Annotated in this window: 49 protein-coding genes and 1 tRNA gene (1 of these 50 only partly in view); 28 read left to right on the top strand and 22 right to left on the bottom strand. The window is 50.9% G+C overall.

The genetic code is table 11. The features are described 5' to 3' along the window. Positions 1 to 190: 190 nt before the first annotated feature. Entirely contained in the window at positions 191 to 1,213 is a 1,023-nt protein-coding gene (locus RAC90_RS10130) for a LacI family DNA-binding transcriptional regulator (protein ID WP_033739239.1), read from the bottom strand. 324 nt (positions 1,214 to 1,537) lie between these two features. On the opposite strand from RAC90_RS10130, the gene RAC90_RS10135 reads away from it, so the two are divergent. Continuing rightward, positions 1,538 to 2,488 carry a substrate-binding domain-containing protein gene (locus RAC90_RS10135; protein WP_039339103.1) on the top strand — a complete coding sequence of 317 codons (951 nt, stop codon included), beginning with the start codon at positions 1,538 to 1,540 and terminating at the stop codon, positions 2,486 to 2,488. Here the strand turns inward: RAC90_RS10135 and RAC90_RS10140 are convergent. Then, positions 2,481 to 3,362 carry a PfkB family carbohydrate kinase gene (locus RAC90_RS10140; protein ID WP_375124301.1) on the bottom strand — a complete coding sequence of 294 codons (882 nt, stop codon included), beginning with the start codon at positions 3,360 to 3,362 and terminating at the stop codon, positions 2,481 to 2,483. The genes RAC90_RS10135 and RAC90_RS10140 overlap by 8 nt on opposite strands. Before the next feature lie 29 nt (positions 3,363 to 3,391). Between RAC90_RS10140 and RAC90_RS10145 the strand changes: the two genes are divergently transcribed. Beyond that, a complete protein-coding gene (locus RAC90_RS10145; protein ID WP_263757020.1) occupies positions 3,392 to 4,237 on the top strand; it encodes a BtpA/SgcQ family protein in 846 nt (281 codons plus the stop codon). Between the two features lie 623 nt (positions 4,238 to 4,860). Here RAC90_RS10145 and RAC90_RS10150 read toward each other — a convergent pair. Next, positions 4,861 to 6,150, bottom strand: a complete 1,290-nt coding sequence (locus RAC90_RS10150; protein WP_375124302.1) for a DUF445 domain-containing protein — start codon at positions 6,148 to 6,150, stop codon at positions 4,861 to 4,863. A 248-nt stretch (positions 6,151 to 6,398) separates the two neighbouring features. Between RAC90_RS10150 and RAC90_RS10155 the strand changes: the two genes are divergently transcribed. Then, positions 6,399 to 6,893 carry a hypothetical protein gene (locus RAC90_RS10155; RefSeq protein ID WP_006121814.1) on the top strand — a complete coding sequence of 165 codons (495 nt, stop codon included), beginning with the start codon at positions 6,399 to 6,401 and terminating at the stop codon, positions 6,891 to 6,893. A gap of 32 nt (positions 6,894 to 6,925) precedes the next feature. On the opposite strand, the gene RAC90_RS10160 is transcribed toward RAC90_RS10155, so the two are convergent. From RAC90_RS10160 to RAC90_RS10180, 5 genes are all read right to left on the bottom strand, one after another. Then, a complete protein-coding gene (locus RAC90_RS10160; RefSeq protein WP_375124303.1) occupies positions 6,926 to 8,428 on the bottom strand; it encodes a helicase HerA-like C-terminal domain-containing protein in 1,503 nt (500 codons plus the stop codon). 91 nt (positions 8,429 to 8,519) lie between these two features. Further along, positions 8,520 to 10,088, bottom strand: coding sequence for an ABC transporter substrate-binding protein (locus RAC90_RS10165; protein WP_375124304.1), 1,569 nt, complete (start codon positions 10,086 to 10,088; stop codon positions 8,520 to 8,522). Between the two features lie 129 nt (positions 10,089 to 10,217). Beyond that, positions 10,218 to 10,886 (bottom strand): MarC family NAAT transporter, encoded by a 669-nt coding sequence (locus tag RAC90_RS10170; RefSeq protein WP_039338855.1) that lies wholly within the window; start codon positions 10,884 to 10,886, stop codon positions 10,218 to 10,220. Between the two features lie 12 nt (positions 10,887 to 10,898). Beyond that, positions 10,899 to 11,534, bottom strand: coding sequence for a hypothetical protein (locus RAC90_RS10175; protein WP_006121820.1), 636 nt, complete (start codon positions 11,532 to 11,534; stop codon positions 10,899 to 10,901). A gap of 181 nt (positions 11,535 to 11,715) precedes the next feature. Further along, the gene (locus tag RAC90_RS10180) at positions 11,716 to 12,207 is read right to left on the bottom strand and encodes a DUF2501 domain-containing protein (RefSeq protein ID WP_375124305.1); all 492 of its coding nucleotides are present in this window, start codon (positions 12,205 to 12,207) and stop codon (positions 11,716 to 11,718) included. 231 nt (positions 12,208 to 12,438) lie between these two features. On the opposite strand from RAC90_RS10180, the gene RAC90_RS10185 reads away from it, so the two are divergent. The 4 genes from RAC90_RS10185 (at position 12,439) to RAC90_RS10200 (ending at position 15,738) form a co-directional block, all read left to right on the top strand. After that, positions 12,439 to 12,523 (top strand) — tRNA-Leu (locus RAC90_RS10185). 162 nt (positions 12,524 to 12,685) lie between these two features. Further along, positions 12,686 to 13,969 carry an integrase arm-type DNA-binding domain-containing protein gene (locus RAC90_RS10190; RefSeq protein ID WP_058702595.1) on the top strand — a complete coding sequence of 428 codons (1,284 nt, stop codon included), beginning with the start codon at positions 12,686 to 12,688 and terminating at the stop codon, positions 13,967 to 13,969. Between the two features lie 44 nt (positions 13,970 to 14,013). Then, entirely contained in the window at positions 14,014 to 15,147 is a 1,134-nt protein-coding gene (locus RAC90_RS10195) for an AAA family ATPase (protein WP_058702594.1), read from the top strand. Between the two features lie 3 nt (positions 15,148 to 15,150). After that, entirely contained in the window at positions 15,151 to 15,738 is a 588-nt protein-coding gene (locus tag RAC90_RS10200; protein WP_058702593.1) for a DUF4276 family protein, read from the top strand. Positions 15,739 to 16,018: 280 nt separating this feature from the next. Here RAC90_RS10200 and RAC90_RS10205 read toward each other — a convergent pair whose 3' ends face one another. Next, positions 16,019 to 16,291: an ogr/Delta-like zinc finger family protein gene (locus tag RAC90_RS10205; protein ID WP_024471316.1), complete on the bottom strand. Its 273-nt coding sequence runs from the start codon at positions 16,289 to 16,291 to the stop codon at positions 16,019 to 16,021. Between the two features lie 537 nt (positions 16,292 to 16,828). Between RAC90_RS10205 and RAC90_RS10210 the strand changes: the two genes are divergently transcribed. The 5 genes from RAC90_RS10210 to RAC90_RS10230 are packed head-to-tail and all read left to right on the top strand — an operon-like array spanning position 16,829 to position 20,540. Further along, a complete protein-coding gene (locus RAC90_RS10210) occupies positions 16,829 to 17,095 on the top strand; it encodes an AlpA family transcriptional regulator (RefSeq protein WP_028723022.1) in 267 nt (88 codons plus the stop codon). Between the two features lie 28 nt (positions 17,096 to 17,123). Continuing rightward, positions 17,124 to 17,663, top strand: coding sequence for a host cell division inhibitor Icd-like protein (locus RAC90_RS10215; RefSeq protein WP_375124306.1), 540 nt, complete (start codon positions 17,124 to 17,126; stop codon positions 17,661 to 17,663). Next, a complete protein-coding gene (locus RAC90_RS10220; RefSeq protein ID WP_028723020.1) occupies positions 17,660 to 17,884 on the top strand; it encodes a hypothetical protein in 225 nt (74 codons plus the stop codon). Before RAC90_RS10215 ends, RAC90_RS10220 begins: the two co-directional genes overlap by 4 nt. Further along, positions 17,881 to 18,204 (top strand): DUF5375 domain-containing protein, encoded by a 324-nt coding sequence (locus RAC90_RS10225; protein WP_058702591.1) that lies wholly within the window; start codon positions 17,881 to 17,883, stop codon positions 18,202 to 18,204. Before RAC90_RS10220 ends, RAC90_RS10225 begins: the two co-directional genes overlap by 4 nt. An 11-nt stretch (positions 18,205 to 18,215) precedes the next feature. Beyond that, on the top strand, positions 18,216 to 20,540 hold the full coding sequence (locus RAC90_RS10230) for a phage/plasmid primase, P4 family (protein WP_375124307.1): 2,325 nt from the start codon (positions 18,216 to 18,218) through the stop codon (positions 20,538 to 20,540). Positions 20,541 to 20,738: 198 nt separating this feature from the next. On the opposite strand, the gene RAC90_RS10235 is transcribed toward RAC90_RS10230, so the two are convergent. Further along, entirely contained in the window at positions 20,739 to 21,629 is an 891-nt protein-coding gene (locus RAC90_RS10235) for a LysR family transcriptional regulator (protein WP_028723017.1), read from the bottom strand. 119 nt (positions 21,630 to 21,748) lie between these two features. Between RAC90_RS10235 and RAC90_RS10240 the strand changes: the two genes are divergently transcribed. After that, positions 21,749 to 23,302, top strand: a complete 1,554-nt coding sequence (locus tag RAC90_RS10240; RefSeq protein WP_058702808.1) for an MFS transporter — start codon at positions 21,749 to 21,751, stop codon at positions 23,300 to 23,302. 342 nt (positions 23,303 to 23,644) lie between these two features. Here RAC90_RS10240 and RAC90_RS10245 read toward each other — a convergent pair whose 3' ends face one another. Continuing rightward, on the bottom strand, positions 23,645 to 24,289 hold the full coding sequence (locus RAC90_RS10245; protein ID WP_206116761.1) for a hypothetical protein: 645 nt from the start codon (positions 24,287 to 24,289) through the stop codon (positions 23,645 to 23,647). A 48-nt stretch (positions 24,290 to 24,337) separates the two neighbouring features. Between RAC90_RS10245 and RAC90_RS10250 the strand changes: the two genes are divergently transcribed. From RAC90_RS10250 to RAC90_RS10265, 4 genes are all read left to right on the top strand, one after another. Next, entirely contained in the window at positions 24,338 to 25,051 is a 714-nt protein-coding gene (locus RAC90_RS10250; protein ID WP_272844066.1) for a YafY family protein, read from the top strand. Positions 25,052 to 25,600: 549 nt separating this feature from the next. Beyond that, entirely contained in the window at positions 25,601 to 25,933 is a 333-nt protein-coding gene (locus tag RAC90_RS10255; protein WP_375124308.1) for a DUF6678 family protein, read from the top strand. A 778-nt stretch (positions 25,934 to 26,711) separates the two neighbouring features. After that, entirely contained in the window at positions 26,712 to 27,122 is a 411-nt protein-coding gene (locus RAC90_RS10260) for a hypothetical protein (protein ID WP_262960292.1), read from the top strand. A gap of 147 nt (positions 27,123 to 27,269) precedes the next feature. Then, entirely contained in the window at positions 27,270 to 27,659 is a 390-nt protein-coding gene (locus RAC90_RS10265) for a hypothetical protein (protein WP_262960291.1), read from the top strand. 228 nt (positions 27,660 to 27,887) lie between these two features. Here the strand turns inward: RAC90_RS10265 and RAC90_RS10270 are convergent, their stop codons facing one another. Continuing rightward, positions 27,888 to 28,337, bottom strand: coding sequence for a GNAT family N-acetyltransferase (locus RAC90_RS10270; protein ID WP_375124309.1), 450 nt, complete (start codon positions 28,335 to 28,337; stop codon positions 27,888 to 27,890). Positions 28,338 to 28,613: 276 nt separating this feature from the next. Between RAC90_RS10270 and RAC90_RS10275 the strand changes: the two genes are divergently transcribed. Beyond that, positions 28,614 to 29,438, top strand: a complete 825-nt coding sequence (locus tag RAC90_RS10275; protein WP_375124310.1) for a hypothetical protein — start codon at positions 28,614 to 28,616, stop codon at positions 29,436 to 29,438. Between the two features lie 175 nt (positions 29,439 to 29,613). On the opposite strand, the gene RAC90_RS10280 is transcribed toward RAC90_RS10275, so the two are convergent. Further along, positions 29,614 to 30,498: a LysR family transcriptional regulator gene (locus RAC90_RS10280; RefSeq protein WP_375124311.1), complete on the bottom strand. Its 885-nt coding sequence runs from the start codon at positions 30,496 to 30,498 to the stop codon at positions 29,614 to 29,616. Positions 30,499 to 30,629: 131 nt separating this feature from the next. On the opposite strand from RAC90_RS10280, the gene RAC90_RS10285 reads away from it, so the two are divergent. After that, entirely contained in the window at positions 30,630 to 31,589 is a 960-nt protein-coding gene (locus tag RAC90_RS10285) for a zinc-binding dehydrogenase (protein ID WP_375124312.1), read from the top strand. A gap of 235 nt (positions 31,590 to 31,824) precedes the next feature. Here the strand turns inward: RAC90_RS10285 and RAC90_RS10290 are convergent, their stop codons facing one another. The 4 genes from RAC90_RS10290 to RAC90_RS10305 all read right to left on the bottom strand — a co-directional run bounded on the left by RAC90_RS10290 (position 31,825) and on the right by RAC90_RS10305 (position 36,801). Next, on the bottom strand, positions 31,825 to 32,331 hold the full coding sequence (locus RAC90_RS10290) for an ATP-binding protein (protein WP_058702796.1): 507 nt from the start codon (positions 32,329 to 32,331) through the stop codon (positions 31,825 to 31,827). 366 nt (positions 32,332 to 32,697) lie between these two features. Beyond that, entirely contained in the window at positions 32,698 to 33,498 is an 801-nt protein-coding gene (locus RAC90_RS10295; RefSeq protein ID WP_375124319.1) for a class I SAM-dependent methyltransferase, read from the bottom strand. A 459-nt stretch (positions 33,499 to 33,957) separates the two neighbouring features. After that, positions 33,958 to 35,610, bottom strand: coding sequence for a methyl-accepting chemotaxis protein (locus RAC90_RS10300; protein ID WP_375124313.1), 1,653 nt, complete (start codon positions 35,608 to 35,610; stop codon positions 33,958 to 33,960). A 387-nt stretch (positions 35,611 to 35,997) separates the two neighbouring features. Next, complete coding sequence (locus RAC90_RS10305) at positions 35,998 to 36,801, bottom strand: IclR family transcriptional regulator (RefSeq protein ID WP_028722796.1); 804 nt, start codon at positions 36,799 to 36,801, stop codon at positions 35,998 to 36,000. A gap of 69 nt (positions 36,802 to 36,870) precedes the next feature. On the opposite strand from RAC90_RS10305, the gene RAC90_RS10310 reads away from it, so the two are divergent. From RAC90_RS10310 to dptH, 9 genes are all read left to right on the top strand, one after another. Further along, complete coding sequence (locus RAC90_RS10310; RefSeq protein ID WP_064366685.1) at positions 36,871 to 38,325, top strand: NAD-dependent succinate-semialdehyde dehydrogenase; 1,455 nt, start codon at positions 36,871 to 36,873, stop codon at positions 38,323 to 38,325. Positions 38,326 to 38,353: 28 nt separating this feature from the next. Beyond that, the gene (locus tag RAC90_RS10315) at positions 38,354 to 39,514 is read left to right on the top strand and encodes an iron-containing alcohol dehydrogenase (RefSeq protein ID WP_210456324.1); all 1,161 of its coding nucleotides are present in this window, start codon (positions 38,354 to 38,356) and stop codon (positions 39,512 to 39,514) included. Between the two features lie 61 nt (positions 39,515 to 39,575). After that, positions 39,576 to 40,367, top strand: a complete 792-nt coding sequence (attM, locus tag RAC90_RS10320; protein ID WP_028722793.1) for an N-acyl homoserine lactonase AttM — start codon at positions 39,576 to 39,578, stop codon at positions 40,365 to 40,367. 885 nt (positions 40,368 to 41,252) lie between these two features. Next, positions 41,253 to 41,696 carry an STM2901 family protein gene (locus RAC90_RS10325; RefSeq protein WP_058702795.1) on the top strand — a complete coding sequence of 148 codons (444 nt, stop codon included), beginning with the start codon at positions 41,253 to 41,255 and terminating at the stop codon, positions 41,694 to 41,696. Next, complete coding sequence (locus tag RAC90_RS10330; protein ID WP_028722304.1) at positions 41,690 to 42,040, top strand: DUF1493 family protein; 351 nt, start codon at positions 41,690 to 41,692, stop codon at positions 42,038 to 42,040. Before RAC90_RS10325 ends, RAC90_RS10330 begins: the two co-directional genes overlap by 7 nt. Before the next feature lie 432 nt (positions 42,041 to 42,472). Next, on the top strand, positions 42,473 to 43,774 hold the full coding sequence (locus tag RAC90_RS10335) for an integrase arm-type DNA-binding domain-containing protein (protein ID WP_058706442.1): 1,302 nt from the start codon (positions 42,473 to 42,475) through the stop codon (positions 43,772 to 43,774). Between the two features lie 126 nt (positions 43,775 to 43,900). After that, a complete protein-coding gene (dptF, locus tag RAC90_RS10340; RefSeq protein ID WP_058675763.1) occupies positions 43,901 to 45,499 on the top strand; it encodes a DNA phosphorothioation-dependent restriction protein DptF in 1,599 nt (532 codons plus the stop codon). Next, positions 45,499 to 46,854 carry a DNA phosphorothioation-dependent restriction protein DptG gene (gene dptG / locus RAC90_RS10345; protein ID WP_058706441.1) on the top strand — a complete coding sequence of 452 codons (1,356 nt, stop codon included), beginning with the start codon at positions 45,499 to 45,501 and terminating at the stop codon, positions 46,852 to 46,854. Before dptF ends, dptG begins: the two co-directional genes overlap by 1 nt. Next, positions 46,835 to 51,883 (top strand): DNA phosphorothioation-dependent restriction protein DptH, encoded by a 5,049-nt coding sequence (dptH, locus tag RAC90_RS10350; RefSeq protein WP_058706440.1) that lies wholly within the window; start codon positions 46,835 to 46,837, stop codon positions 51,881 to 51,883. Before dptG ends, dptH begins: the two co-directional genes overlap by 20 nt. Before the next feature lie 284 nt (positions 51,884 to 52,167). Here the strand turns inward: dptH and dndE are convergent, their stop codons facing one another. The 5 genes from dndE to RAC90_RS10375 form a co-directional block, all read right to left on the bottom strand. Continuing rightward, positions 52,168 to 52,527, bottom strand: coding sequence for a DNA sulfur modification protein DndE (gene dndE / locus RAC90_RS10355; RefSeq protein WP_058675766.1), 360 nt, complete (start codon positions 52,525 to 52,527; stop codon positions 52,168 to 52,170). Continuing rightward, the gene (gene dndD / locus RAC90_RS10360; RefSeq protein WP_001577626.1) at positions 52,527 to 54,527 is read right to left on the bottom strand and encodes a DNA sulfur modification protein DndD; all 2,001 of its coding nucleotides are present in this window, start codon (positions 54,525 to 54,527) and stop codon (positions 52,527 to 52,529) included. Before dndD ends, dndE begins: the two co-directional genes overlap by 1 nt. Then, the gene (gene dndC, locus RAC90_RS10365) at positions 54,517 to 56,151 is read right to left on the bottom strand and encodes a DNA phosphorothioation system sulfurtransferase DndC (protein WP_375124314.1); all 1,635 of its coding nucleotides are present in this window, start codon (positions 56,149 to 56,151) and stop codon (positions 54,517 to 54,519) included. The genes dndD and dndC overlap by 11 nt, the downstream gene beginning before the upstream one ends. After that, on the bottom strand, positions 56,148 to 57,233 hold the full coding sequence (dndB, locus tag RAC90_RS10370) for a DNA sulfur modification protein DndB (RefSeq protein WP_021552210.1): 1,086 nt from the start codon (positions 57,231 to 57,233) through the stop codon (positions 56,148 to 56,150). The genes dndC and dndB overlap by 4 nt, the downstream gene beginning before the upstream one ends. Positions 57,234 to 57,510: 277 nt before the next feature. Beyond that, on the bottom strand, positions 57,511 to 57,671 hold the 3' portion of the coding sequence (locus tag RAC90_RS10375; protein WP_081047048.1) for a putative zinc ribbon protein. 286 nt of this gene lie beyond the right edge of the window; only the last 161 of its 447 coding nucleotides appear in the window; its start codon lies off the right edge, out of view; it ends in the stop codon at positions 57,511 to 57,513.

Genomic DNA, 57,671 nt, shown 5'->3' on the forward strand with positions numbered 1-57,671 from the left:
GCCGGGTACGACATTGCAGCTTCCGTGCCAGCCTGGGAACAGGCGCGACATTCACGGTCTAACCTTTTGTAATGCAAAACATTTAAATGTTAATTTCAGGTAAACCGGTTTACTCACTATAACGCTGTGAAATTAAAAAGCGCGTTATTTGCGCTAAAACTGTGCACTTTTGCGCCATTTTGGGACGTTGTTAACACATTTGTATTGAATCGCGCGCCACCCATTCCACCGGCAGGCGGGTTTCGGCGGGCACGGCGAGGTCGTCATTCAGAATGCGCAACATGATGTGAACCGCCGTGCGGCCCAGTTCCCGCGCGGGCTGGCGGATGGTAGAAATGCGCGGTTGGGTAAAGTCGGCATAGGTCGCGTCATCAAAGCCCACCAGCGACAGCGCCTCAGGGGCTGTGAGTCCGCGTGCGCGCAGGCCATCCAGCAGTCCCAGCACCAGATAATCACTGGCGGCAAAGACAGCGGTAGGGCGCTCATCGCGGCTGAACAGCCGTTCCAGCGCCTGCTCACCGAATTCACGCTGGTATTCGCCGTACATCACCCATTCGGGCGGCACGTGCAGGCCCGCCTGCGTCATCGCGGTGCAAAAGCCCTGATAGCGTTCGCGCACACTCATCAGCTCATCCGGCCCGCCGACAAAGGCGATATGGCGGTGACCGGCGGCGATCAGGTTTTCGGTGGCAATCCGGCCGCCCTGTACGTTATCGGCAAAGACCTTGGGCACCATGCTGCCGGGAATGTCTTCATCCAGCAGTACGATGCGCTGGTGGCGGTTAATTTCTTTGCGTAACAGGCCGTTATCAGGATGGTTAGTGGTAAACAGCAGGCCATCCACCTGGCAGGTATCCAGCCAGCGAATAAACTGGCTCTCTTTGTCAGGATGGTTGCGGGTGAGGCACAGCACCAGGCTGTAGCCGTGTGCCGAGGCGGCTTCTTCGGCGGCATCGGCCAGTTCGGCAAAGAAGGGGTTGGTAATATCGGGCAAGACCAGCCCTAAGGTTTCGCTGCCGCCCTTGCTCAGACGGCGTGCCAGGCTGTTACCGCGATAATCCAGTTGACGAATCGCTGCTTCAATCCGGTCGATGGTTTCCTGCGGCAGCATAATGCTTTGATTCATATAGCGGGATACGGTCGCTTTTGACAGCCCGGCCAGCGCTGCGACGTCGGATAACAACACCCGTTTTTTACTCATATCATCTGCCATCTTGCCCGGAATCGGCTATCAGTAACACAGTTACGCGCAGCGAATACAGTATTTTCCCTGACCGCTGACGATAAAATAATCGCTTGACAAAATTTTGCCGGAAGCGAATGGTAGAGACAGTTTACCGCATGACCCGGGAGTCACTCCCAAACCCGATTAATCCCTTTCACAAGTTCACCATAATGGACGGCGAACAGAAAGTCGGTTATTCAGGTCCTGGCTGAATCAGCCATTCAGACGATATTTGCCCGCCAACAATAATCCCTCTGCATTACGATGCGGAGATCGACTGGTTATCGCACATTCCCGACGAGGAATTTTATGATGATGGCATTTAACACCAGAAAACTGCGCGCGGTTGCGCTGGCTACCGGCTTACTGTCTGCGGGTTCGTTATTTTCACTGGCGCACGCCGCCACGACGTATGCGCTGGTTCAGATTAATCAGCAGGCCCTTTTTTTTAATCAGATGAATCAGGGCGCACAGGAAGCCGCGAAAGCCAGCGGTAAAAATTTAGTGATCTTTAACGCCAACGATAATCCCGTATCGCAAAACGACGCGATCGAAAATTATATTCAGCAGGGCGTGAAGGGCATTATGGTGGACGCGATTGACGTCAACGGCATTATGCCGGCCATTAAAGAAGCGGCCGCCGCCAAAATACCGGTCATTGCAATTGATGCGGTATTACCGGCGGGCCCACAGGCGGCACAGGTGGGCGTGGATAACCTGGAAGGCGGCAAAATTATTGGTAAATATTTTGTCGACTACGTGGCGAAAAATATGGGCGGCAAAGCGCGACTGGGCATTGTGGGCGCGCTGAACTCAGCCGTGCAGAACCAGCGTCAAAAAGGGTTTGAAGAAACCATTAAAAGTCATCCAGGCATCACCGTCGCGGATGTGGTTGATGGCCAGAACGTGCAGGATACGGCGATGACGGCGGCAGAAAACCTGATCACCGGCAACCCGGATTTAACCGCCATCTACGCGACCGGCGAACCGGCCCTGCTGGGCGCGATTGCGGCGGTGGAAAACCAGGGCCGCCAGAAAGACATCAAAGTCTTTGGCTGGGATCTGACCTCTAAAGCTATCAGCGGCATTGATGGCGGGTATGTCACGGCTGTCCTGCAACAGGACCCGAAAAAGATGGGTGAAGAGGCGGTGAAGGCTCTGAACGCGATTACCGCAGGCAAAACCGTGTCGAAAACCATTCTGGTGCCGGCCACGGTGGTGACCAAGGCCAACGTGGACAGCTATCGCGCGATGTTTAAATAACCGCTGACTCGCCGCCTGCCTGGAGCAGCGCGGCGAGCTCCTCTGCGGTGGGAAAGGCCTGACGTGTGCCATGCCGACTGACGGTCAGCGCGGCAGCCTTGCTGGCGTGAGTAAGTGCTAACTTATCAATCTCGCCCCCACGGAGGAGTGCGGATGCCAGCATCACGGCAAGAAAGGTATCGCCTGCACCGGTGGTATCCACGGCATGAGCGGGCTGCGCCGGGCAAAACGTCCGCTGCTCGCCCTGAATCAGCCAGGCCCCGGCGCTGCCGTGAGTAACCACTAACGTTTTAACGGCACCGGGCGCGAACTGTTGGGCTTCATGCTGATTCACTACCGCAATATCTACCTGCGGCCAGCAGGCGCGAAAACCGGCGTGCACTGGCGAGGGGTTAAAGACGGTGATCAGACCAAGGGATTTCGCCAGGCTGAACAGCGCGTGGGTTTTCCCGGGCGAGAAATTACCCTGCTGGACCAGCAGATCGCCCGGACGCGCGCCGGCAAGATGGTGACTGAGCGTCGCGATATCCAGCGCCTCAGCCGCCGCTGTACTGGTAATAATGGCGTTATCGCCGTCGGCGCTGTTTAAAATAAGTGAGGTATCGCTCAGGGCCGCAACAGGCTGTGCAGGCAGTAACGTCACCGGCTCGTGTATAAGCTGCTGACGGATCCAGTTTCCTTTACTGTCATGACCGGTCGCGGCAAGTAAAACCGTCTCGATGCCGCAGCGGGATAATACGATCGCCTGATTCGCGCCTTTACCGCCGATATCCTGCGAACGGTGATAACCATGCACAGAGGCGCCCTTAGCCGGAATATCCGTCACAAACCAGGTTTCATCGACAGTAATATTACCAGCCACATAAACACGCATAGTGTTTTCCTGAACAGGATAAAGACGCGATGGTTGCTATATCAGCAGAAAAAAATGACGCAATACAAGCGATATTTTCCCGCCCCAAAGCCGTTATTGGCGTGATTCACTGTGACCCGTTTCCGGGCTCGCCAAAATATCGCGGCAAATCCGTCAGCGCGATCATTGAGCGCGCCTTACGTGATGCCGAAAACTATATTCTCGGCGGTGTTCACGGCCTGATCGTGGAAAATCATGGCGATATTCCCTTTTCAAAACCCGAGGATATTGGTCCGGAAACCCCGGCATTCATGGCGGTAATTACGGAAAAAGTGCGCGAACGTTTCGGCGTACCGCTGGGTATTAACGTGCTGGCGAATGCCGCGCTGCCTGCCTTTGCCACCGCGCTGGCGGGCGGGGCGGATTTTATCCGCGTCAACCAGTGGGCGAATGCGTATATTGCCAACGAAGGCTTTATTGAAGGGGCCGCCGCCAAAGCGCTGCGCTACCGCAGCCAGCTACGTGCCGAACATATTCGGGTGTTTGCCGACAGCCACGTTAAACACGGCAGCCATGCGATAGTCGCCGACCGCTCCATTCAGGAACTGACCCGCGACGTTGATTTCTTTGAAGCCGACGCGGTTATCGCCACCGGACAGCGTACCGGCGACAGCGCCACGCTGGACGAAATCGACGAGATCCGCGCCGCCACCGCCTTACCGCTGCTGGTGGGTTCGGGCGTCACGCCCGCCAATGTCTGCCAGATTCTGGGGCGCACCCAGGGCGTGATTGTGGCAAGCGCGCTCAAGGTGGACGGCGTCTGGTGGAACGATGTGGACCGGGACAGGGTAAAACAGTTTATGGCCGTGGCGCAGGCGGCGCTGGATCAGGCATAACCGCCGTTTATTCTCTGGCGCAGACAACAAAAAACCCCGCGGGTGAGGCGAGGTTTTTTGTTTACGTCAGCACGATTGCGTGCGGTGCACATCATGCATTATCAACGTTTTGAACTATACGAATTAATCCGGCATGGTGCAAGCAGGTGATGCTTTATTGTACGCTCTGACTGGATTGGTTTGAGGCTTCGCTCGCAATCATTGTATTTTTCTGTTTATTTATACAGTGTTTTTGTTATGCTTTTCCAGGTTGATGTTGATGTGCTCTGAGGCCGCACCGTGCTGTGAAAGATGCGTTTCATGACTGACAAGTCCTGGCTGCAACGGGTGGTGCCGTCAGTGCCTTAACCTCCAGGGGCACATCATGCATTATCAACCTAATCAGCCTGTTACAGGCAGCGGAAAGGTACGCAGGCTGTAAGTGCTCCTGACCACAGGAGCCAGCGTATGAGATGGATAGAAATCGCTCGCGTATTTCTGAAGCTCATGGTTGCACTACTGCAACTGCTTGAAATTATCGTGAAGTCCTTCAGGTAAATCACGTTCAGGCCGCACCTAAGGGAGGTGATGTTTACCTCCCTTTAATCATGTCGTTGAATTAAGCAGAACAGGGCAGTGTTAAATCAGGCCAGCCAGCCTTTCACCACCGGCAGCAGCGCCGGAATCTGCGACAGCAGATACAGCACCAGCCCGATGGTGCCGCCCACCAGCGTGCCGTTGATGCGGATAAACTGCAGATCCTTACCGATATTCAGCTCGATCTGCTGCGACATCTCCCGCGCATCCCAGCTTTTCACCGTGTCGCTGATATGGCGCGTCAGGAACGCTGCGAACTCCGGCGCGACGCTGCGGGCGGCGTCTTCCAGATGCTGATTCATCGAGCTGCGCAGCCCTTCATCGGCGGCGAGGGTTTCGCCCAGCCACAGCGCCGCCTGACGGACCTTGTCCTGCACTTTTGACGCCTCGCTGTTGAGATCCGCTTTCAGCCAGTCGCGCAGATCGCCCCACAGCTCGCCGATATAGCGGTTCAGCGTAGGATCGTCTTTCAGCCAGCCTTTAATCACCTCGGCGCGTTCCGCCATTTCCGGATCGTTTTTCAGCTTCTCAATCAGGCGATCCACTGCGCGGTTAAAGCCCAGCCGCAGTTCATGGCCCTGATCCAGCGCCACATCATCCAGCAGCGAATCCACCGCATTCGCCACCAGTTCTGCGCTGTGCTCGCCCAGCCACTCGGTCGGCAACATTTTGGCCTTGATGGGATGTTCGCGCTTCAGCCAGCGCACCAGCTGATTGGCGATAAATTCCCGGGTACTGGGTTTATCCAGCAGCCGCAGCAGCTGATTGACCGCGGCATCCAGCAGCTCCTGATGGCGGTTATTTTTGGTCAGGCTTTCCAGCATCAGTGCCCCGGTCTGGCTGAGATCCACCTTGTCGATTGCCTTGTGTACCGCCCGGCGCATAAAGTGCTGGATGCGTGCGTCATCCGTCAGATCGAGAAAGCCGCGCATCACCTGCAACAGATGACGGCCGACCTGATCGGCATTACCGGGCGCGCTCAGCCATGTCGCCAGCATCTGCGACGGATCGTGGCGGCGGATTAGATTCAGCAGCGAATCGGTATCCAGAAATTTTTCCTGCACAAAGCGGCCCAGATTCTCACCGATGCGATCTTTATTGCGCGGAATGATGGCCGTATGACGGGCAATAAACGGCACCGGCACGCGGCGAAACAGCGCCACCACCGCAAACCAGTCGGCCAGCGCCCCGACCATCGCAGCTTCGGCAATGGCTTTAATACCGCTGACGTAGAAGTTGGGCGGCAGAAACAGCGTGACAACAAAAGTGATGGCGGCTAGCAGCAGCAGCGAGAGCGCCAGGCGTTTGGTCCGTTTTAGTTCGCGTTGTTTATCCATATCCTGATCTTAGCAGCTTGCCTGCTGAGTAAGTCAACGTTGCCCGATCCAGGCCGAAAAGCGCAGTTAAGTCTGGCACTAAACCGGCCTGTCTTAACGCGGTGGGCGATTCCCGCATCAGACTGTTCCTAAAAACTAATAACATTAAAAATTACCACTCTTATAAACAGTTACAGCAGTGTACATTTCGGGAGCAGTCTCCGTACGTTGACGCACCCTATCCATGGAACCAGACCAGGAGAATTCACGTGAAAGCAATCGCAACGGCAACCGCAAGTCTGTTGATGTTAATGAGTGGCATTGGCGCGCACGCAGAAGGGCTGACCACCTCTGCCGATGGAAAAAATCTGACCGTCAGCTTCGGAAAGCCCACCATTAAGCAGGTTCTGCATTACCGTAAAATGTACGACAAAAAACCCTTCCCCGATGCCGAAATTTATTACTACGACAACGGCACCTATAAAATCATCTCGCAGGGGGAAAACCATTACGGCGTGTACGTGATGCAGGGCAAGTTCGATGATGAGACCTTCACGGTGCGCTTTATCTCGCTGCCGTCCACCGACTGGGGTAACAAGACCGCCTTCCATCAGCTGACCTTTGTGCGCGGCGATAAGCAGAACGTGTTTATCCAGAACGCGATTGTCGATACCGGCGAGGCGATTGCCCAGCAGAACGGCACCTACACGCAGGAAAAGAACACCGTCACCAACCCGGTGTCTACCAGCTGGAAACACAAGTAGCGTTAAGGTGGCAGCCAGGCTGCCACCAACCTTTAGCGACGGCGACCGCCAAACAGGCTGCCCAGCACGCCGCGAATAATCTGGTTAGTAATCTGTCGTCCCGCGCTTTTTGCCATGGTTTGCACCACGCCATCCCGCTTGCCGCCGCGCGGACCGGTGCTGCCAAACAGGATGTCTTTTAATCCCCCCAGAATACCGTCATCGACCGCCACCGTGTTGCCTTTGGCTTCGGGCGCATTGGCTTTCTCACTGGCGGCCTGCACGCCCTGTTGCAGACGTTCGTAAGCCGATTCCCGATCGATTTCCGTGTCGTATTTGCCCGACAGCGGAGAATGGTTGATCATCCCGTTGCGCTCGTCCGTATTTACCGGCCCCATGCGTGAGCCGGGAGCGATCACCATCGCCCGTTCCACCACCGACGGGCTGCCTTTGGCATCCAGAAAGGAGATCAGCGCTTCGCCGGTGCCCAGCGCCTGGATCGCCTCTACGGTCGTAAAGGCAGGATTGGCGCGCAGGGTTTCGGCGGCGGTTTTCACCGCTTTCTGATCGCGCGGGGTAAAAGCGCGCAGCGCATGCTGTACCCGGTTGCCTAACTGGCCCAGCACCGTATCCGGAATGTCCGCCGGATTCTGCGTCACGAACCAGATCCCTACGCCTTTGGATCGGATCAGGCGGATCACCTGCTCGATCTTCTCCAGCAGCACCGGCGGCGCATCGTTAAACAGCAGGTGCGCCTCGTCAAAGAAGAACACCAGCTTCGGTTTGTCCAGATCGCCCGCTTCCGGCAGGTATTCATACAGCTCTGACAGCATCCACAGCAGGCTGGTCGCATATAGCTTTGGCATCTGATACAGCTTCTCGGCCGACAGGATGTTAATGATGCCCTTGCCGTCGCCGTCGACGCGCATCCAGTCGCTAATTTCCAGCATCGGCTCGCCAAAGAAGTGCTCCGCGCCTTGTTCTTCCAGCGCCAGCAGCCCGCGCTGGATCGCGCCCACCGAGGCGCTGTTGATATTGCCGTACTGCGTCTGAAAACTTTTCGCGTTATCGCCGATGTACTGCGTCATGGCGCGCAGGTCTTTAAAATCCAGCAGCAGCAGGCCCTGATCGTCGGCAATACGGAAGATGATCTGCAGCACGCCGCTCTGTACCTCGTTCAGGTTCAGCAGCCGTGCCAGCATCAGCGGGCCCAGATCCGACACGGTCGCGCGCACCGGATGACCTTTCTCCGCAAAAATGTCCCACAGCACCACCGGATTGCGCTGCGGTTGCCAGTCGGCCACGCCGATGCTGGCCAGTCGCGCCTGCAGCTTCTCGCTGCTCTGGCCTGCCATCGCCACACCGGTTAGATCGCCTTTCACATCCGCCATAAATACCGGCACGCCAATCGACGAAAAGGATTCCGCCAGCTTTTGCAGCGTCACGGTTTTTCCCGTGCCGGTCGCACCGGTGATCAGGCCGTGGCGGTTTGCCATCTGCGGCAGCAAATGCAGTTGAACGTCAGGGGTTTGGGCGATAAGCAGGGGAGCGGTCATAGCGCAGTACTCACAAATAGTCAGTCATGCGTCAAGCATAGCCAGCGGGGCGGCAGCCGTCAGTAAAGATTGCGTGCTGCCGCCCGGAAATTTACTTCTGCACCTCTTCAAAATTCAGCAGCGTCACGCCAATGCCCTGCTGGGCGTGCGTCACGTTCTTGCGCAGCGCGACCTGCACCTCGCCCTGCAGCATCACCACGTAAGGCGAGTTCTGCTGAAGCTGCTGTTGCAGCGAGACGTAATCGGCCCGGCGCTTCGCGGCATCGCTTTCTCCGGCGGCTTTGCGGGTCAGGGCGCTCAGCTCCGGAATATCCCAGCCCACGCGCCAGGCCAGCGTTTTGCTGCCGTTTGGCACGTTATAGGCGAAGGTACTGGCGTTAGTGTTCGGATCGATATAGTCCGCGCCCCAGTAGGTAAAGATGGATTCGAACTGACGGCTGCGCATCTTGCTCCACAGTTCGGATTCCGCCACCGGCTGGATATCCAGATTCACCTCGGCTTTGGCAAAGCTCGACTGCAGCGCCTGGGCAATGTCGATATACGGCGGCTGATTCACCACCGACAGCGCGATATGCGCGCCAGGCTTAATGCCGCCTTTGGCTAAAATCGCTTTGGCCTTCTCGACATCGTAGTGGAACGGTTTGGTCTCCAGCGCGCCGTCAAAGCCCTGCGGCAGGAAGCTCTGGTGCACACGATATTGCTCCTTCAGCAGCTGATTCGCCAGGCTGTCGTAGTCCACCAGCCAGCGCGCCGCCTGCCATAAGGCCGGATTCCCCAGCGCAGGCTGCTGCGTGCTTTTGGTGTTAAAGCCCAGGTAGTAGATCAGGCTGGAAGGAAAGGCCGCGATGTGCACATTGGGATCGCTTTTCAGCGAGGCCAGCTGATCCGGCCCCAACTGATACGCCGCATCCACATCGCCCTGCTGGATCAACAGTCGACGGGTGCCCGGATCGGCCACGCCTTTCAGCAGCACCCGTTTCAGGTGCGCTTTCTGGGTGCTGTTGGGATTGGCCTCCAGCACCAGCGCTTGCAGGGGCACGAACTGTTTGATCGCATAGGCCGCGCTGCCCGCCGAGTGGGTTTTCAGCCAGCCGTTGCCGTAGTCGTTACTGACGGCATGCGACTGCGCCAGCTTGCTGTCGACAATGGAGGAGACCGGCGCAGTCAACAGGCGCAGGGCCAGATCCTGGCCGATTTGTGCCGGCCAGCGCAGCTCCAGTTGATGATCGTTGATCACGGTGAACTGCTGGTCGATGTTTTCCGGCGTCCAGCCAAATTCACTCAGGATAAATGAGGGCGCTTTGTTCAGCTTCAACGCGCGGGTAAAGGAGAACACCACATCCTGCGCTGTTAACGGATTGCCGCTGGCAAAACGCGCCTGCGGATTCAGGTCAAACACCAGACTGTTTGGGGTTTTACCCGGCTGCCAGCGCAGCGCCGCCAGCGGGGACAGCTTCTGCGGATCCTGATGGTCCGGCTCCAGTAACGTCTGGTAGATGTTGCGCAGGCTGCTGTTGCTGACGGTTTCAAAGCTTTCCGCCGGGTCAAAACTGATAATGCCGTCCAGCGGCACGGCGACCACGAACGTATCTTTTGGCGTCGCCGCGTGGGCGGCAGAGGAGAGAGCAAGGGCGGTAAGCAGGAGCAGCGGTTTGCGCATGGCGGTTATCCTTAATGATTGATAACCCTACTGTAACCCGCACCAGAGCAGGTCAAAATGCCGGTTTGTTCTGAGCTATGCCAGTTTCGTCTTAGCTGATAAGCCGCCCGTTAAGGGCGGCTCAGATCGTCAGTGGAAGTTATGAATCACTTCCAGCACGCCGTTGATAATGAACTGCACGCCCATGCACACCAGCAGAAAGCCCATCAGACGCGAGATCGCCTCGATGCCGCCTTTGCCCACCAGGCGCATAATCGCCCCTGAACTGCGCAGGGAAATCCATAAAATCACGCTCACCACCAGGAACGTCAGCACTGGCGCGACGTTAATGACCCAGGCCGGAAAATCCACCCCGCTGCGCACGGTAGACGCCGAGGAGATGATCATCGCGATCGTCCCCGGCCCGGCGGTGCTGGGCATCGCCAGCGGCACAAAGGCGATGTTCACCGGCTCCTGCGCGGTTTCCAGCTCATCGTGCTTGTGTTTGGCTTCAACCGAATGGCCCACCGGCTTCGCCGGAAACAGCATCCGAAAACCTATAAATGCCACGATCAGTCCGCCCGCGATGCGCAGCCCCGGAATGGAGATGCCGAACGTATGCAGCACCGCGCTGCCCGCATACCAGGCTACCATCATGATGGCGAAAACATAGATGCTCGCCTGCAGGGCCTGACGGTTGCGCTCCCGAAAATTCATCTCACCGGCCAGGCCCAAAAACAGCGCCACGGTGGTGAGCGGGTTGGCGAGCGGCAGGATCACCACCAGCCCCAACCCGACAGCTTTGATTAACTCCAGCATGCCTTATTCCGCTTAGTGTTTAGGCCGTTCCAGCGCTTCCAGCAGCTCCGGGAAGAAGTCTTGCAGGATCTCCGGCGTCATCAGCTCCGGGTACTGCATCAGGTGCTCGCGGATGCGTTCGTTCACGTCCGGGATCAGGCGCTGTGCCGCATCGCTGGCGCTGATTTTATGCTTCTTCATGCTGCGCAGCAGGTCGGCGGGCAGGTTGTCTTCGTCTTCGTTGTCTTCCACCATCTCCAGCGCATCCAGCTCGTCGAACATCTCCATTAACGCTTCGGTTTGCGGCGTGCGGGATTCATATTCGCGCGGATGCTCTTCGGCCATGTAGCGCAGCATCAGGCGCATCGGCGTGCCATCGGGGGACTTGGGTGGTTCGGCGGCGAACCAGGTCAGCAGTTGGTGAATGGTGACCTGGTGGACGTGATAACCGTTATCCACCAGTTCATCGGCCAGCAGCTCAGCGCTTTCGTTTTCAATCAGGCAGATATGCGTGCGGTTGGGATCGTACTCTTCGAGCCACTGGTAGATCTCTTCGATCACCCCGTCGTCGTACTCGAACTTTTTGTTTACATAGCTCCCTTCTGACGCATTTACGCAGGCTGTGATCAGGTCTGGATCAAAGTAAATTGCGATGTTGATACCTTTCATGCGTGCCGTCCTGTTCAAATCCAAAACATCACTATAACGCTCAACGCATTAGGAAGGAAAACTTATGACTTAACGTGTTGCGATACAAGATGATACAGACAGCGGGCGGGGTGCTGACAGGCGGTAAACAGGCGGAAGGGAAGGGCGATAAACCTGCCAGCGCGGGGCTGGCAGGCGACGGTCAGGAGATAAAGTTTTTACCCTGCTTCAGCACCACGTCACAGGCTTTGGTTTTGAGCTTCTCGCCCATCGGCGAGTTGCTGAGGCTTTGCAGGTTCAGCTGCTGGCCATTGCCGGTGTTCAGCAGCCCGGCGACGCCCTGGGTGTAATCCGGTTTTTGCTCCTGCGCAGCGGCGGTATTCAGGCCCAGTTTGCTCAGCACCTGGTCTTTCACCGACTGCACGTTGTTTTTCACCACGTTGTGCTCGACGCAGTACTGCATCACGCCGGCGGCATTGGTCATGCTGTTGGCGCTCATGGCTTTGTCGTTGCTGTTCAGGAGGCTGGTAATGGAGGACATCGACAGCCCGCCGTTCTGCTGACCTGCTGCACCGTTGTTTTGCTGGCTGAGCTGGTTGGCGGCACTGCTCAGTTGATCCTGCCAGCTTGCGGCTGACGCATTGCCCGCCAGCAGCAGGGCTGCCAGGGCGCAGGCGATATGGTGCTTTTTCATTTCGACCTCGGTTGGGTTTAGTGCTTCGTGTTGCTAAGAGGCGGTGCGGATGAGAAAGTTCCGACGGAAAGGTGAGGGGAAGGCGGTTTGGGAGGATTCTGGGGGCGGCGCAGGGCCGGTTTACCGGGTTCCGTGTGTTTTTTCGCCGCTTAGCGCACATCACAGCGGAATAGAGTTGCGCGCCGGGCACGTAACGGTATAATCGCCAACGTTTTCCGCATCCTCTTCAGTGCCGAAGTGGCGAAATCGGTAGACGCAGTTGATTCAAAATCAACCATCGAAAGATGTGCCGGTTCGAGTCCGGCCTTCGGCACCATTAGTACTTCCAAGACCATCCGAGAAAGTCCAATTCCTCCTTAAAAATCAATGCGTTCAGCGATTTTACGTCCTGAGTCGTCCGAGACTGTCCGTTGAAATCCGGATACCGTTGGGGGCATAATTGGGGGCATCTTAACTTCGATGAGAAATGTGCCCCCAAATGAAGCTCAATGCCAGACAGGTCGAGACCGCCAAGCCAAAAGACAAAACCTATAAAATGGCCGACGGCGGCGGTTTGTATCTCGAGGTTTCGGCCAAGGGTTCTAAATACTGGCGCATGAAATACCGACGCCCCTCTGACAAAAAAGAGGATCGCCTCGCGTTTGGTGTTTGGCCTACTGTGACTCTCGCTCAGGCAAGAGCAAAGCGAGACGAAGCGAAAAAACTGTTAGTGCAGGGCATTGACCCAAAAGCCGAACAGAAAGAAGTTCAGGCCGAGAATTCGGGGGCATATACTTTCGAAACAATTGCTCGTGAATGGCATGCCAGTAATAAGCGCTGGAGCGAAGACCATCGATCGCGCGTTCTTCGATATCTTGAGCTTTATATTCTCCCTCATATCGGTTCGTCCGACATTCGCCAGCTCAAAACAAGCCACCTGTTAGCCCCGATTAAAAAAGTTGATGCCAGTGGAAAGCATGACGTCGCCCAGCGCTTGCAACAGCGCGTCACGGCCATCATGCGTTACGCCGTACAAAACGACTACATCGACTCAAATCCAGCTAGTGATATGGCCGGTGCGCTATCGACAACTAAAGCGCGACATTACCCCGCTTTACCCTCAAACCGATTCCCTGAGTTTCTTGCACGCCTTACTGCATATCGTGGCCGTGTAATGACGCGGATCGCGGTCGAGCTTTCCTTACTTACTTTTGTGCGTTCCAGCGAGTTACGTTTCGCGCGTTGGGATGAGTTCAACTTCGATAAATCTCTCTGGCGCGTACCTGCAAAACGAGAAGAAATTAAGGGTGTGCGTTATTCTTATCGTGGTATGAAGATGAAAGAGGAGCATATCGTTCCACTTAGCCGACAAGCGATGATTTTACTAAACCAGTTAAAGCAGATAAGTGGGGATAAAGAGCTGCTTTTCCCGGGGGATCACGACGCCACAAAGGTCATGAGTGAAAACACGGTGAATAGCGCTTTGCGAGCGATGGGATATGACACAAAAACTGAAGTTTGTGGGCATGGTTTTAGGACGATGGCGCGTGGTGCGCTAGGTGAATCCGGATTATGGAGTGATGATGCAATAGAGCGACAACTCAGCCATTCTGAGCGCAATAGTGTGCGAGCAGCTTATATTCATACTTCTGAGCACCTCGATGAACGACGCTTTATGATTCAATGGTGGGCTGATTACCTTGATGCGAATCGAAAAAATCCTATCTCACCATATGAATTTGCAAAACTTTATGTACAAATGAAAAAAAACAGTGAATTATGATTTACATCGTTCAGGCATGGCTCATATAAAAATAGGGATTATATATGAATATAACTAGAGTGAAGTTAAAAAACTGGAAAAATTTCAGGAATATAGATATCTACCTTGGTGAAAGAGCTTATATAATCGGCCCTAATGCTGTTGGTAAATCAAATTTTTTAGATGTTTTCAGGTTTATGAGTGATCTCTGCAAGGATGGTGGAGGATTACAAAAGGCTGTAAATGATCGTGGTGGGATAACTAAACTGCGTTGTTTACAAGCTCGCAATGATACTGAGGTGGCGATTCTTCTTGAGCTATCTGAGGATGAGGATGAATGGTCTTATGAATTAACTTTTAAAGCTTCAGGTCGTGGAAAGCAACTCATCAACGTTACTCGTGAAAGGGTTGTGAAAAATGGAAAAGAAATCCTATTAAGACCAAATAAGAAAGATATTGCTGATGCAGTTCAGTTAACGCAAACCTATTTGGAGCAGATTTTAGCTAACCAGGATTTTAGACCTATAGCAACATTTTTCTCATCAATTACTTATTTACATATTGTTCCTCAGTTACTCAAATACGCAAAAGAAATAGGTATTAATAAAATTGAGGATGATCCATTCGGTCAAGGTTTTCTTGATAGGCTTGCAAATACACAAAGTAGAACTCGCGATGCTTGGCTCAAAAAGATTCAGGCCGGACTATCAATTGCGGTTCCTCAATTTAAAGAACTTAGATTTGAGCGAGATGATTCAGGACAACCTCATTTGGAAGCTCGCTATGAACACTGGCGACCTAATGCTGGTTGGCAAAAAGAAGATCAGTTTTCTGATGGTACATTACGTTTAATTGGACTTATGTGGTCGCTTTTAGAAAAAAGGCAGTTACTGCTGCTTGAAGAGCCTGAGCTATCCTTGAATAGTGAAATAGTGAGGTATATTCCTGAAATAATTGAAAATACCTTAAAGGGTGCTAGGAATCAGAAGCAGATTATAATAAGCACACACAGTACTCCATTATTAAGTAATAATATAGATGGTAATGAGATAGTTCTTTTTTTAGCTTCTGAGAATGGTACGACGGCTAGATCACCTTCAGAGGATGAGCTTGATGCAATGAGAGAGGGTTTTTCTCCTGCTGAAATCATGTTGCCTTTGACTTCTCCTCATGACATCAAAAGAATCACAGAGATTTGATTTATGAAAATTTCTATTGCTACTGAGGATGTATTAACAGAAGAGATAATGAAGAAGGTGATTATATCTAAAGGGAGGTTTGAGGTTTTACATAGGTTGGGAAAGCAGGGTTGTGGTTTTTTAATCAAGAAACTGACAAATTTTAATGAGATTGCTAAAAGTCATAATGTTATTGTTCTTTTCGACTTAGATTTAAAGCCTTCTTCTGATGATTATAAGTTAGAGTTAGAGTCTCATTTGGCCAATAAAAGAGACACTCTGCACATTTTGATTTCCGTGAGGGAAGTAGAAAGTTGGATTCTTGCTGACCGTGTGGGCCTTGGGGATTATCTGCAAATATCAAAGGATAAGATTGAAAGGGATCCTGATGAGTTAAACGATCCCAAAGAAAAAATAATAAATTTAGCACGAGGCTCCAAGAGAAGCGAAATTAAAAAAGGAATCCCCCCTAAACAAGGGGCCGCGGCTAAGGTTGGCATATCTTATAACACACTGCTCACCACCTTTATTTGGGAAAGTTGGGATCTAAATCGAGCTATCGACAATTCACCCAGCTTACGCAGGGTGTCAGAGCTCTTGGATACACTCTGAAAGAAAATATGAAGATGCACGCTTAAGGCTCATTCTGTTTTTTCATGCAGTTTCATAGCTAGCGCGCTCTCGTAGCCCCGCCACGCCTGCGCACTTCATGTAGCGTTTTTCATGCACCTGCATGAGTGGCTCCGCGCCGCACCGCTGCTGGCCTTTGCTGCCGTTTTCAGGTGCCGGAAACTCATGCGATTTCATGCAGCATAGTCATGCACTCAAGCAACAGACATAAAAAAACCCGGCATATGCCGGGCATTAAGTGTTTCTGGCCGTATTTTTTCTTTCAGGGTTGTGCGTGCCGGTCCCTGCGGGAACAGGCTGAGCCGTAGCGGCCAAGCGTCTGCGGCTGACGTACCGTGCCGTTTTTCACCTCTGCATCTGTGGCAACAGGCCTGCCGGGCTTCATGATTATTCTCTCAACGCTCTCCAGCGCGGTGAACGTGCAGGAGCAGTCAAGGTTCCGGCACTGGTACCAGGTGCGCTTTACGGACGGTGCTTCATAAGAACTGGTCCGGGTATGAGCCACCTGACCGCATTCGGGACATTTCAGGGCCATTTCGTTTTCCTGTGTGGTCGTTTTCAGTCAGTCAATTGTGCCGGGGCTGGCACAGGCGGTGCCACTGTATGAGATTGTGTGACAGCTCAGACAAAAAGCCCTTCTTCTGGCCAGCCAGGGAAAGGTCTCACTAAATCCCACATTCCACTTTTAGTTTTATATAAATCCTTCACCTTTCTTCATCAGAGGAAAAAAGATAATTAATACAGTAAATTAAAAGGTGAACAGTTAAAAAAGTATCCTTCACCCACTGTTCACCATCGTTCACCGCCTCAAAAAGCCTGCCGGATATTAATCAGCGTTATTTCCTTTTAATCTTTCGCTTTCAATAGTCAGAAACTAAGCCCTGGTTTTACCTCGTCTCTATACGTTCCTATTCGTTTCTGTTCGTTTTACATGAGCAGAAAACGACCATTTTGTAAGGGTGGTGATACAATCCCGCCTTGTTGATTCCCACAAAAATATGCCCAGAATACAGAGCTGCCCGATGCCGGACATATCCGACCGGCTCCGTATGGAATCAACGAGAGGTAGCCCATGCACACTGCTTTAACCGCACCATCTTCCGCCCCGGCGGCTCCGTCAGCCCCTTACGCGCCGCCGGTTCAGGAGCGATTCATGCGCCTGCCGGAGGTCATTCACGTCTGCGGCCTGTCCCGCTCGACGATTTACGACCTCATCAGCCGCGACGCCTTTCCCGCGCAGATTTCGCTGGGCGGTAAGAACGTCGCGTGGGCGGCCAGCGAGGTGAACGCCTGGATGAACGAACGCATCGCCGCCCGCGGTCAGGGGCGTGCGGCATGACCTTCACCCACCGCTGAGACCGTCCGTCATGCTGCATTTCTTCGCTTTCCCCGGCTTGCGCGCCGGGGGCCTTCCCTGGTACAGTGTTTCTGCTGTCGCAAAATCGGCAGCCGGGATTGGCGTCCTGAATACAACGTTGGCGACACCAGACGCGCCTTGCGTCTTTTTTTGTGTCTGTGCTCTGATGCACCCATTTTTCGGGCGACGGTCCTGTATCCGTTGTGCCGTCCGTGTAATGGTGGCTCAGGCGGGGGCTTCTCACGAAGCGCCGGTTTCCAATGTTGCCGGTTACGCCAACCCCGTCTGGGCTACCACCAGTGAAATTGGCGTTTCCGGTGGTAGCTGTATGCTACTAACATTGGAGACTGCCCTTATGGCTACCGTCCTTAATTCCCCGCATTCAGAATTTGTCTTTGTGTTTGCCGCCGTGCGCCGCTGTGAGCGCCACGCCCGCGTGCAGATGCTGCGCGCCACCGCCGCCACCGAACGCGCCGCCCGCCAGCTGCTGGCCCGCGATTACGTGCTGGCCTTTGCTGCCCGCCTGCCGGTTGCGGAGGTGCGCGCATGAACCACGCCACCATTACCCTTGACGACCTCGCCCGCCTGGAGCACCTGCGCAACGCCGGGCGTCTGGCCTGTGACGCGGCGGCCCTGCGCGACTGCTGTACCCCGCCGGAGCCTGCCGACAGCGAACAACTGGCCTCACTGCTGTTTCTCATCACCGGCCAGCTGGATGACGTGGTGACCCGCTGCCGCGACGGCTGGATGAACGGGGAGGTGAGCGCATGAACGCACGCACCCTGTCCCCTGAGCTGCGCGCCGCGCTGTCCCGCCGCGCGGTGGCCTGCGCCTGGCTCACCCTGTGCCGCGAACAGCAGCGCCACTGCGGCCTGACGCTGGCCTGCCTGGAGCGCGCCATTGAGACCGAACTGGAGGGCTTCTACCTGCGCCAGCACGGCCGGGCGCGCGGGCTGGAGATTGCCTGCGCGCTGCTCGATGACCTGCTGACCGCCGGGCCGCTGAAGGCCGCCCCGTGCCTGAGCTTTTTAGGCCAGGTGGTGATGGACGAACTCTGCGGGCGCATCCACGACGCGCCGCCGCTGCACTGAGGGAAAGCATAATGAAGATGACCGTATCAGACGCGGCCAGCGCCGCGCGGGGCCAGTGGCCCCGCATCCTGCCCGCGCTGGGCGTGAAGGTGGTGAAGAACCGGCACACGGCGTGCCCGGTGTGCGGGGGCAAAGACCGCTTCCGCTTTGACGATAAAGAGGGGCGCGGGACGTGGTTCTGCAACCAGTGCGGGGCCGGTGACGGCATGGACCTGGTGCAGAAGGCGCTGGGGGTGAGCCTGACCGGGGCCGCCGCGCGCGTGAACGACCTGACCGGCAACCTGCCACCGGTGACTGAGGCTGCACCGGCGGAGCCGGACGACGAGGCCGCCCGCACGGCCGCCGCCGCGCTGGCGCAGCAGCTGGTGAGCAGCGCGAAGGCGGTCACCGGCAACGCCTACCTGTCCCGCAAGGGGCTGCCCGAACATTCCTGCCTGACGCTCACGAAGCCGCACAAGGTGGCGCTGACCAATTACCGCCCCGGCGACCTGGTGGTGCCGCTGCACGATGCGGACGGCGCGCTGGTCAACGTCCAGCTGGTTAACGCCGCCGGTGACAAGCGCACGCTTAAAGGCGGTCAGGTGAAAGGCGCCTGCCACGTCCTGAGCGGTAAAGGCACACCAAAGCGCATCTGGCTCACCGAGGGCTACGCCACCGGGCTGACGGTGCACGCGCTGACGGGTGACGCGGTGTGGGTTGCCCTGTCGTCCGTTAACCTCCTTTCCCTGGCCGGCCTCGTCCGTGAAAAGCACCCGTCGCTGCCGCTGGTGATTGCCGCCGACCGCGACCTGAACGGCGACGGCCAGCGTAAGGCCCGGCACGCCGCCGCAGCCTGCAACGCCAGTGTGGCCCTGCCGCCGGTGTTCGGCGACTGGAACGACGCCTTTACCGCGCACGGAGAGGACGCCACCCGGCAGTCGCTGCGCGAGGCCTCAGCCCCGCCCGCCGCCAGCCCGTTCGACACCATGAGCGAGGCCGAGTTTACGGCCATGAGCGCCAGCGAAAAGGCGGAGCGCGTTGCGGAGCACTACGGGCGTAATCTGGCCGTGGACGCCAGCGGCGAAATCCTCTGCCGCTATGAGGCCGGGGCGTGGAAGGTGATTTCCGGCAACCAGTTCGGGCGCGACGTGGCGAAGCTTTTCCAGCGCCTGCGCGCCCCGTTCTCGGCGGGCAAGGTGGCGGGCGTGGTGGACACGCTGAAGCTGATGCTGCCGCAGCAGGCCGCGCCGCAGCGCCAGCTCATCGGATTCCGCAACGGCGTGCTCGACACCCGCAGCGGCACCTTCAGCCCGCACCGGCGCGAGAACTGGCTGCGCACCGTGAGCGACGTGGACTACACCCGCCCGGTGGCGGGCGAAACGCTGGAGCGCCACGCACCGCACTTCTGGCAGTGGCTCGACCGCGCCGCCGGGCGCAGTGCCGGTAAGCGGGACGTGATTCTGGCCGCGCTGTTCATGGTGCTGGCAAACCGCTACGACTGGCAGCTGTTTCTGGAGGTCACTGGCCCCGGCGGCAGCGGCAAGAGCATCATGGCGGAAATCGCCACCATGCTGGCGGGAACGGACAACGCCGTGTCGGCCACCATCGAGACGCTGGAATCCTCGCGCGAGCGCGCCTCGGTCATCGGCTATTCGCTCATCCGCCTGCCCGACCAGGAGAAGTGGAGCGGCGACGGCGCGGGCATCAAGGCGATTACCGGCGGCGATGCGGTGTCCGTAGACCCGAAGTACCGCGACGCCTACTCGACCCACATCCCGGCGGTGATTCTGGCCGTGAACAACAACCCCATGCGCTTCACCGACCGCAGCGGGGGCGTGTCCCGCCGCCGCGTCATCCTGCACTTCGCGGAAATCATCCCGGCAAACGAGCGCGACCCGCAGCTGAAGGAGAAGATACAGGCGGAGCTGGCCGTCATCGTGCGCCAGCTGATGCAGCGCTTCAGCAACCCGCAGGACGCCCGCGCGCTGCTTCAGCAGCAGCAGAACTCCGGCGAGGCCATGCGCATCAAGCGCGACGCCGACCCGATGGTGGACTTCTGCGGCTACCTGTTTGCGACCGCCGAGCCGAACGGCCTGCACATGGGTAACGCCGGCATCCGGCCCCTGCAGCCGAAACGCTACCTCTATCACGCCTATCTGGCGTACATGGAGGCCAACGGCTACCGCAACCCGCTCAGCATGAAGACCTTCAGCCAGGCGCTGGAGAGCATCCTGCGCGAGTACGGCAGGAGCTACCTGAAGCGGCGCACGAAAACAGGCGTGCAGACCAATCTCGGCCTGACGGACGAAAGCAGCGCTGACTGGCTGCCGAAATGCGACAATCCGAACGTAGCATGACAACATGAACCGGCGAAAGCCGGTTTTTTTACGTCCGCCGGTCATCTGTGGTGAACGATGTGCTCTGACCTTCTCTGTTCACCATAAAGTCAGCGACTGATAAAAATATTAGTCCGCTATGTGCCAGAAGCAGGCATGCAAAACGCACTCTTGCCCCTGACGTGAGCATGAATCCGATAGTCTTCATCACGTGAGCGGCTACACAGATAAACCTGACTCAGTAATAAAGTCTATAAAACAGCGTACTCTGGGTGAGAGGTAGCGGCCTGATGGCCACACGGCGGAGAAATGACCCTGCTTTGTACAGTACCCGTGCATCACTTCTTTAAGTTGTCCCTCTGCCAGCGCCTCGCAGACTATAAAGTCGGGCAGATAGCTGATCCCTGTTCCCGCCAGGCTCAGGCCAATGGCCGCTTCAATATTATTTACCGTCAGAACCGATTCAGCGCTGAGTGGAGCCCCGGGGCGGAGGCCGTTCAGTTCCCAGGGCTGCAGCAGACCTGTTGAGGGTAAGCGAAAAAGAATGCACCGGTGCGCCGTCAGCTCCGCAGGTGACACCGGAACGCCTTTTTCCTCCAGATAGCCGGGGCTGGCACAGAGAGTGAAGCTGAATTCACCCAGCCTTCTGGCGGTCAGCCTGGAGTCAGCCAGCTCTCCGCTGCGTATTGCCACGTCGAACCCTTCGTCAATGATATTCACCAGACGATCGCTGAAGTCGAGGTCCATTTCGACCTGCGGGTAACGTCGGTTAAATGCGGAAAGTGCGGGAAGCAGGAGCCTGTAACCTGCTACGGGAAGGGAAACCCGAAGTTTACCCACGGGCTCAGCGGCACTGTTCGTCAGCTCTGATTCGGCCTCATTGAGCTGCTCAAGAATATGCTTACACCTGACCAGTAGTGCCGCCCCTTCCGGGGTCAGACTTACATTCCTTGTGCTGCGATTAAAAAGCCGCACACCCAGTTTATGTTCAAGTCTGGCAACGTTCTTACCGACTGCTGACGCTGAAATACCCAGCAGCCTTCCGGCCTGCACAAAGCTCAGTGTCTCGGCTGTCCGTACAAAAGAGGTAAGAGAAGTCAGGCTGTCCATTGATTATTAACTTTATGTCTGTTCAGAAGGTAGCTGCAGTCTATTTATCCGAGCTTTTGTCCGCAATAACATCGCAGCAGTTTTCATTCATTAGCTGTCCGGACAATTAAGGTAACACCATGACATTTGCAGCCAGCACATTCTGCCGCCTCTCGGGAACTGCAGCAGCCCTGACCATTTTTATGGCGGCTACGCTTCTGCCGTTAAGTTTTACCGGGGGCGTAGTCACAACGCCCGCCATACAGCGCATGCTGGGTGGCTCACCAGAAGAACTATCGTGGCTTACGAATGGATTTATGCTGACGTTCGGCAGTTTTCTGCTGACAGCAGGGATTGCAGCAGATGACATCGGGAGAAAACCGGTTTTTCTCACGGGTGCAGCGCTGTTCTGTCTCAGCAGTATTTTCACAGTCCTCACGAACAACCTGATGATGTCAGGCATGCTCAGGTGTGTGCAGGGACTGGCAGCGGCCATGCTACTGGCCAGCGGAAGCGCTCTGCTGGCCAGGCTCTATACCGGCGCTGCCCGGAGCCGCATGTTCAGCCTGCTGGGCACCGTCTTTGGTGCTGGCTTAGCATTCGGCCCGCTGGCTGTCGGACTTATTACGGATATGCTCACCTGGCGCTGGGTCTATATTCTGTTTGCTGTGCTTTCAGGATGTGTGCTGCTCGCCGGTATGATGTTTCTGCCTCAGTCACAGCAGAGCAGTCTATCCCCTTCAGATAAAACAGGTCTGGCATTGTTTACGGCGGCGCTGATGGGGTTTACCACTGCAATGATGCTCCTGCCCACACGCGGGTTTTCATCACTTCTCACACTCGCTTTATTCCTCAGCTCTGTACTGCTCTTCAGCGGATTTATCGTGCGTTGTCTGAGTGTGAGCAATCCTGTTCTGGATATTTCACTGCTGCGAAGTCGCAGCTTTGTCGGAGCTATGCTGCTGCCGGTGGCGACCTGCTATTGCTACATTGTTCTGTTGATCATTATTCCGCTGCATTTAATGGGCGGAAATGGTTTCAGCGAGTCTCAGAGCGTAGTTTATCTTCTGGCACTCACTTCTCCGATGATGATCTTTCCTTACTTTGCAGCCCTGCTGACGCGCTGGTTTTCACCGGCCGTGGTGTCAGCTTCAGGGCTGGTGCTCGCCTCTGCCGGGTTACTTTTTCTCGGTCCGGCATTACACAATGACAGCATAACTCTTCTTCTCTTTTCGATGCTGATAACAGGAGCAGGAGCGGCATTACCGTGGGGACTGATGGATGGACTGGCCATTTCTTCCGTTCCGGTTGAAAAGGCAGGTATGGCGGCGGGCCTGTTCAATACCGTTCGTGTTGCAGGAGAGGGTATTGCTCTTGCGGTGGTCTCCGCGTTTCTCACTAACGTGAACGATCTGAACCTTAACAAAACTGTGCACGGTTTTGCGCCACATGTAATTCATCTTGCCGCATCCTGGCTGGGAGGCGGTAATATTCAGCAGGCCATCGCACTCTTGCCCGGCATCCCGCGCGAGGTAGTTCAGGTCAGTTATGACAATGCTTATTCATTGCTGTTTCAGGTCCTGTCTGCAATAACGTTTGTTTGTGCGATCATTGTCTGGGGCATGCTGGGCTACAAGGCTCATGATTTAGCTACGGCCAAAACTGATTCAAGAGACGAGCACATAAGATACTGACCTGAGTGCAATGTCCGCTCTGTGCCCAGGCTGTGTGAAAACTCTGACCTAAAACTGAAGGGCGCGCATCTACGCAAAATCTGGAATTGCTCGACTGGTTAGCTGAACCAAAATTTACGTATGAGCGCAGTTTTCAGCTCTGTTTTTCGCATTTGAAGCGACCAAAACAGTTTTCACACAGCCTGTGCCACAAGCGGACATTCATAACCCCACGTTAAGCTGATGCGCGGCGATCAGGTCTCGCTCCTGTATTAACTCAGATGCACTAGAGAGGACCAGTCAGGGGCATCTGTAAAATAAGCCCGAACACACTGTCCTGCCCGCCCTCAGTCTGCTTTACAGTCACAATGCCGTGCCGAATTCCATACTCACAGGCTCTATCAACCCGAGAAAGGTTTCGCATGCCTCATTACCTGCCCAACTGCCACATATCTTTTGCGACTGTGACAGACTGCCAGAGAGCGCGAGGTCTATGAATGTTCCATCCTCGAGCCGGAACAGCCTCTGTCCACGCCACCCCGGCAGTCCTGAAAGGTGACTCTCACACATTCTTCTCCATGCTGAGAGCGCCAGCTCTTCTGTTACGCCTTCACGGAGCCTGAAGCGCCCGATTTCAACGCCGTCTCCCTGCTGCATCAGGGGAAGGCCCCCTACTGGCGAGGCAAAATATCCGGAACCGATAAAATCGCTGACTGACTCTCTGAAACCTGAGAATCTCTCGCTGGCTGAGACAATCTTTCCTGCTGAAGCGGCCGATTCCGGGCTGTCCCACACCACGAGATCAGCTCTGACAAAGGGGCTGTGACAGCCAGCCAGAGGAAGCCAGCCACTGAAACCGGGAAGTTCTGAAGCCTGCTGTACGGCACCTGTACGCTGCCGGTCTGAATCTGTCAGGTTTTCTGTCCTGTAAATAACGATTTCGATGCACTGGCTTTGATTTTCCATGAAATAACGCCCTTTTAAGTTTAAGAAAACAGAGTGTTTCATAACCCACTGACAGAACATGTCAGTGGGTGATAATCTGAATGAATGAAAATGCACCGGCTGTTCTCAATACTTGATTTACTTCGCGCCGCACGTTATCCGCTTTCTGCCGAAACACTGGCGCAGCGGATGAATGTCTCTGTTCGCACCATTTATCGTGATATGGCGAGTCTCAGTGTCCTGGGTGCACCCGTGCATGGTGAGCCCGGACTGGGTTATCAGCTTGAAAAAGGTTTCTTTCTGCCGCCTCTGAAATTTGACCCTGATGAAGCGGAAGCCATCATGCTTGGACTTAAGTTAGTCATGGCCAGAAATTCAGATTGCCTGCGCGATGCAGCGGAGCGTGTCTCAGGAAAAATAGCTGAGGCCATGGGGGATAAAAGGGGAGCCTTCCTGGACCTTCCTTTTCAGGCAGTTACACGTACCCGCCCTGAAGATACGATGGCGGAAAGATGGGAAGAACAACTGCGCGAAATGATACGCAAAAGAATGATTGCACAACTTACGTACACTGATTTGTCTGGAAAAGAAAGTCGCCGCCTCGTCTGGCCTCTGGGATTGACTGTCTTTGATGAGGCCTGGCTGCTGACAGCCTGGTGTGAAACACGCTGTGACTTCCGAAATTTCAGGCTGGACAGAATCAGTGCTCTGTTTTCAACTGGTGCGCGATTCCTTAACCAGAAAGGACGTCGGATGCAGGATTACCTTTCCGGCCTGCAGGCTCCAGTGTGCCCGTTAGTCAGTCAAAAAGGGACATGCAGTTAGGCATGTTTCTTTGCTGAGCAAAGGCAGATGTGTTCGCCGGATGTGCCATCATGTCGGGTGAAGCCGAGGGAAACGCGCTGCTGACAAGTTTTAAACATTAGACCAGTGTGACCTCAAGGGCGAAGACCTGCATGGGCCGTTATTGTGCAGGCTGTATTAACATGTCACCGGCACTCACTCATTCTTCAGGCTCGGGAAGAAGCGTTTGAGAAGGCTGTTATCCCGGCAGTTTCCTCGCCGGCTCATACTCTGCTTTAGAGGTGGTAGCTAATCACCACATATCCTCAGATAAAAGGGGAGTGTTCGCCAGGCAGAACTTGTCATAACGCAATCGGCTTCGCCGGGCTACCGGCACTTGGCCAATTTATCCTGGCGGGCATCAACTGGCGCCTTCATGCTCCTGAAACAGCTTCCTCTGGCCACTTCTAACTGCGGATATCAATTCCAAATTAAAAGTTCCGCTTTGTGCCAGAAGCGGACATTGTTATCTATATAGCGTGTTAATATATCAGGAGCTTATTCTGTGAGGCTTGAATGCTTTATAGCTGCATGAATAATACAAAATGGAATGAGATTCGCGTGGCAATGGGTCGTATGGAATCTCCTCCTTCATGGAAAATCACTTTACTCAATGGTTACGAATCCGCAGTTGATGGTGAGTGGTTTTACCATTTTTGTGAAGGCGGCTATTTAGATATCCAGTATCTTGATATTTTGACGAATTCAGTAGCGCAGCATGCCATAGTTGGCCCCATTCTTCGGGCTATTCATCAGTTGGCCCCATTCTTCGGGCTATTCATCTACCTGGAATCGAGTCTAAAAACGGTTATAGAATTTTGGGGTACGCAGATGCGAGCAGTTATGTGGACTATCTTTAGCTGAAAAGGTTGCTTAAACAACCAAATGGTTGTTCTGGTAGAAGATGACATTAACGCCCGCTCCTCGCTCATAGCGAACATCGGCCTGTTCCTGATTCCGCTTTGTGCCAGAAGGGGGATTTTTTCCGTGCTGCACCATAGCTATAATGCATTGGTAAAACCACAATCAGTTTTGTTATATTCCTACCCTAATTCTTAATAACAAACTGGAAAGTTATGAATTGTGGATTTTGTGGCACTCACGTACCTGATAATTACACGGTTTGTACAGGTTGCCATGCTGTTTACAAAACAGAATCAGGTGTAGGTTGCCGATCTGCCATACCCATGTTAATGGGTTTATTTATATTGGTTCTCTCACCCATGGTTGCCATGTTTACAACACATAGCCCATATACTCGCACAGTGATCATTGCTCTTGGCTTAACCCTTTTTGTTTTTGGTTGGAAGCGATTGAAATATCTCAATAAAATAACTCCGCGCGTAGGGAAATGGTATAGGCAAAATCCTTAATATTATTATCGAACATGCATGTCATTAGGGCCTGCGTGTTAACCAATCAGTGAATCTGCCTTATTCCCTGTTCCAAAGAAAATGAGGTCTGCTCCTCGCTCACTACGGACCTTGTTGAGCATGAGTTTCTTCTGTCTCCGGGTGCGGAAGTGGCTAACAACAATCTATGTGGTTAAACGGGGAATGGGTCATTCCATTCATTGAGCTGATCATTTAGTTCTGTAGGATTGCTAATTATCTTTCTGATTAACCACTAACAAGGAAAATGTATGTTCGAATTCCTTCGAAAGAAAAGGCCTGAAACTGAACCCGGGCAAGATTGTTCAATCACGGCAAAACAGTTCATTGCGCTGACGCTGAGTGATGAAAAGCTGTCTATGCCCGTCTATCTTCCGGGGATCCGTAACGAAGATGATTGTGAGAATATTGGGCTAGGTCCTCTCATTTATATCTGGAATGTGGATCCTGCCGCTGGCACATTCAGCCTCTCTGTTAACGGTAAAGCTATTGGCCACCTCCTTGAGCCATTTGTGCCCCGAGATAACCCTGCGTATGTTGAAATACGTGATGAAGCAATGAAGGTTATTGCTGAAGTATCTACTCAGTCAGTGCTGAAAACTATAGAGAAAACTGGCATCATGCCTGATACATTGTTTGCTTACCATACTGAGAATGGCTGACAGTCAGGCAGAGTTTGAGATATCGCCAGGGGTACTAAGCTAATCAGTCCTGTCATCGCAATGCTAAATTAAAATCAAGAAACGCTTTAGACTGCCGAAATATACAATTAGCGTTATTCCTGAAAATAAAAAAATGGATTGTTCCGTATGAAGAAACTCTTACTTCTTGTTCCGCTGGTGTTTACTGCGCCGGTACAAGCTTCTGAAGTCACGGTAGGTCAGGTTTGCAAGGCCGCTTCTGCTGCGATGTTTGGCCGTGACCATAAGATCATGCAGCTGGATAAAGTCGAATCAGGTGTTGCCTATGTACATTATATCAGACAGAACGATGGCACCCGTTGGGCAATCAAGTGCAAAATTATAGGTGATCAAGTTATGTGGGCATCTGATAATCCTGACAGCACCGGTCGCTGGCGGGATGATCCTGCAGACAGTACAGTCAAATATACTATTGATGGTAAAAAAATTGTTATTACCGAGCTCTACAGTGACGGTTCCAGTACCACCAACTCTTATCCCTTGACGCAGCTAAAGTGACTATTTCCTTCTCTCCGTTGATTACGACACCTGAATGTTAGTCATGTAGTTGTGGGAGTTACATACTTCCGTTCCTCGCTCATGGCGGACCTTTCGTTCCGTTAGTTCGACCGCCTGATGGCATAAGCGGACACAGTTCAAAGGAGCTTTATCGGATTGCCGGGGTGTGATGCACAAGGTACTGAACAGGGCGCTTATTTAAAACTCCACAATAAAACCTGAAGTTCGTTATGAACCTGAGCGGTTTTGGGTAAAAGCCCAGGTGTAATTTTCTTTATTTATCGGCTCGTAGCCAAACTTTTGATAAAGCCATGGGGCTGTCGATGTGAATAAAATAATACTTCTCAATTTGTCACAAACCGGATGGTTGTGAATACATTCCATCAGCCATCTCCCCAGACCTTTCTCCTGGTATTCATCGAGTACATAGACATCACAGAGATACGCAAACGTAGCATAGTCGGTTATCAGACGGGCAAAGCCTATCTGTGATTTGTCGAGATAAACACCAAAATTAAGGCTGTTCGCCGTCGAGATTTTAATTGTGTCAAAGTCGATGTCTTTCGCCCACTTCGACTCTGTTAAATACTGATGTATAGCGTGTAAATCCAGTTTCATGCTGTCTGTACTTATCAGATAATCGTGCTCACGCCATTCGTATGTTGCTGAGAGATCCATTTTGATTATTATCCTTATGATTCACAGAGAAAGGGGGTGCTGATTATATTCTTACAATCATGGTGCCAGAATAAGGTTAACCTCTCAGAAAGCTGAATAACCGTCAAGCCCGCCTATACCGTTCATCGATGATCGCGCGCTGTGCCCGGGCACACCTGTTCATAGTGAAACGCTTCTTCATATTGATATTTCCGAACTGTTCCCAAAAAAAGATAAAGTTTTTAACTGTTCCGCCGTTGTTTATTACTGAGTTATTTTATGAACAAGGAGGAGCATGTGAGCTATACCGATGATTACATGAAATGGGTAGGTGAGAATCAAACCAGTGGATGGAAGTATCCGGGATATAAACCCGTAACATCAGAAACGATCGCCTTGTCTCCGGAAAAAGTAAAGAAAATAGAAGCAGGGGAGGAACCTCTCCCTCAGATTAGTACAGAGGCGCGAGAAAAAGCGGTTAAAGCGGCACTTGATAACCGTAATGAGACACTGGCTAAAGAAAACAAACATTCACTCTTTGTTTTGAATGAAGATATTGGGCCTGTTGCGTTTTATCTGGAAAGTAAATCAGGCCTGTCGCCACTTGAGATGGGATCGCTTGTAGGAAAAGCCATAACCAGTCCAGACGACTCTGGCGATGCAGTGACCCAGTCAATGGACCTGGCAATGAGTAAAGCCAAACTCAACTCTCTGGTCGATAAGTTTATACCGGCAGAGTACCGCCAGGAGGCTGCTGCTAAAGTTGATTCGTATATCCAGAAAAAAACGGCTGAGAGCGATAACATCCTCACCAGCCTCAATCAGGCTGCGCTTGCAGCCGCACGTCAGGCTGGTGATGCTGAAGGTATTAATAACGCCCAGCATCAGCTTGATCTGCTGAGCTCAGGTCTTCACCCTTCGCAGACACAGCGCCGTGAGATGCTTGACCTTGCCAGCAGCAGTGACAGTAGTGACTGGTTTTCAGGTTTTCATGCCATGGTAAGTCAGGGCAGCAGTGCTTCTTCGCCCTATTACAGTATTGAACTTGAGCATATCAGCAAGCTTCAGACACAGTGGGATACTTTTATGGCAGAAGTCAGCAGGCAGGCTTCTGCTCAATGACTTCACCGCAAAGGCCCACCCATACTGTGGGCCCTGTATATAACCTTTCAGAGTCCTGAACAGAGTCTTTTCCCTGCCCTCAGCCGGCCAGTACCTCCCAGTATGAAAACCATTTTGCGTCGTGCTGTTCCAGGTTTTCGTACACATCACGCGGCAACCCCACATCGTCAGTGGATTAAGGATAAAACGCCGGCAAAGCCTGCATGAAATAATCAACAAAGGATGACACCAGTACACCGTCAGGCTGTCCGGGCAGACGCAAAAGACTGACAGGTCTTTCATCGGGCACATAGTCGGGCAAAACACGGACCAGGCGACCCTTTTCAATGTCCTCACTTAACGTCAGCCGGGACTGCATTACGATACCCAGACCTGAAAGCGCGGCGCGGCGCAGCGCCTCGCCGGAGTCAACAGTGAGTCTGGGATTAATTTCAACGGCAACATGCCCCTGCGGGCCATTGAATTGCCAGAGATGATCGGAACGCCACTGGCTGAAACTGATGCAGTCATGATGAACAAGGTCCTGAGGCAGAGTCGGGAGGCCTTTTTCGTTCAGATAGGCGGGGGAGGCGGCAAGCAACATTGCATACGGCGGCAGGGGCAAAGCGATATACCCTCTGTCTTCCAGTGAGCCGATGCGTACAGCTATCTGGAAACGTTCCTGAATCAGATCAGCCCGGGTGTCACTGAGTACAAGATCGGCATCAACACCCGGATGGCGTTTAAGAAAATCCGCCAGTATCGGGACCAGCACATGGTGACCAAATGCAACCGGGGCACTTATTCTTATCATACCGGTTACCGTCTCATGAATATGTCGCGCGATCGCGTCAGCCTGTTCCACGGCATCAATAACCTGTAAAGCGTGCTGATAAAACCGCCTTCCCGCCTCGGTCAGCCCCTGGCGGCGTGTCGTACGCTTTATCAACGTACAGCCAGTGCGCTTTTCAAGCATCTGAATGTGCTTACCAATCATCGCCGGGGTCAGGTCGAGTTTATCCGCTGCAGCCGTAAAGCTGCCTGATTCACAAACGCTGATAAAAGAATTAAGACATCTCATATAGTCCATATAGCGCCCTACAGGTAGATTATAAAATTTTATTATCAAATGATTAAATCATACGGGTATTTATCTTTTCCCGTCACCGACTAAAAATGTTGTCTTCAGGAAAAACGAATCTGGAGATGACCATGCATGCCCTTGTTTTTAACCATCCTGGCGCTGTCGACAAACTGTATGTTGCTGACATGCCCGATCCGGTGCATTCATCAGATGAGTTGCTTGTAGAGACGGTGGCCGCGGGCCTGAATTTCTCAGATGTTTACCGTCGGCAGGGACGTTATCCTCTGTCGGGCAGTTCACCCTATATCGCAGGCTATGAAGGTGCGGGCCGTGTCATCGCGGCAGGACGGGATGTCAGTGGGTGGAAAGCAGGTGACCGCGTGGGCTTCTGTGACGTGCCTCTCGCCCATGCCAGCCACGTCCGCGTGCCGGTTTCACATGCCATCAGACTGCCTGACGGGTTATCAGAAACGGATGCGGCTGCCATTCTTTTGCAGGGGCTCACGGCGGACTATCTGATTAATGACGTCCTTCCCGTAAGGGAAAAGATGTCTGTAGCCGTCCTGGCTTCAGGCGGTGGCGTGGGGCGTTTGCTGGTACAAATGCTCCGGCATCGCAACGTAGAGACCTTTGCGGTGGCATCGACAGAGGAAAAACGCAGGGCAGTTCTGCAGCTTGGGGCTGCCACCGCCTCAGATTACACCCGCTGGCCGGAAAAAGTAAAAAGCTGGCAGGCTGGAGGATGCGACATTGTCTTTGATTCGGTCGGTACAACGCTTCTTCAGAGCCTGGAGGCGCTGAAGGACGGGGGCAGAGTCGTTATGTTTGGCATGTCGGGCGGTCCGTTTCCCGACCTTTCACCTGCCGGTCTTTTGCTGAGTTCTAAAGGCATTCTGGGCGCCGACCTGTGGACATATCTTACGTGCCAGAATGAACGTCAGCGCCGCGCAAACAGACTCTTTTCCCTGCTTGAAGAAGGCGTCCTTCTTCCGCCTCCGGTAACGTCATTTTCCTTTTCCGCTGGCGCAGATGCGCACTGCCTTCTCGAAGACCGACATTTCAGCGGGAAGATAATTCTTACGCCCTGACAGGTTCACCGCGTTATCCGCGGTCTCCTGAATTGGGGGGAGATGACTGTTTACTTAATTAAACGTTACTTTAACAGCGGGCAGGGCGGAGTTCCGCTTTTCGTTTATGGCGGACCTTAAGGCGTACTAAGGTCCGCTTTGTGCCAGAAGCGGACGTTTAACACACCTTAGAATCATGTTTAGCTGTAAAAATTAATAAACCGCATGATGATGGCCCACGTGCAGTAAGGCAGATTCAGGTGTATTCAATAATATCAAAGCCTTCATCGGTTGTTGGTTCTGAGAAATAACGCGTTATGATCTCAAATTGTTGGTCTGAGGCCGAAAACTCATGTTCTCCTTCCGCGTTACGGGCGCGTAAGCGGGATTTACATACTTCATCAGAAACTTTCAGATAGTGCAGCTGATGACTGGCTCCTGACGCTTTAATAATGCTCATCATCCATTCACGATTTGTTTGTGTGTTTGCCGGAAAATCAAGAACTACTGATAAACCAGCTTTTAGTAATGACACCAGATGAGGCTTCATGGCATTTCTTAGTCTTAATGAATACTGCACATAATCAGATATGGATTGCATTTCATTGGCAAAGAGAGTAGCCAGCCAGTGATCCTCGCTGACAATTACAGTCCTAGGTGATGATCCTAATTTTGCTGACAATGTGGATTTTCCTGATGCAATTTTTCCACATAACAAGTGCAAGACCGGTTTTTCAGGCGTTGTTACTGCAGTTGTATCCATTGTTTACCTCACTGGATTGTTACCGGTAAGGCCCGCCTTACCGGCGGGAAAATGGCGAACGTTATCCCACCTGAATTCGACAGGTGATAATAATGATTGATTTGAATAGCACAAAGTTTGTTTTCATCGACATTCAAGTTAACAGTGTCTGGATGAAAAACCAGCACTTTTTTCACATATACGCTTAATGTCCGCTGTTCGCTCACAGCGGACCTTAGTCTGTCATAAGTCAGATTTGTGCCACAAGCGGACATTGTCAGTACTGAAAGGGGCAAATGTTACAAGACTATGCTTTGGTTTTTCCTTCCTGAATGAAATTTCATGATCTATCAGTGGCTCTGCTGCCTGAGCAGAGCCATATCTGGGCTAGACCGGTTTAACTGAGCATGTTGCTATGAAGGTTGGCATGTACTTATCAATAAGAAAACGTGGCGCTGGCTGAAAAGCCTCATCGAAACCTGTCAGCATCAAACCAGCTTCCAGTTGCCCGTTTATTTGTTCCGCTAAAGAATGACCAAAAACAAAAGCCTCATTTCTGGCTAACTTCTTATCAATTTCTTCTGCCTCCAAATCCGTTATATCGGCATACGGCAAAGTGAAAACCGGCTTCATCAAACCTCTCCGGGCCAGCTCGGGTGAACGGTCAAAAACAAAGACAACAGGATTATAAAAACTACTGAGTAGCTTCCCTCCTTTACGGAGGACGCGGAAACATTCGGCCCATACTTTGCCTATATCTGGTATATACAGATTAGATATGGGATGAAAGATGAGGTCGAATGACTCATCCTCAAAGGCTGATAAATCCCGCATATCCCCTATTACTGTCTTTAATACCAGATTGTCCCTCTTCGCAACCATTTCGTCCAGGGACAGCTGTTCCTTTGATGCGTCAAGAACAACCACCTCAGCACCTGCAGCTGCCAACACAGGGGCCTGCTGCCCACCGGAGGCGGCCAGACACAGAACACGCATACCGTTCACATCGTCAAGCCATCCAGAAGGGAGTTCAGAAGGTATTAGTTGTACACGCCACTGGCCTTTGCGGGCGGCCTCGATGGTTTCCGTTGTCACGGGACGCGACCAGTCACAATTTTCGCGTGCCATACGATCCCAGACAGCCTGATTGTGATGGTAAACATTATTGAAGGAAAAATTACTCGTCATCATTATCTCTCCCGGGCAGGTAAAGACAATGCCAGACAGTAAAGCGCAGAGAGTTTTTATGGAGGCTGCTATCCACGTTGCGGTTAGCATACAAAATTACATAAACAACAATGTGCATTACCCCTGGCAAACCAGTAAAAGGTCAGGACACATTAGTTGTTCATTTCAGAAAAACCTCACAATGCAGGCCGGTTCAGTGAGCTTGGACTTTGAATATAATTCGTTAAACATGTTCATACAAGTCCGATTTCAGAAGTGCAGTTAATCTACTCCCGGCAAACGAATACACGGCTATGGAAGCAAAATCTCCAGGTCTAATGACACTACAGACGTCCCCTTTTCGCTCGAAGCGGACACTTTCTGAAGAAGACCAGAAACTTGTTTCATAAACCAACACTGACGAGGCTTACTGCAGGATTTTTACGTCGTACCGCGCCAGTCAGCAGCGCGGTACTCCGATCAGAAATGCGTCCAGCCTTCTTCCTTGTTGGTTATGCCGGTGTCTGTTGCCGGCGTACTGAATTTCTGCCTTACGGGTTCAGAGACCACATCAACAGAAGACGTAATGGCCTGATTACCCAGACTAAATACGGATACGGCCTGGAGAAGCCGTTTGGCCTGATTTTGAAGGCTCGCAGCCGCTGAGGCAGACTCCTCGACCAGCGAGGCATTCTGTTGCGTGGTGCTGTCCATCTCCGTTACCGCAATGCCTACCTGTTCAATACCACGGGCCTGTTCGGCACTAGAGGAGGTGATTTCCTCCACGGTGTCAGTCAGCTTTCCGACCGCAGAGAGGATGCCTGACATTGTTTCAGAAGCGTGTACCACCAGTTTGTTACCTTCTTCGACGCTGTGCGCATTTGCCTCAATAAGCTGACGTATTTCACCGGCAGCTGTTGCGCTGCGCTGTGCCAGAGACCTGACCTCACTGGCCACCACGGCAAATCCCCGGCCGTGTTCACCTGCCCGCGCAGCCTCAACCGCGGCGTTGAGCGCAAGGATATTCGTCTGGAATGCGATTCCGTCAATCACGGCGGTAATATCAGCTATACGGCCGGAGCTTTCGCTGATGGTCTTCATGGTCCCGGTAATGGCTCCGGTGGCATCGCTGCCTTTATTCGCCACATCGCGAACCCCCACTGCCAGTTGTCCCGCCTGCCGTGCGTTTTCCGCATTGTTCCTGACGGTCATACCCAGCTGCGTCATGGTTGCCGCTGTCTGCTCCAGTGCACTGGCCTGCTCTTCAGTTCGCTGTGAGAGGTCAGCGTTCCCCTGCGCAATCTGGTTGCTGGCCGATGCAACACTCTCCGCATTGCTTCTTACCTGGCTGACGGTATTAATCAGGGAATCCTGCATGTTACGAATGGCTGACAGCAGAATCCCTGTCTCATCTTTATGACCAGCATGCACCGCGCCACTCAGGTCACCCAGGGCCACGCGGCGTGCAGCCTGAACAGCCTCCGTAAGCGGCCGCGTGATACTCCGGGTAATGAACAGTGCGGATATGGCGGCGAGCAGTACTGCAACAATACCTGCGGTAATGAGTATCATCAGTGCTGACGAACGGTCTGCGCGCGCCTGTGCAGCAGCGGTAATCATCCGCGCTTCCTGATGGTCCTGCAGTTGTTTCAGGGAAGCCATGAATTCCCCCTGGCTCTGATAGCGCGGACCAAAAAGAAGCTGCGTGGCTTCGTCGTTCTTGCCGTTTTTCGCGAGGGCCACAACTTCATCAAGGAAAGGTAAAAAGAGGTCTGCCCGGTCCGTGAGATGCTTAAAGATTTCCAGCCCTGTGGGTGAGCTCACCTGTTTCCGGAGCAGCTCGAGCAGGCTGTCAAGCTCATGCCTTTCGCTGCGGTAGTCACTGATGGCTTTCTCTCTCTGAGACTCGTCTTTGAGGAGAATTGCATTGCGGGCGAGGCGGCTCATGTCTGATGTGAGATAGCGCAGAGACTGGGAGGCGGAAGATTTGCTGTAAAGGCTGCCTGAAATTTCATCGTTCGCACTGCCGAGCGAGTTAATTTTAAGGACGCCAATCAGCACCATGATAATCACAAGCAATGCCATAAAGCCGAAGGCCGCACTGAGTCTTATACCTATTTTTATATTATTCATAAAGGTTCCCTGATGTAGGGTATCAGCACTGATGTATTGAGGCGTCAGTGCTGATACAGAAGCTCTCCTGCGCTGCAGAAGGACGATGTAGCACATTTCCGCTTTTTTTTATGACGGAATTATTACTATCGGCAGCGATTAAAGAATGTTCATTCTGACTGTACCAGACCTGAAAACCGAAGAGAGCGCATGGCTGTTTCTGAGCCAGCGTTAAACCGGGCTGAGCAGCGAAAGGAAAGGCGGTAAGAACTGCTTTTCAATCTCAAAGGCAGGAAGAAGACTGGAATGCCCGCATTTCAGTTTTTGCAGATTTTTCCTGATGAACATGTCCGCTTTGTGCCAGGAACGGACATTGCTGACATTCGGGTTAAGTGTGCGCCCTGATAATCAGACTGACGCGTAACCGCAACGTGCAGAGAGCACTGTAGCAGCATGGCAAATCTTCTGGCCCAGACTTTCCAGCAAGCCATCTTCCGCCTCGTTGCTCAGGAAGCTTGTGGCGATACCCGCAATAGCACGTCCTGAATGATCGTATATGGCTGCGCCAACGCAGGTCATGGCGGCATGAACCTGGCCGTTATCGATTGAAAAACCACGTTTGCGGATAACAGCCAGTTCCTCCTTCAGCGCTTCGAGACTGTCCACGCTGTTCACTGTCATGGGTACAGGGAAGTGCGCGGTAAAAAGTGCATCGAGCTCATCATCAGAAAGCCGTGAAAGCATCATTTTACCTGTCGCGGTGAAAGGCGCGGGCAGACGCATGCCGATGCGAAAGGTATGACCGAGTGCTTTCTCTGCATCGCGGCAGCCGACATAAACCACTTCGTAGAGGTCCAGCACCGTAAGGGTGATGGTGTAACCCGCCAGCAGAGTGTCCGCAGCAAAATAATCGCGAAACAACGAAATGATATCCATCTGTGAAAGAAACCCTTCCGCCCAGCGCATCAGATGAGGGCCGAGGCGGTAAGTGCCTTCTGCTGTCTTTACCAGCAAACCCAAACCTGTCAGGGCATGCAGTTGCCCGTGGACGGTGCTTTTGGGCAGAGACAATGTGCGCGTGATGTCGGTGGCCGACATCACGCCACCTGACGCAGCGACCAAATCAAGGATATTAACCGCACGACGCAAAGCAGGAACTGTGTCAATTTTTTTGTGTGGTTGATCGCTTTTTGTTAAAGAATCCCCTGACATAATTCCTCGTAGTAAGTTCAGTATCAAGATATCAGTTCAATATATTGAACCAGATAAAGGGGAGTGTAAATGATTCAACTGAAAAATCCAGACCTGCTTCAGACACGTTGTCTGATCAATGGCGAATGGGTTCAGGCTCAGGATCGTGGCGTAATTGAAGTCAACAATCCGGCTACGGGTGACATTATTGCTTCCGTGCCCGCAATGTCGGCGCTGGATACCACCAACGCTATTAAGTCTGCACAGACGGCATTCATCGGCTGGCGTCAACTTGCGGCCAAAGAACGCACTGCACTTTTGCGCCGCTGGTTTGATCTCATCGTTTCCCATGTAGACGATCTTGCGTTGCTGATGACGGCTGAACAGGGCAAACCGCTGGCGGAAGCCCGTGGCGAAGCGCTGTATGCCGCCTCCTTTGTTGAGTGGTTTGCCGAAGAAGCCAAACGTGTTTACGGCGAAACCATTCCTGCTCCAGCAACCAACAAACGCATTGTGGTGATCAAGCAGCCTGTCGGCGTATGTGCAGCGATTACACCCTGGAATTTCCCTGCCGCGATGATCACCCGTAAAGCCGCACCGGCGCTGGCTGCTGGCTGCACCATGATTGTCAAACCGGCAGAACAGACGCCGCTCACCGCGCTGGCACTTGGCTGGCTGGCGATGCAGGCGGGCATTCCGCCAGGGGTCTTTCAGGTGATTACCGGCGATGCGCACGAGATTGGCGGTGTACTTACCGGCAGTCATGTTGTTAGTAAGCTCTCCTTTACCGGTTCAACAGAAGTCGGACGTATTTTGATGGCGCAGTCGGCTCCGACCATTAAAAAACTTTCGCTCGAACTGGGCGGTAATGCCCCGTTTATCGTTTTTGATGACGCCGATATCAATGCCGCCGTTGAGGGGGCTCTGGCCTCAAAATACCGCAACGCCGGACAGACCTGTGTCTGTTCCAATCGTATCTACGTTCAGTCTGGAATCTATGAGGCGTTTACCAGCCGATTTGCAGAACGGGTGGCGGCCCTGAAAGTGGGCGACGGACAACAGCCTGATGTGACGATCGGCCCGCTTATCGATGACACTGCGGTGAGTAAGGTGGAGGAGCATATCGCCGATGCGCTGAAAAAAGGGGCAACGCTGCTTACGGGCGGAAAACGACACGCGCTGGGCGGTACGTTTTTTGAACCCACGATACTGACTGGTGCCACTCAGCAGATGAAAGTCGCCCGTGAAGAGACTTTTGGCCCGGTGGCACCGCTTTTTCGCTTCACCACGGAAGATGAGGTGATTGCGATGGCGAACGATACAGAATTTGGCCTGGCAGCCTATTTTTACACCGAAAATGTGCGCCGTACCTGGCGAGTTACTGAAGCGCTGGAATACGGCATGGTAGGTCATAACACGGGACTGATTTCTAACGAAGTCGCGCCTTTTGGCGGCGTTAAACAATCCGGTCTTGGCCGGGAAGGATCGCATCACGGCATTGATGAGTATCTGGAAATTAAATATCTGTGCTCAGAGATTGCCTGATAACCACACGTGACTGACAGGAGGCGATATGACGATCAATACATTTGAGTTTCGTACGGTGTCTTCCATTGAAATGAAATGGGGAGGAGCACAGCAACTGGGCACCAATCTGACGGCACGGTTCACTCAGCGTAACGCATTGCTGATTACCGATGCTGGATTAATCAAAGCGGGACTGATTGCACCCATCACAAAAAATCTTGAAGAGGCGGGCTTTAGCGTCACCGTTTTTGATGAGGTTGTGGCCGATCCGCCTGAAGCCGTCGTGTACCGTTGTGTCGAGGTCGTTAAACAGGTCGGGGCCGATATTATTATCGGGCTGGGAGGGGGATCTTCGCTTGATATTGCTAAAGTCACCGCGGTGCTGGCGCACAGCGATCAGCCGCTGGCGGAGATGTACGGCATCGGCAAGGTCACCGGGTCGCGTCTGCCAATGGTGCTGATACCAACCACAGCCGGGACCGGCTCTGAAGTCACCAATATTGCCATTATCACTACTGGCGAAACCACCAAGATGGGCGTTGTTTCACCTCAGCTTTACGCAGATTTTGTGCTGCTTGATGCGGGACTGACGCTAGGACTGCCACAAATTCACACCGCCGCAACCGGTATTGATGCAATGGTTCACGCCATTGAAGCCTACACCAGTAAGCACAAGAAAAACCCGCTTTCTGATGCGCTGGCCCGTGAGGCATTACGCCTGCTGGGCGCGAATCTGATTCACGCCTGTCAGGATGGGAGCCATCGCGCCGCACGAGAAGGGATGTTACTGGGTGCTACACTGGCCGGGCAGGCGTTTTCCAACTCGCCGGTTGCTGCCGTCCATGCTCTGGCCTATCCGTTGGGTGGGCATTATCACATCGCGCATGGTCTTTCTAACGCGCTGATGCTCGGCCCGGTGCTTCGTTTTAATGCCACTGCGGCCGCGCCGCTGTATGCCGAACTGGCCGACGTGCTCAACGTACCCGGTAGCGGTGATGCAGCAACTCGCTCAACCGCATTTGTCGACTTTATGCTGCATCTGATGGAGCAAAGTGGCGCGCCTCGCCGGTTACGGGATGTCGGGGTAACGGAAGCGAGTCTACCACGTCTGGCTGCGGATGCCATGCTGCAGACGCGTTTACTGACCAACAATCCTGTCGAGGTTCATGAGCACGACGCGCTAAATCTGTATCGCGAAGCATTCTGATTTCAATAATTAAAAATAACGCATCACTTTAACCACGCTAACGACCAGAGGAATATTCAGTATGAAAGATATCCGTCTCTACATGCTCCAGTCCGGTACGCTGAAGTGTAAGGTGCATAACATTAAGATGAATCAGGGCGCGGGAGCAGACTATGAAATCCCGGTTCCCTTTTTCCTGATCACCCATCCTGACGGACATACCATTATTGATGGTGGCAATGCCGTTGAAGTGGCAACCGATCCCAGAGCCTACTGGGGAGGCATCTGTGATGTTTACTGGCCGGTACTCGGTAAAGATCAGGGCTGTGTCGATCAGGTCAAAGCACTGGGCATTGACCCGGCCGATGTTAAATACGTGGTGCAGTCTCACCTGCATCTTGACCACACTGGTGCGATTGGTCGCTTCCCAAATGCACGCCATATTGTCCAGCGCATCGAATATGAATATGCCTTTACCCCGGACTGGTTCGCGGCCGGCGGCTACATCCGCAAAGATTACGATCGCCCCGGATTGGAGTGGCAGTTTTTGAACGGCACCGACGATGACTTTTATGACATCTATGGTGACGGCACGCTGACAACGGTATTTTCACCAGGTCACTCGCCCGGCCATCAGTCTTTTCTGGTGCGGTTACCCAACAGCCAGCCGCTGTTACTGACTATCGATGCGGCCTATACCCGCGATCACTGGGAACAAAAAGCGCTGCCGGGTTTTCTGGCCTCAGCGGTGGATTCCGTGCGTTCCGTGCAGAAACTGCGTGCCGTGGCCGAACGTGCCGGTGCGCTGGTGGTGACCGGTCACGATCCTGACGCCTGGTCTGAATTCAAAAAAGCCCCTGAATACTATTCCTGAATAATGCCGTCCGGTTGGGACAGTAACCACGTGGGTTAAGCCACTCTCAAAAATCGAGGCGGGTTTATACTGCTTCGATTTTTATTCTATGGCCCTGATGACAAGGTTGCCGGGGGGGTGAGTCACCTCACAGCGCTGATAACTGAGAGTAATGCGTCGTTCCTTTGGAAAAAGCCTGCGGATTAAAGATCACATAGAAATTCAGGATGGGTACGGCAAGAGCAACGAGTAGTTGCTGGTGAATTGGTAACAGTTATGGTCCGGAGACTGAAGTGCCAATGACTCATTTCATCGTATGACCCGTGAAGTTAAGTCCCCCCTTCTTGAGGTTGCTGCTTTATGCGAAGGGCATGAAATGAGCAACTTCAGCTCAATCAATTTTCAACTACCTCAGCAAAATCGCTATCTGCTGCAGAAATTGTAAAGGTCCGCTCCTCGCTCATAGCTGACTGAAACCAACCCCAATACTTCACGACGAGCCCGCATTTTGATGTGAGGATGATAAGAGCTATTTTCTGAAGCGTCGATTATAGTTCGGGATGCAGACCAACTTGGGGCTGACGGACGAAAGCAGCGCCGACTGGCTGCCGAAGTGCGACGATCCGAACGCTGCATGACAACCTGAACCGGCGAAAGCCGGTTTTTTTTATACACATTATACACCCGTGGTGAAGGATATGCGTCACCCTTCACCCATTCATCACCACCTAACCTTATGATATGAATGCATAAAAACAAAAGGTGAACAGTGTGAAGGATTATTCATGAAATCTTTTTTTATGGGGAATCACGACATCATATTGAGTCGTTATTAACCAACGTCGATTCTGGACGAACATCAATTCGACAGATATGGTATTCAGAGAGCCACAAACGAGGTGCGAAATGGATACAGTTGAAGAGCTGGGTGGAACGTATTTTTACAAAGGAATGTTCAGTCTCACCGCTGGAGAGCTTTTTTTCTTCGTGTTTCTGGATGAGGCTCAAAAACAGCTTGGTGTCGAGGATATAGCTACTTTGGCACTTATAATTTTAGGACAACCAACTCAAACGACGCGGGGAAAACCGGCTGGGGCCACTAAGGGGACTTCGATCTTGAGTGCAAACCTCCGCGTATGGTTGAACATAAGAGTGAACCGCTGGCCAACTCTTACAACTGAAAGTATCAAACGACTTAAATTTAGTTACGTTAATAATCTGGGGGCGTTTGCTGGACGCTGGATACCAATACTAGGTATTGGCTTTATATTAAATGACGTGACACAAATCGCATGGAAAGCAACCCATACCTATAACCTGATTGCAAAGAATGGTGACAAGCTATGGTAAAGGACACGATAGAAAGCGCTATTTTTGAGTGGTACGACAATAATTATAATTCTAAACCCCTTTTCTCAAGAGATAAGCCTGAATTAACGCTCGAAACCAGCCTCTCAACAGGTAAGTATCCTTGGGCCAGAGAGACTGGTGATGAAATAATGAATGACTATTTCCAAAGATTTAACGTTGATAGTAGCGAATTTGACTTTCTTGCATATTGGCCTTACGAAAAAGGCTTTCTGCCCAATTTCTTAAGGCCTAAGTCGCAAAGAGTCCCCGATGTTGAACCAAAGCCCCTTACGATTTTTATGCTTGTTGAGTCGGCAAAAGCTGGACGATGGCTTTTTAACTGAACAGTTTAAGTGCACCCAGATCCATCAGAAAGGCATAGAGCGTGGTTAGGTTCCGTCTTTCGGAACCTAACCAATAGGTTTGATAGTTTTCCACACGACCAGTTTTTAACCGTATTGAGAACCCTGCAAGTTGAAATCGCTAAAAAAAATCAGGGGGCACAAATGGGGGCACTTTGGGTTTTTTATTTCAAAATAGATAATAAAAACAAATATTTGAATTATTATTTGAGTCCGGCCTTCGCACCATCGGAACATCAATAGACGTCAACGGACGTCTTTTTTTGTGCCTGAAATCCAGTATTTACCCATCATTACCGCTATATTAACTCTCTCAAGGTCAACCGACTTCAACGTACATCTACCAACAGATGTTGGTATAGATGATGGTATTTCCGGTTCGATAATGCTTGTACCAACAGGGAGGGGATAAGCATGGCTCTAACAGATATCAAAGTCAGAACAGCCAAGTCAACGGATAAGCAATACAAGCTGACTGATGGCAGTGGTATGCATCTTCTTGTCCACCCTAATGGTTCTAAGTACTGGCGTTTGCAGTACCGTTTTGACGGCAAGCAAAAGATGCTGGCACTTGGGGTTTATCCTGAAATCACACTGGCTGATGCCAGAGCTCGTCGTGATGATGCTCGTAAGCTGCTAGCGAATGGCGTCGATCCGGGAGACAAAAAGAAAAATGATAAGGTTGAGCAGAGTAAAGCTCGAACCTTCAAAGAGGTAGCGATCGAGTGGCATGGCACCAATAAAAAGTGGTCTGAAGATCATTCCCATCGTGTGCTAAAAAGTCTGGAAGATAATCTCTTCGCAGCGCTTGGTGAGCGTAACATCGCTGAGTTAAAAACTCGCGATTTATTAGCACCCATTAAAGCCGTAGAGATGTCTGGACGTCTTGAGGTTGCTGCCCGTCTTCAACAGCGCACTACGGCCATCATGCGTTATGCAGTGCAAAGTGGGTTAATTGATTATAACCCGGCACAAGAGATGGCTGGGGCGGTTGCTTCCGGTAATCGACAACATCGTCCGGCGCTGGAATTAAAGCGCATTCCTGAGTTACTACAGAAAATAGACAGCTACACCGGCAGGCCGCTAACCCGCTGGGCAACAGAACTCACCCTGCTTATCTTTATTCGATCCAGTGAGCTGCGTTTTGCTCGCTGGTCAGAAATCGATTTTGAAACGTCAACGTGGACCATCCCGCCTGAGCGAGAGCCTATTCCTGATGTAAAACATTCTCAGCGAGGCTCAAAGATGCGTACACCGCATCTGGTGCCGCTTTCAAAGCAGGCGCTGGCGATCCTAAAGCAGATAAAACAGTTCTGTGGCGAACATGAGCTGATTTTTATTGGCGATCATGATCCGCGTAAGCCAATGAGTGAAAATACCGTAAACAGTGCCCTACGCGTGATGGGTTATGACACTAAAGTTGAGGTTTGCGGGCACGGCTTCCGCACAATGGCCTGTAGTTCGTTAATTGAGTCAGGGCTATGGTCGAAGGATGCGGTGGAAAGGCAGATGAGCCATATGGAACGCAATTCGGTGAGGGCGGCGTATATCCATAAAGCGGAACATCTGGATGAGCGCAAGTTGATGTTGCAGTGGTGGGCTGATTTTCTGGATGCGAACCGGGAGAAAGGGATTACGCCGTTTGACTATGCGAAGATCAACCGGGGAGCAGGTCAAAGGAGGAACATATCAAAAACAGGCAGATACACAATTTAAATTACAGTCTCTTTCATCGATTTTTGTCCATTATGATGACACTCTATATTCGTATTGAAATCACAGTAATATAGTGCATTTTTTAGTAATATTTAACCTATTGATTATTTCAAGGAATAATGACCGTTGAAATTTGCACAAGCTCTCAGCATTCTCTCAAAGTCTTCACCGTATGCGGTCAGTACCGAGAGAGAGCACTATCAAGATCACCTCGTTGGATTCAAGAGATACATATACATCACGACAGATATAGAAGCGGATTTTAAAAAAGCACTCCTATCTGCTAAGTCCAATCAAGTCATCTTCCTATGCGGAAGTAGTGGTGATGGCAAGTCTGAGATCTTGACGCAGTACAGCCAAAAGCACAAAGTGACTCATGACTTCCATTTGGATGCGACTCACAGCTTCAATCCAAGCCAGACAGCCATTCAAGCTCTTGATCAAAGATTCACCCAGTTCAAGCAAAGTCATAAACCACTTGTTGTGGGTATTAACGTTGGTATGCTCGGCAATTATGCAGAAGAAGGTTCCAAAGAGCATAGCGACATCAAAAAGGTGCTCAGAGACTTTCTCTCTCGTAAGCGATCAGCAATTCCAAAGCAGTACGTATTCTTGGATTTTGAAGACTATCCAAAATTCACCTTCAATGCTGAGGGCTGTGCATCAGACTTTGCAGAAAAATTTCTAAAAAGATTGACAGCACAAACGCTTGAGAATCCTTTCTATGCGCTTTATGACAAAGAGCTCAAATCTCTAGGTCATACTCGCCTGACGGCAAACTATGCGCTGCTGAGTCGCCCTTCAGTTCAGGAATCTCTGATCGGCTTATTACTCAAAGCCCGTCTTATCAAAGATCAGTTCCTCACGGCCCGAGCGTTACTGGATTTCATTTTCCAGTTGCTCGCGGCGGATGGCTACTTGTTCGACAACTTGTTTGCAGGCAGTGATAACGAGCTGTTATCCCGTATACAGGGTTTTGACCCAAGTAATCTGCACACGCGCACCGTCGATGAGTTTGTGCTTCAGCATGAGCTGGGCATTGAAGATGAGCGTTTCAATGCGTTTAGATCTAAAATTAACGAGCTTGGTTTTTACGAGGTAACCAAAGCAACGTCTTTTCTTCGCCTTTTCTATTTGCTTCGGGGTGACAAAGAGCTCAGCAATGAGTTTGTAACGCCTATCCAAAACGAGTTCACAAACAATCTGGTAGAAACCTATGCATCTGTCTGGATGCGACATCGTGATTTCGATGGTTCAGGAAAGATGCGCAAACTGCTTGGCAGTTTCTACAAAGAAACGCTGATCGCAGCGCTTCACCGCTATTGTAATCGTCATGCCCCAACACTCGACAAAGACGAGTATTTAGTTTCTGAGCTTAATGGCTACAAAACGGCGGTGTCTCTTGAAGTTAAGGCCGATTTTTCAGCAATACAAAACAGTACACTCGAAAAAATAGGCACCTTCAATGTGTATCTGAAAGTCGATGAACAATCGCTTAAGCCAATGCCAATTAGCGTCAAACTACTTGAGCTTTTGGTCAAGATTGGGCAGGGGTATCGCCCTAACAAGCACGACAAAAATGCTGTTTTGTTACTTGATGAAGCATTGGAACAGATGCTGACAGTAGCTAAGCAAAAAGAGACCTTTTTTATTCTCAAGGGTGATAAGCGCTACAAAATCGTGAAAGAAGAAAGTGACTATTTTGAAGTGAGTGGTATGCACTAATGACGACCGATAATTTCACATTACCGATAAAGGCCGGTTTGCCACAAACGGTAGCTGATAAGTTCCAAAATAAGAATACGTTGAGCAGTTACATTCCCATTCGTACGCAAGGCAATGATTTTGACTGGTCATCAGTCGTGGGCTTAGTCCTGCGTGGATTACTTTGTAAAAAAATAGAAAAGTACAATTACCAAGATTTTACTGCGGATTGCAAAAACAACTTACAAAAAAAATTGGGTGAAGAGGCATTTTGGAGTGTACTTGAAGATATGTATTTCACTAATGAAAATATATTCTCGGTAACCCCTGAGTTTCTGTTGTTTAAGAGCCAGAAGAGTCAAGATAACAAGTACACGCGCGACATGCGAATGGCATCCTTGTTTATTAACTTACTTCAAGGACAGCAAATTGAACGATTTGAATCTAACTTGAACTTCCTCGAAGAGGAGTTTCTTAAAACGCTTTTAGACAAAACAGAGTCAGATCGTGACAAGGACTTCCAAGTGACCGAGTCACCATATTTGCCCTATATAGCAGAGGCGTTTAAACGTGACCTCGAGTTTTTAACTGGTTATCCGAAATACCTGTTGGATGAGTTCGAGCGTTTCTTGGCATTCTATGGCTTTGCTTACACGGCTCAATTAAGCCTATCGTTGTCGGATTGGAAAACAGGTGAAGCCCCAACCGCGAAACCGCTGTATTTCATCATGGATCATGAGCGCGCCAGCAGTGAACGTATCCATATCAAAAAGCACGGTTACAAGCTTTTTAGCGAATCGTCTTTCAAGCTGTTTCCCTTCCTCTCTATGCTGGAAAATCTTCAACCAAACCCAGAAAAATTAAAAAAACCTTTGTGGCAATTGGCAAAGGATATTAAGAGTTCAGAGCGGAGTGATCTAGCTGGGTATATTGAAAATTACGCAAAAATGTTTCGCCACAACAGAAAACTTGAAACAGCAATACCTGAAAAAGCAGAAACCGCAATTGATTGGTTGGAATATGCTTTGAAGCTTGCTGAAGAACAGTTCAGAGACCCTAAAACCGACCGTCCGGGGACTATCAAAAAATATATTAAAGCGGTTGAAGAAAACATGGCTACTGGCTTCGTGCAAGCTCGTGGTCGCTCTGGTCGGGTGTTAGTACTCACTCAAGACCACATTATTTTGCTTACTAACCTGGTGGTGGGTAAGGAAGAAAAGCTTCGCTTCCATGAGCTGATAATTGGCTTACAGCAAAGGGGGATTTTTGTTGATAAGCAGACAGAACAAGAGCTTATTAAGTTCTATGAGCGAATTGGCAACGTTGAACGCATGAGTGATAGTGGAGATGCAGTGTATGTGCGCAAAACAATTTGAATCGTTTCTGGTTGAGCAGTTTTTACTGCACGCGAAAGGAAACATCCGCGCAGGCTATCGCTACCAGTTTAACTCTCCTGACCATGCTAATAGTCAGCGACTTTTCGATGCGCTCTTAGCGCGAAAAGGAGGAGAGAGCGAAGATCGCAATGGTGTAGCGCTGAGCTATTTAGACCTGGAAGACTGCAAAGTGGTGCCAGTGCTTCATAGCGAAGATGCGTGTGAAACGGGCTTTACCGAAAACTACATCTCTAATTTGCGTGACGAAATAGCAAGCCGGGAAGGTCCGTTGAAGGGCTGTGCACTGGTGGTTATTCACAATAGTCGCCTAGATACTCTCATCAACTCGGCGGAAGATCTTGGCCAGTCTGGCCAGGTGTGGAGTCCAGGGAACATCAAATGCGCTCTTAGTGGCTTTATTGAGCAATCTGACAAATCTCGAGACGTTTCGCTTTGCCTTTTGGACGACCAATTTGACGCGATTTTGGAAGATGGTGCGACCATGTTCGGTTTCGAGTCTTTATACAAGGCAGTTGAGGATGGCGAGCTGTGTTTCAGCGAGCTAGGCATGTTTGAGGATCCTTTTGTTGCTGAGTTATCGGGCAATAAAAAACAGATCAAACAGCGCCTAGAAGAAAACCGTACGCTTTACCAAGAGTTGTCGTTTGAAGTAGAGCATTTTGGTCAGCAACTCGAAGAAAGGCTGAAAGGCTTTAGTAGTAGGTTTATCAAAGAACATTTTTCTGACGATGGTTGGAAAGATGTGGAGTTTGAAACTTATCGAGAAGAGATCAAAAGGAATAAGATTCAGAACCTTAAGCATGAAGGTGAAGACGAGACCAATAATGCGCAAGTGATTGGTCGCTACCCAAAAGAAACTAAAGCAGGATTGCGTGACCGTCACTTGATTATTGCACTGGAAGAAGGGCAAAGTGAGTTTGAACTTAAACTGAGCTTTTCTGGCATCAGCGATTTAAGAAAAGAGCAGTTTAAAGTCTCGCCAGCGAATGCACTTGGCAAACAAGAAGTCATCAGCACGCGCCTAACTAGTAAAGGGGCAAACGCTACTCTAGCAGCTAGTTATGCCAATGAGCCTTTGTTTTTCACGCTAGCATTGAAGCGTGACAATACCTCTGAACACCATAACTTCCGTTGCTTGGTTGTCAGAAAAGGCGAGTTTCACCTCGAGGCATTCAAAAACATTTTCGCCGTTGAGCCTTCAAAAAAACGCCTTACCTTGAAAACGGTAGACAACAGCTTGGTTATTAACCCGGCGCTAACTGCAAACCGAAGCCTAGATGATGTCGGTGAAGTGGTTGACCGCGCAGAATTTGGTGTTGTCGATTTTGAATCTTTGGCCAACGAGTCAGAAGAAATCAGCTTTGTGGTGAAATCAGGTGATAATTCCCTGACATTTTATATTGAGGGTGAACAGGTAGAAAGCAGCCTGTCCTTTCCATTGCTGCTTAACCAATCTCGCTTCCACAAATTGTTTGACGATCACGTGTTTGGCGAGCTTTATCCGAGTAAAGACGTTGTCGCGATCGATCATAGTGAATTTCGCGTCATGGAGCCGCGCATTAGCCTACTTCGTTGGGAAGAGTGTTTCGTTCAGCAAAAGCAAGTCTACCTAGCGGAATCCAACAGCATGGCGTTGGAACAGTTAAGGTCTATTGATGACGGTCTTCACTCAGCATATCAAGCACTGTTTGACTATTTAGCGAGCCGACGAACAACTATTTCGTTGGTTTCGTGGGGGCCTATATTTACGGCACTCGTGAAAGCGACCGTGGATGCATTCCTTGATTATTTCAACGCGATCCCAACTGGTGGCATGCTTACCAAAGAGCAAAAGCTTGTGATGCAAATCGGTTTGGTTCGCGAGAATGGTGAAGAATATTACTCGCCATTCCACCCAATGGTGTTGGCTTACTACTTAAATCTTTGTAATGAAATGCAAAAAGATGACAGCTTTGCTGACTTGCCATCTGTCACGTTCAATCGCTTGGGGCCAAGTGGACTGCTTCCGTATGTCTATCATCCCAAGCATGGGTTTGCCTACAACCAGCAAGTAACAGAAAACGGGTTTTGGGTTAAAAGTGTCCCTCACCAGAAAAGTTGTCTGAAGTTCGTTCGCAAGCTGGTTAAAGAAAAGATCAACGAGTTCCAAAAAGCGTTTCTCCACTTGTTTACCGGCTCAGAGAAGAGTGTGTTGGTGAATGCCGTGAATCAAGATCGTGCAGAAGAGTTATTCCTCGGTTTGGTTGACTATGTAAAAGATAACCTCGATAAAGCGGCATCAATTCATGTCAACCTCTACGATGATGAGCTGGTTTTCAATGCATTTGACCAGTTTGCAGAAACGTTCAATTACGAAGAATTAAAGTCTTGGTTGGAATTGGACCGAGAGAAAGTGCGAGAAAATGCCGACACCATTATCGATATTCTGAGAACCCGGCTAACTTACAGCAAGTTTACCAATGCTCAAAGTGAACGCGAAGGGCAAGCCTACTCGCACCTGTCTTTTTTCAGAAACAACGACAACGTGAAGTTAACGACCTTGAGCGTTGACGACATGCCTAGTGGTATTGCGTGTGATGGTCTGCTGACGGGCGACGCTTCTAAAAGTGATGAAGGCTCATACTTCACTGCATTTGGTTTGCAAAACGTTCAATATAGTAACCAACCACACTTGGAAATAGCGAAGTATGTTGGCTCGTTAATAGAACCAGCATTTAAGCCCAGCACACAATACACGGGGGCCAATGCTCCTGCTCTTGCGGTCAGTGAAGACTTTAAATCTCTGCTAGCGCGCTCTTATGACAGCTCGATTTGGACCACCATCATCGACCCGAAAGTGACGCTAGACTTCTTCCACGCCAATCAATGTATCGTGCTTATTCATTATTCTGATCAGTACACCAGCTCAGCCAGCTACGATGCGATAACCGTGACGGCACAGCGTGGTTTGTTCGAAAGGGTGGTTGCACAAAGTGGCGGCAAGCAGATTAACGAGTTCAATGCCTTCAATGGTGATTGGCTTCTGAAGATGTTGACTTGCAACGACACCATTCGCAAAGAGCGAACTGGCATTATCGGCGCCTATAAATTTGCGACGTGTCTGGTGCACCAATCTGATATCACCTGGGTTCCGCTCTCAGTTGGTGAAATGATCCGCGTGTCGGGTAACATCGGCCTGAAAATGACCGACAGTGACTTCTCACGCAATGTGCAGAGATATAAAAAAGGCGCGATTTCAGATGATATACTGCTGGTGGGCTTTAAAGAGGGTAACCTTTATTTGCTTCCTGTCGAAGTGAAAACAGGCTCCACGCCAGACTACAAAAAAGCAGTACAGCAAGCGAATGAGCTTCGCCGCTATCTAACAGAGCTTTTGAGCGACGAGACACTGGCGTCGAAGCTATACCGAGGCTTGTTTATCCGCCAAGTGTTGATGCAAATCGACAAATACCGTCTGTACAACGTATTCAGCAATGACTATTTCGAAGCCCTGCTGGCAGAGAAAGAAGAGTGGCTACGCGGTAACTACGCGATTGCGGAGCTTGAGAACTATCCAGCAGGTCTAGTGGTTAGCCACCTTGAAAGCGGAAGCTGTTTCGAACCTGGCTATAACATGCAGGATGGCGTGTTGAAGGTTGACCTTCCTATGTCTTTGCTGCCTTCACTGGTGCAACACCCGCTTCAAGTATTAATGAACGAAAAGGACATCGCACAGATCTGCCATGTGCCGGCGGAGTATATGTTGGTGGGGCAGACAGCTTTGAAAAAAAGAGAGTCGCTCGTTCCATTAGACGTTGTGGTCGATAAGCCAGAGGATTTAAAACCGAACCTCCAAACAGAGGAGCCGTCAAAGTTAGCTGCAGAGCCAACCCCAGATTATGCGAGTGAATGCCGAGTTGAAATTGGTCAGAATACGCTTACCGGCGAAAAAGTTTTCTGGGAGTACGGGCACAAGGATTTAGCAAACCGTCACCTGATCATTTTTGGTAGCTCAGGGCAGGGTAAGACCTACTGTATACAAGGTTTGTTGATGAGCTTGGCCGATGCTCAAATTCGGTCGCTGGTGATTGATTATACAAACGGATTCTTGCCGAATCACCTTGAGCCGGAGTTTATTGAACGAACAAATCCTAAATCCAATATTCTTTGTAATGAGCCATTTGGTATGTCGCCATTTAGAGCTCAAAAGCAAGATTTTGGCGGGATTTTTCTCGAAGAGAAGCCTCATATGGTGGCTGGAAGGGTAGCATCTGTTTTTAACAAGGTATATTCGACAATTGGCGAGCGCCAGATCGCAGTGCTCAATGAAGTGATTGAATCTGGTGTCCAACGATATGGTAGTGCTTATAGCTTACAGAATATGTTGGATGACCTAAACGAGGAAGAAACTGCAGGACCAGCACTTGCAAGCAAGCTGGCTCCTCTTGTGAAGTCTAACTTGTTTTCATCTGACAGTGATAAAAGTTGGAATGATGTGTTTGAGAGTGAACATCACCGCTCAACAATTATGCAACTTGCGTCGCTTAACCACGATATTTCAATGCTTTGTACTGAGTTTTTACTTTGGGATCTATACTCCTACGCATGTAGTTACGGTAGTAAGGAAAAACCGATTCCTATTGTATTGGATGAAGTGCAGAACCTCGATCATCGCCTGGAGAGCCCATTGGGCAAAATGTTAACGGAAGGACGCAAGTTTGGGGTATCCCTAATTCTGGCGACTCAAACGCTAAGTATGCTGCGTAAAGATGAGCAAGATCGTTTATTCCAGGCGTGTCACAAGCTGATTTTTGCACCAGCAAAAACAGAGACAAAGACGTACGCGAAAATTCTTGAACTGAGCATGCCAGGTACAAAGCAGGCTGAGTGGGAAAAGCAACTAGGAGACCTATCCAAAGGACAGTGTTTATCAGTTGGCTACCATTTGGATAACGGTCAGTTGAAGATGAGTGTTAAGAAAGTGAAGGTTTCCTCCATGTTATCCCGCCTGAACAATTCTAAGGGTTGAGCCTGGTAGGTCTATGGATCTTAGCTTTCTGAAAAATTTAGTTAATTTCGTGCTGGCGGCGAGGGGACTAAAGGGCCCCTCATAATCCTTTGATGTTGTTATATGCACTGGTAATCCCCCCTGCATTCAGGTTAGGAGAAAATTCTACTTATGCCTGCATCGATTTTTCGGGGGGATTACCATATGTCAGATCAAGTCGCGACTAATACAGATTACCGTTGTTAGTGTGCCATTTTCATGCTTTGTTAGCAAAGATGGGGTGAATATCGACTTATTATTTTCCATTATTTGTATACTCCATATACAAAATCTTTTACCGAGCGATAGTTTCTTAACCCCGCAATCCCATCCTCAACATGTGCTGCCCAGGCTTTAATCATATCCTTCTGCGTCATCTGTGGATAAAGCATCTTCAACACCAATTCTGTAGTCTGTAATGTCTCCCCCAGCCACGTAATTTTATCCAGTACCAGCGAGCCATCCAGCTTCTTGGTATCCCGCTCAGGCGAATAACGGAACTCGCTCTCTACCGAACGGAAAAATGCCAGTCGAGCAGCGACATTGGGCGTAATCCCTGTATATCCTTTCAATTTTTTAAGCTGCTCTTCAGTCTGACGACTAAGCACCATTCGATTCGGGAGCATCAGATCGCCTCCTTAGTTAATTCCCAGAAATAGCCAGGTTTCAGTGCAGACGATTTGGTATGTGCATTAAACACAATCTCATAAGCATGAGAGATATCATCACGCAATTGATCAACAAAATAACGCTCATCCACTTCCGTATCAGTAGATAGCAGCACTACCTGATGGCTGGCAAACGGGAAATAGTGGTTAATCAGTTTATCCCGATGCTGAGAATCCAGACGTCCTAATGGCGTATCGATAATCACCGGTAAATCACGGCCTGAGGTTTTTGCTAAAGCCTCAAGAATAGCAATTGCATAAATTTGCTTTTCACCGGCAGAAAGCAGCTTACGTTTTATGACGGATCCTTGTTCATCAATCAGCTCTACGTCAAACGTCTCTGGGTTAATGTGCGCACTAAGTTGTAGATCTTCTTTACGGGCCAGTTTGCGATAGGCTATTTCGAAATTCGCTGACAGTGTTTTCACTCTTGCCTGCGTTAATACATCACTGTATCGATCGAGTAAATTAATCGTTTCTTGAGCGTTTTTAAAGGCGCAACTCAAGCCATGCTGACTTCGGGCAACATCATGCATTTTTTGTACCTGACGAACGCAATCCAGTTGCTGTTGCTTAATTCGTTTAGCATCTTCCAGCAATGAAAGATATTTTTGCCGCTGTTTTTCACGTTGCTTATCCAGTTCGCGTAGCTTCTCAAAGAGCTCCATTAACTGGTCGTCCTCCGGGGCGCGGGCAATATTTGCAGCAGCCTGCTCTAACTGCTGTTCAGTCTCTGATAACTGGGTACGGTAAAGATCGAAGCGTTGCCATGCCTTTTTGCTGTCTTGTTCAATCGACTGTTGGAGCATACCGGCTTCACGTTCAGAGATATCAAACAGCAAATCGCCTTTAGGCTTAGTTGCCATATACTCTTTTAGATTATCGGTAATCGCTTCAGCTGCTATTTTGCCAGTTCCCTCAGAACGAAATGCAATATCATTTCTGAGTTGCGTTAAAAACTGGCTCAGCTCTTTTTCAAAGCTTTTTGCCTGTTTAATCTGCGTTTCATCAGTAATTTGTTGCAGTAAACGAGACAAAATAGTGGGCGCAAGCGCATAAGGTAGCGGCCCATCACATTCCTGACGCAGTGCTTTTTCCAGACGTTCCTTATCTTTCAATAACGCATCAACTTTCTGCTTTTCCTGCGCTTTTGTCTGGGCAAAAGCCCCCCCCTGAGCATTTAGCAAACCTTCATAACGGATAATATCTTTAGAAATAAACTCAATCCGCGATTTGGCAAAATCGGCTCTTTCCAGTATCTCTTCAGTCTGGCAGGCCAATTCTTTACTTTGTTTTTCAAGCTCTGCAATCTGCTGTTGTTGAGAACCCACCAACTGGCTGGATTGCTGGCGCTTAACAAAAATCATTAAGTCATTACGCAGTTTGGATATCAGATCCAGACCTAATAAACGGCGCACTGCGGTACGCAAAATATTGCCGGATTCATCTTCCGCCAGCTCCGCAATTTTCTCGCCATCAAAAAAGAACAGATCGGCAATGCCATGCGGGATTAATTCATTAAGAAACCCCTGGCACTGATCGTAATCCAGCTCACTGAGTGGCTGTCCATCCTGTTGCAGAGATAGGCGATCTTTCTTACCTTTTTTCCAGGTTCGCGTAACGGTAAATTCCGCTTCATGGCCGCCCTTATTATAGGTAAAGGTCAATTCGACAGCGGCTTCCTCAGGTTGTTCAATATCGTACGCACCGTTGTGAATTAACGAACTAAGTTGCTCGACATATTCCTGTTGTTGAGTGGCAAGGCCAAACGCCAGCCGACCATATAGTGCTAGACGGATCGCTGATAGGATCGACGTTTTCCCTGCACCGTTTAAACCACCAAACAGTACAATAGGTCGTGGATTCAAATCGTGTGGGCGCTTTCTGGGGGCCAGATCAATGGTATGAGTACCGTTAAATACCCGAAAATTATGTAACACTAGTTGTTTAATGAGCACGTTCGTTTTCCTCCTCGACTAAAACAGAGGATTCACTGGCATCGACAATTCTTCGCTGTAGAACCTGAAGTTCAGCTTCCAGCCTGGTGACTTCTTCCTGGTGAATATCCCGGTCGTTACGTTTTTGTAGTGCTGCTTGTTGCTGCTGGATCTCTTCGAGACTACCCCAGTCCTGTTTTAGAATGGTACCGAGTTTGTCAAAAATCCCCTGACGACGGCTTAGCCCTTCCATTGACACTTCCAGTTCAATCAGCTTCATGACCATCTCGGGTGCAACGTCAAATCCCTGAGCTATCTGTATCAACAAATCTGCATCGCTGGCGTCAAAGCGCGACTGATCGTCCACTACCCAGTCTAAATCCTGCTGATACACTTCTCGGTAAATACCCGGTAGCGTGTCATACCAGTCTGGTTCATTAGGATCTTTCAACCATTCCTGACGGATAGCATGCAGCTCCGGTTGGGTAATTAACGTAATCGTATGGCCTTGAGCATTTAAATCACGCTCGATTACCAGCAGCTCTTTTAGCCACTGCTGGCGATACTTAAGCCAGTAGGGGCCAGGAACATGTTTACGCTCGGCACTAATTTCTTCGCCATCTTTGGCATACTGATAACTGACCTTGCCAGTACGACGTTTATAGTTGCGAAACGTGTCTTTATTTACTGGATCGGTGGTAAATGCCAGCAGATCACGGTATTTCAGCAGCGGAGACATCCATTCTTCGCCATTCTTGATCAGGCTCTCCATCGCTTTATCTTTGGTGACCACGGTACAGGTCCAGCAGCCAAAGCGGGAGTTACCACAAGAAGGGGTACTTTCATCGATCACCAGGGGACACTCACCCTGAGCGGAAGAGTCCATATATAGCGTCCACAGAGGACGGTTGTTTCCACCCCACGGGCTTTCCCACTCATCAATATCGTCCGGGGCATAGCGGAACGCGCCGCGCAGCAGTTTCCAGACGTCTTCGACATCCCAGGTATCAATAGGGGTATAGATAAACGCATTTGCCAGCGTGGTATGTCGGGCCAGGCGTGAGCCATCAATTTTGTGCTTTGCGATGACCTGTGCACGGGAGGCACTCTCACTACTACGTGAACCCAGGACAACAATCACTTCATCAAACTGGCTGACCTTATCTTTAATAAAGTCACTCACCGGATTGATTTTCATGCGCTCAGTGCACCAACGGAAACTCCGGGTTGGAGCCGGATAACCTTTACCCAGTAAATTGACCCAGAAGGTTTCATTCGTTTTAGGCGTTACTGCGTGTTGAGTGATTGGCAGGTCATTACGCTTTGCGCCTGCCTCAATCTGCAACATCGTTTTCTTAATTAAATCAACTACCACAGGCGTTTCGACCAGCGTATCGGACGACACCATAAAAACATCTTTGTTGCGCATTTCCGGGGGCAGGCCAAGCAGAGCCAGATACACCAGCGTAATTACGGCAGAAGAATCTTTCCCGCCGCTGTAGCCAATTACCCACGGACGATTATCCGCACAATAAATTCTTTGAACCTCAGCAACATATTCGGCCAGAGGGCGTCCAGCGAACTGCTCCTGATTAATAAAATCTTCATATTCGGCCAAATCGTAGGCCTGAACTAATGTACTCATGAGACAACCATTTGAGCTTCAAGCTCCTGTTCTTCAGGAGTGAGGGGGATTGAGAGCGCGGTTTTTAGCGCATTACAGGTGAGCTGGATCGCGGTACTGGTTTTACTCAGTTTGCCGTGCTGCATCGCACGTTTGACGAGGTCCGGGTTGTTTCTGCGCCAGTTAAAAGTTTTCAGTGCAGCTATTTTCTCCGGCCATTGCTCAGGATAATCCGTTAGCAGGGTATATCCCAGTTGCCCAAGTGCCTGCAATCCAATGCCATGAGCGTGAACATAATCTTGTCGTAACTGAACCGGTGAAACCTCTTTTTTAGCCGCTAGCTGCCAATCCGGCATCACGCTAAAAATAGCTTGCCAATATTGGGTAGCAATTTGAGTGCATTCCTCAAAGTTGTTCTCTTTGGGATCTTTACCCAACAATGCGCGGGTAGCCTGCTTGATGCTGCTCAACGTAAATAACTTATTTGACCGCTGACTGATGCCAGATTTTTCCAGTTCTGTCATTCCAACAAAGGGCTCTATGGACATCGCCAGGTAACGTGCCAGATTTGAACTGGCATCGCGATGATCGTATAGAGACGCCAGCGACGGGCTGGGGCGAATAGCGTATTTATTCAGATCGGCGAACATCTGCTGGCTACGTTTTAAGCCTTCATCAACAAAGAACAACACCGGAATATTATCCTGGCCCAGCTCCGGGCGAGCATCCAAAGCGTCTTCAATCGCTTTACGGCGATGCTGACCGTCGTTGATTAGAATTTGTGCATCCATTGGCACGCACAACGTCCCCAGGTTGTTGGAGTTAGGGAACTCATCAAACTGAACGTCAACGGCAATAGACGCTGTCAGTGCTGAAAACACATAATCTTTTGGATTTTCCAGCAGATAACGCACCATTTCGGGGATGCGTGATTTATTCAGCGTGCGTTGTGCGCGTAGCTCAGGAGGGACGTCATTTTCATCAAAGCTGAATATTTTGGGTATGATGCGCATCGGGCATGTGGCAATGTAGAAAGGACGACCAGCCTGAATGCCACGTATAGCTGGAAAAGAGTAGCAGTAATCTGCATCAACACTAGCCATGCTGTAATCCGTATAAAATCGAATGAATTTGGTTACGTGATATTTTACGTAACCTAAGGCAAAAATCACAGTTTTTTTTACGTGAAAAATTGCGTACTGCATTCCGATATATGCCCGAAATTTAGTTCTGTAACCCAAAAAATTCATGTAGATGCAGCACTGTAAGTGCTGTTGCTTGGTCTCTTTCAGAGCATTATCCGCTTTTTAAAATCATGGTTGCTCATGTGACAGACCAAATGAAGCTGTAGTTTGGCATCTCCCCAACAAGCAGGACAATTCAGGTGTAATTATTCTGCCAGCAGGCCTCCTCAATGCTATAAATACCGGTCCCGCAGGCAGTGCAGCGTTTTTCCCCGCTGTAATGGTTAGCGCACCAGACGCAGTACCAGTCCAGCGACATTACCGGGGAATCTAGGGTGTTGAAAAGACTGCGTAATG

Source organism: Pantoea sp. CS_6, from assembly GCF_041954745.1.
GTDB lineage: Bacteria > Pseudomonadota > Gammaproteobacteria > Enterobacterales > Enterobacteriaceae > Pantoea > Pantoea stewartii.

Coding starts and splice junctions, on each gene's coding strand:
- RAC90_RS10230 (WP_375124307.1), top strand. CDS start 18,216: ATGAAGATGACCGTATCAGACGCGGCCAGCGCCGCGCGGGGCCAGTGG.
- RAC90_RS10170 (WP_039338855.1), bottom strand. CDS start 10,886: ATGCTGGAGTTAATCAAAGCTGTCGGGTTGGGGCTGGTGGTGATCCTG.
- RAC90_RS10310 (WP_064366685.1), top strand. CDS start 36,871: ATGATTCAACTGAAAAATCCAGACCTGCTTCAGACACGTTGTCTGATC.
- RAC90_RS10290 (WP_058702796.1), bottom strand. CDS start 32,331: ATGGATACAACTGCAGTAACAACGCCTGAAAAACCGGTCTTGCACTTG.
- RAC90_RS10330 (WP_028722304.1), top strand. CDS start 41,690: ATGGTAAAGGACACGATAGAAAGCGCTATTTTTGAGTGGTACGACAAT.
- RAC90_RS10250 (WP_272844066.1), top strand. CDS start 24,338: ATGCACCGGCTGTTCTCAATACTTGATTTACTTCGCGCCGCACGTTAT.
- RAC90_RS10135 (WP_039339103.1), top strand. CDS start 1,538: ATGATGGCATTTAACACCAGAAAACTGCGCGCGGTTGCGCTGGCTACC.
- RAC90_RS10140 (WP_375124301.1), bottom strand. CDS start 3,362: ATGCGTGTTTATGTGGCTGGTAATATTACTGTCGATGAAACCTGGTTT.
- RAC90_RS10220 (WP_028723020.1), top strand. CDS start 17,660: ATGAACCACGCCACCATTACCCTTGACGACCTCGCCCGCCTGGAGCAC.
- RAC90_RS10210 (WP_028723022.1), top strand. CDS start 16,829: ATGCACACTGCTTTAACCGCACCATCTTCCGCCCCGGCGGCTCCGTCA.
- RAC90_RS10265 (WP_262960291.1), top strand. CDS start 27,270: ATGAAGAAACTCTTACTTCTTGTTCCGCTGGTGTTTACTGCGCCGGTA.
- RAC90_RS10160 (WP_375124303.1), bottom strand. CDS start 8,428: ATGACCGCTCCCCTGCTTATCGCCCAAACCCCTGACGTTCAACTGCAT.
- RAC90_RS10270 (WP_375124309.1), bottom strand. CDS start 28,337: ATGGATCTCTCAGCAACATACGAATGGCGTGAGCACGATTATCTGATA.
- RAC90_RS10205 (WP_024471316.1), bottom strand. CDS start 16,291: ATGGCCCTGAAATGTCCCGAATGCGGTCAGGTGGCTCATACCCGGACC.
- RAC90_RS10145 (WP_263757020.1), top strand. CDS start 3,392: ATGGTTGCTATATCAGCAGAAAAAAATGACGCAATACAAGCGATATTT.
- RAC90_RS10300 (WP_375124313.1), bottom strand. CDS start 35,610: ATGAATAATATAAAAATAGGTATAAGACTCAGTGCGGCCTTCGGCTTT.
- dptH (WP_058706440.1), top strand. CDS start 46,835: ATGTGCGCAAAACAATTTGAATCGTTTCTGGTTGAGCAGTTTTTACTG.
- RAC90_RS10130 (WP_033739239.1), bottom strand. CDS start 1,213: ATGGCAGATGATATGAGTAAAAAACGGGTGTTGTTATCCGACGTCGCA.
- RAC90_RS10305 (WP_028722796.1), bottom strand. CDS start 36,801: ATGTCAGGGGATTCTTTAACAAAAAGCGATCAACCACACAAAAAAATT.
- dndE (WP_058675766.1), bottom strand. CDS start 52,527: ATGCTCCCGAATCGAATGGTGCTTAGTCGTCAGACTGAAGAGCAGCTT.
- RAC90_RS10235 (WP_028723017.1), bottom strand. CDS start 21,629: ATGGACAGCCTGACTTCTCTTACCTCTTTTGTACGGACAGCCGAGACA.
- RAC90_RS10165 (WP_375124304.1), bottom strand. CDS start 10,088: ATGCGCAAACCGCTGCTCCTGCTTACCGCCCTTGCTCTCTCCTCTGCC.
- RAC90_RS10215 (WP_375124306.1), top strand. CDS start 17,124: ATGCTGCATTTCTTCGCTTTCCCCGGCTTGCGCGCCGGGGGCCTTCCC.
- RAC90_RS10150 (WP_375124302.1), bottom strand. CDS start 6,150: ATGGATAAACAACGCGAACTAAAACGGACCAAACGCCTGGCGCTCTCG.
- attM (WP_028722793.1), top strand. CDS start 39,576: ATGAAAGATATCCGTCTCTACATGCTCCAGTCCGGTACGCTGAAGTGT.
- RAC90_RS10260 (WP_262960292.1), top strand. CDS start 26,712: ATGTTCGAATTCCTTCGAAAGAAAAGGCCTGAAACTGAACCCGGGCAA.
- dndC (WP_375124314.1), bottom strand. CDS start 56,151: ATGAGTACATTAGTTCAGGCCTACGATTTGGCCGAATATGAAGATTTT.
- RAC90_RS10195 (WP_058702594.1), top strand. CDS start 14,014: ATGAATATAACTAGAGTGAAGTTAAAAAACTGGAAAAATTTCAGGAAT.
- RAC90_RS10325 (WP_058702795.1), top strand. CDS start 41,253: ATGGATACAGTTGAAGAGCTGGGTGGAACGTATTTTTACAAAGGAATG.
- RAC90_RS10280 (WP_375124311.1), bottom strand. CDS start 30,498: ATGAGATGTCTTAATTCTTTTATCAGCGTTTGTGAATCAGGCAGCTTT.
- dndB (WP_021552210.1), bottom strand. CDS start 57,233: ATGGCTAGTGTTGATGCAGATTACTGCTACTCTTTTCCAGCTATACGT.
- RAC90_RS10200 (WP_058702593.1), top strand. CDS start 15,151: ATGAAAATTTCTATTGCTACTGAGGATGTATTAACAGAAGAGATAATG.
- dptG (WP_058706441.1), top strand. CDS start 45,499: ATGACGACCGATAATTTCACATTACCGATAAAGGCCGGTTTGCCACAA.
- RAC90_RS10240 (WP_058702808.1), top strand. CDS start 21,749: ATGACATTTGCAGCCAGCACATTCTGCCGCCTCTCGGGAACTGCAGCA.
- RAC90_RS10180 (WP_375124305.1), bottom strand. CDS start 12,207: ATGAAAAAGCACCATATCGCCTGCGCCCTGGCAGCCCTGCTGCTGGCG.
- RAC90_RS10255 (WP_375124308.1), top strand. CDS start 25,601: ATGAATAATACAAAATGGAATGAGATTCGCGTGGCAATGGGTCGTATG.
- RAC90_RS10175 (WP_006121820.1), bottom strand. CDS start 11,534: ATGAAAGGTATCAACATCGCAATTTACTTTGATCCAGACCTGATCACA.
- RAC90_RS10315 (WP_210456324.1), top strand. CDS start 38,354: ATGACGATCAATACATTTGAGTTTCGTACGGTGTCTTCCATTGAAATG.
- RAC90_RS10335 (WP_058706442.1), top strand. CDS start 42,473: ATGGCTCTAACAGATATCAAAGTCAGAACAGCCAAGTCAACGGATAAG.
- RAC90_RS10190 (WP_058702595.1), top strand. CDS start 12,686: ATGAAGCTCAATGCCAGACAGGTCGAGACCGCCAAGCCAAAAGACAAA.
- RAC90_RS10295 (WP_375124319.1), bottom strand. CDS start 33,498: ATGACGAGTAATTTTTCCTTCAATAATGTTTACCATCACAATCAGGCT.
- RAC90_RS10245 (WP_206116761.1), bottom strand. CDS start 24,289: ATGAAACACTCTGTTTTCTTAAACTTAAAAGGGCGTTATTTCATGGAA.
- RAC90_RS10285 (WP_375124312.1), top strand. CDS start 30,630: ATGCATGCCCTTGTTTTTAACCATCCTGGCGCTGTCGACAAACTGTAT.
- RAC90_RS10225 (WP_058702591.1), top strand. CDS start 17,881: ATGAACGCACGCACCCTGTCCCCTGAGCTGCGCGCCGCGCTGTCCCGC.